General features: G+C 34.8%; 57 protein-coding genes and 1 riboswitch (2 of these 58 running past the window's edge). Of the genes, 48 read left to right on the top strand and 9 right to left on the bottom strand.

Annotated features, from left to right (window positions below; genetic code table 11):
* A protein-coding gene (locus BR77_RS04105) for a ribonuclease J (RefSeq protein WP_010049496.1) crosses the window boundary here: on the top strand, positions 1 to 63 show its 3' portion. The gene continues 1629 nt to the left of window position 1, outside the view; the window shows 63 of its 1692 coding nt (coding positions 1630–1692); the start codon falls outside the window, past its left edge; its stop codon occupies positions 61 to 63.
* A 53-nt stretch (positions 64 to 116) separates the two neighbouring features.
* Here BR77_RS04105 and BR77_RS04100 read toward each other — a convergent pair whose 3' ends face one another.
* The 3 genes from BR77_RS04100 to BR77_RS04090 are packed head-to-tail and all read right to left on the bottom strand — an operon-like array spanning position 117 to position 3069.
* Complete coding sequence (locus BR77_RS04100; protein ID WP_010049497.1) at positions 117 to 1007, bottom strand: glycine betaine ABC transporter substrate-binding protein; 891 nt, start codon at positions 1005 to 1007, stop codon at positions 117 to 119.
* Positions 1008 to 1034: 27 nt separating this feature from the next.
* Positions 1035 to 1883, bottom strand: coding sequence for an ABC transporter permease (locus BR77_RS04095; RefSeq protein WP_015076174.1), 849 nt, complete (start codon positions 1881 to 1883; stop codon positions 1035 to 1037).
* Positions 1876 to 3069 (bottom strand): quaternary amine ABC transporter ATP-binding protein, encoded by a 1194-nt coding sequence (locus BR77_RS04090; RefSeq protein ID WP_010049501.1) that lies wholly within the window; start codon positions 3067 to 3069, stop codon positions 1876 to 1878. The genes BR77_RS04095 and BR77_RS04090 overlap by 8 nt, the downstream gene beginning before the upstream one ends.
* Before the next feature lie 472 nt (positions 3070 to 3541).
* Between BR77_RS04090 and BR77_RS04085 the strand changes: the two genes are divergently transcribed.
* The 10 genes from BR77_RS04085 (at position 3542) to BR77_RS04040 (ending at position 13892) form a co-directional block, all read left to right on the top strand.
* Positions 3542 to 4210 carry an HD domain-containing protein gene (locus BR77_RS04085; protein ID WP_016356414.1) on the top strand — a complete coding sequence of 223 codons (669 nt, stop codon included), beginning with the start codon at positions 3542 to 3544 and terminating at the stop codon, positions 4208 to 4210.
* A gap of 159 nt (positions 4211 to 4369) precedes the next feature.
* Entirely contained in the window at positions 4370 to 4795 is a 426-nt protein-coding gene (locus BR77_RS04080; RefSeq protein WP_229251839.1) for a GNAT family N-acetyltransferase, read from the top strand.
* Between the two features lie 320 nt (positions 4796 to 5115).
* Positions 5116 to 5811, top strand: a complete 696-nt coding sequence (locus BR77_RS04075; RefSeq protein WP_010049508.1) for a response regulator transcription factor — start codon at positions 5116 to 5118, stop codon at positions 5809 to 5811.
* On the top strand, positions 5801 to 8002 hold the full coding sequence (locus tag BR77_RS04070) for a sensor histidine kinase (protein ID WP_015076178.1): 2202 nt from the start codon (positions 5801 to 5803) through the stop codon (positions 8000 to 8002). The genes BR77_RS04075 and BR77_RS04070 overlap by 11 nt, the downstream gene beginning before the upstream one ends.
* A 133-nt stretch (positions 8003 to 8135) precedes the next feature.
* Complete coding sequence (locus tag BR77_RS04065) at positions 8136 to 8633, top strand: GNAT family N-acetyltransferase (RefSeq protein WP_010049509.1); 498 nt, start codon at positions 8136 to 8138, stop codon at positions 8631 to 8633.
* A gap of 5 nt (positions 8634 to 8638) precedes the next feature.
* Positions 8639 to 9394, top strand: coding sequence for an HAD-IIB family hydrolase (locus BR77_RS04060; protein ID WP_010049510.1), 756 nt, complete (start codon positions 8639 to 8641; stop codon positions 9392 to 9394).
* A gap of 266 nt (positions 9395 to 9660) precedes the next feature.
* Positions 9661 to 11703, top strand: coding sequence for a heavy metal translocating P-type ATPase (locus BR77_RS04055; RefSeq protein ID WP_010049511.1), 2043 nt, complete (start codon positions 9661 to 9663; stop codon positions 11701 to 11703).
* A gap of 117 nt (positions 11704 to 11820) precedes the next feature.
* Positions 11821 to 12312 carry a GNAT family N-acetyltransferase gene (locus BR77_RS04050; protein ID WP_035064013.1) on the top strand — a complete coding sequence of 164 codons (492 nt, stop codon included), beginning with the start codon at positions 11821 to 11823 and terminating at the stop codon, positions 12310 to 12312.
* Between the two features lie 120 nt (positions 12313 to 12432).
* Complete coding sequence (locus BR77_RS04045; RefSeq protein WP_010049519.1) at positions 12433 to 12705, top strand: hypothetical protein; 273 nt, start codon at positions 12433 to 12435, stop codon at positions 12703 to 12705.
* 161 nt (positions 12706 to 12866) lie between these two features.
* Positions 12867 to 13892 carry a nucleoid-associated protein gene (locus BR77_RS04040; protein ID WP_010049521.1) on the top strand — a complete coding sequence of 342 codons (1026 nt, stop codon included), beginning with the start codon at positions 12867 to 12869 and terminating at the stop codon, positions 13890 to 13892.
* A gap of 58 nt (positions 13893 to 13950) precedes the next feature.
* Here BR77_RS04040 and BR77_RS04035 read toward each other — a convergent pair whose 3' ends face one another.
* The gene (locus BR77_RS04035; protein ID WP_035064010.1) at positions 13951 to 15573 is read right to left on the bottom strand and encodes a PucR family transcriptional regulator; all 1623 of its coding nucleotides are present in this window, start codon (positions 15571 to 15573) and stop codon (positions 13951 to 13953) included.
* 343 nt (positions 15574 to 15916) lie between these two features.
* Here BR77_RS04035 and BR77_RS04030 point away from each other — a divergent pair, with 343 nt between their 5' ends.
* A complete protein-coding gene (locus tag BR77_RS04030) occupies positions 15917 to 17230 on the top strand; it encodes a citrate transporter (RefSeq protein ID WP_390882023.1) in 1314 nt (437 codons plus the stop codon).
* A 31-nt stretch (positions 17231 to 17261) separates the two neighbouring features.
* Positions 17262 to 18485: an amidohydrolase family protein gene (locus BR77_RS04025; protein ID WP_015076183.1), complete on the top strand. Its 1224-nt coding sequence runs from the start codon at positions 17262 to 17264 to the stop codon at positions 18483 to 18485.
* Positions 18486 to 18972: 487 nt separating this feature from the next.
* Here BR77_RS04025 and BR77_RS04020 read toward each other — a convergent pair whose 3' ends face one another.
* From BR77_RS04020 to BR77_RS04010, 3 genes are all read right to left on the bottom strand, one after another.
* The gene (locus BR77_RS04020) at positions 18973 to 19305 is read right to left on the bottom strand and encodes a hypothetical protein (protein ID WP_010049526.1); all 333 of its coding nucleotides are present in this window, start codon (positions 19303 to 19305) and stop codon (positions 18973 to 18975) included.
* 13 nt (positions 19306 to 19318) lie between these two features.
* Complete coding sequence (locus BR77_RS04015; protein WP_015076184.1) at positions 19319 to 19822, bottom strand: DUF5067 domain-containing protein; 504 nt, start codon at positions 19820 to 19822, stop codon at positions 19319 to 19321.
* 142 nt (positions 19823 to 19964) lie between these two features.
* A complete protein-coding gene (locus tag BR77_RS04010; RefSeq protein ID WP_015076185.1) occupies positions 19965 to 21161 on the bottom strand; it encodes a serine/threonine-protein kinase in 1197 nt (398 codons plus the stop codon).
* A 187-nt stretch (positions 21162 to 21348) separates the two neighbouring features.
* Between BR77_RS04010 and BR77_RS04005 the strand changes: the two genes are divergently transcribed.
* The 12 genes from BR77_RS04005 to BR77_RS03950 all read left to right on the top strand — a co-directional run bounded on the left by BR77_RS04005 (position 21349) and on the right by BR77_RS03950 (position 33350).
* A complete protein-coding gene (locus BR77_RS04005; RefSeq protein WP_257613190.1) occupies positions 21349 to 21753 on the top strand; it encodes a helix-turn-helix domain-containing protein in 405 nt (134 codons plus the stop codon).
* A 416-nt stretch (positions 21754 to 22169) separates the two neighbouring features.
* Positions 22170 to 23117 carry an ROK family protein gene (locus BR77_RS04000; protein WP_015076187.1) on the top strand — a complete coding sequence of 316 codons (948 nt, stop codon included), beginning with the start codon at positions 22170 to 22172 and terminating at the stop codon, positions 23115 to 23117.
* 422 nt (positions 23118 to 23539) lie between these two features.
* Positions 23540 to 24649 (top strand): alpha/beta hydrolase, encoded by a 1110-nt coding sequence (locus BR77_RS03995; RefSeq protein ID WP_015076188.1) that lies wholly within the window; start codon positions 23540 to 23542, stop codon positions 24647 to 24649.
* A 5-nt stretch (positions 24650 to 24654) separates the two neighbouring features.
* Complete coding sequence (locus BR77_RS03990; RefSeq protein WP_015076189.1) at positions 24655 to 25482, top strand: phosphatase PAP2 family protein; 828 nt, start codon at positions 24655 to 24657, stop codon at positions 25480 to 25482.
* An 89-nt stretch (positions 25483 to 25571) separates the two neighbouring features.
* Positions 25572 to 26489: an AraC family transcriptional regulator gene (locus tag BR77_RS03985; RefSeq protein WP_010049543.1), complete on the top strand. Its 918-nt coding sequence runs from the start codon at positions 25572 to 25574 to the stop codon at positions 26487 to 26489.
* A gap of 131 nt (positions 26490 to 26620) precedes the next feature.
* Entirely contained in the window at positions 26621 to 27130 is a 510-nt protein-coding gene (locus BR77_RS03980) for a hypothetical protein (protein ID WP_015076191.1), read from the top strand.
* A 138-nt stretch (positions 27131 to 27268) separates the two neighbouring features.
* Positions 27269 to 27371: riboswitch (TPP riboswitch) on the top strand.
* 73 nt (positions 27372 to 27444) lie between these two features.
* On the top strand, positions 27445 to 28053 hold the full coding sequence (gene thiT, locus BR77_RS03975; RefSeq protein WP_035065963.1) for an energy-coupled thiamine transporter ThiT: 609 nt from the start codon (positions 27445 to 27447) through the stop codon (positions 28051 to 28053).
* Between the two features lie 126 nt (positions 28054 to 28179).
* Positions 28180 to 29628 (top strand): cardiolipin synthase, encoded by a 1449-nt coding sequence (cls, locus tag BR77_RS03970; protein WP_035063996.1) that lies wholly within the window; start codon positions 28180 to 28182, stop codon positions 29626 to 29628.
* 276 nt (positions 29629 to 29904) lie between these two features.
* Positions 29905 to 31092 (top strand): betaine/proline/choline family ABC transporter ATP-binding protein, encoded by a 1188-nt coding sequence (locus BR77_RS03965; protein WP_010049555.1) that lies wholly within the window; start codon positions 29905 to 29907, stop codon positions 31090 to 31092.
* 15 nt (positions 31093 to 31107) lie between these two features.
* Positions 31108 to 31743: an ABC transporter permease gene (locus BR77_RS03960; RefSeq protein WP_015076193.1), complete on the top strand. Its 636-nt coding sequence runs from the start codon at positions 31108 to 31110 to the stop codon at positions 31741 to 31743.
* A 21-nt stretch (positions 31744 to 31764) separates the two neighbouring features.
* Positions 31765 to 32688, top strand: a complete 924-nt coding sequence (locus BR77_RS03955) for an osmoprotectant ABC transporter substrate-binding protein (RefSeq protein WP_016356416.1) — start codon at positions 31765 to 31767, stop codon at positions 32686 to 32688.
* Between the two features lie 2 nt (positions 32689 to 32690).
* Complete coding sequence (locus BR77_RS03950) at positions 32691 to 33350, top strand: ABC transporter permease (RefSeq protein WP_015076196.1); 660 nt, start codon at positions 32691 to 32693, stop codon at positions 33348 to 33350.
* A 58-nt stretch (positions 33351 to 33408) separates the two neighbouring features.
* On the opposite strand, the gene BR77_RS03945 is transcribed toward BR77_RS03950, so the two are convergent.
* The gene (locus tag BR77_RS03945; protein ID WP_010049564.1) at positions 33409 to 33738 is read right to left on the bottom strand and encodes a hypothetical protein; all 330 of its coding nucleotides are present in this window, start codon (positions 33736 to 33738) and stop codon (positions 33409 to 33411) included.
* Between the two features lie 277 nt (positions 33739 to 34015).
* Here BR77_RS03945 and BR77_RS03940 point away from each other — a divergent pair, with 277 nt between their 5' ends.
* From BR77_RS03940 to BR77_RS03865, 17 genes are all read left to right on the top strand, one after another.
* Complete coding sequence (locus BR77_RS03940) at positions 34016 to 34885, top strand: DegV family protein (protein ID WP_016356417.1); 870 nt, start codon at positions 34016 to 34018, stop codon at positions 34883 to 34885.
* Between the two features lie 146 nt (positions 34886 to 35031).
* Positions 35032 to 35229: a patatin-like phospholipase family protein gene (locus tag BR77_RS19380; RefSeq protein ID WP_236700876.1), complete on the top strand. Its 198-nt coding sequence runs from the start codon at positions 35032 to 35034 to the stop codon at positions 35227 to 35229.
* Between the two features lie 12 nt (positions 35230 to 35241).
* Positions 35242 to 36402, top strand: a complete 1161-nt coding sequence (locus BR77_RS03935; protein WP_236700875.1) for a patatin-like phospholipase family protein — start codon at positions 35242 to 35244, stop codon at positions 36400 to 36402.
* A gap of 112 nt (positions 36403 to 36514) precedes the next feature.
* Complete coding sequence (locus BR77_RS03930) at positions 36515 to 36739, top strand: YdbC family protein (RefSeq protein ID WP_010049570.1); 225 nt, start codon at positions 36515 to 36517, stop codon at positions 36737 to 36739.
* 15 nt (positions 36740 to 36754) lie between these two features.
* Complete coding sequence (locus tag BR77_RS03925) at positions 36755 to 37639, top strand: YicC/YloC family endoribonuclease (RefSeq protein ID WP_035063991.1); 885 nt, start codon at positions 36755 to 36757, stop codon at positions 37637 to 37639.
* A gap of 30 nt (positions 37640 to 37669) precedes the next feature.
* Positions 37670 to 38284 (top strand): guanylate kinase, encoded by a 615-nt coding sequence (gmk, locus tag BR77_RS03920; RefSeq protein ID WP_010049572.1) that lies wholly within the window; start codon positions 37670 to 37672, stop codon positions 38282 to 38284.
* Between the two features lie 5 nt (positions 38285 to 38289).
* Positions 38290 to 38505, top strand: coding sequence for a DNA-directed RNA polymerase subunit omega (rpoZ, locus tag BR77_RS03915; RefSeq protein ID WP_010049574.1), 216 nt, complete (start codon positions 38290 to 38292; stop codon positions 38503 to 38505).
* A 288-nt stretch (positions 38506 to 38793) separates the two neighbouring features.
* Positions 38794 to 39996, top strand: a complete 1203-nt coding sequence (gene coaBC / locus BR77_RS03910; protein WP_010049575.1) for a bifunctional phosphopantothenoylcysteine decarboxylase/phosphopantothenate--cysteine ligase CoaBC — start codon at positions 38794 to 38796, stop codon at positions 39994 to 39996.
* A gap of 35 nt (positions 39997 to 40031) precedes the next feature.
* Entirely contained in the window at positions 40032 to 42446 is a 2415-nt protein-coding gene (gene priA / locus BR77_RS03905) for a primosomal protein N' (RefSeq protein WP_015076200.1), read from the top strand.
* A gap of 30 nt (positions 42447 to 42476) precedes the next feature.
* Positions 42477 to 42971 (top strand): peptide deformylase, encoded by a 495-nt coding sequence (gene def, locus BR77_RS03900; protein WP_010049579.1) that lies wholly within the window; start codon positions 42477 to 42479, stop codon positions 42969 to 42971.
* A complete protein-coding gene (gene fmt, locus BR77_RS03895) occupies positions 42968 to 43921 on the top strand; it encodes a methionyl-tRNA formyltransferase (protein WP_015076201.1) in 954 nt (317 codons plus the stop codon). Before def ends, fmt begins: the two co-directional genes overlap by 4 nt.
* Positions 43914 to 45302, top strand: coding sequence for a 16S rRNA (cytosine(967)-C(5))-methyltransferase RsmB (gene rsmB, locus BR77_RS03890; protein ID WP_010049583.1), 1389 nt, complete (start codon positions 43914 to 43916; stop codon positions 45300 to 45302). Before fmt ends, rsmB begins: the two co-directional genes overlap by 8 nt.
* A 30-nt stretch (positions 45303 to 45332) precedes the next feature.
* Positions 45333 to 46076, top strand: coding sequence for a Stp1/IreP family PP2C-type Ser/Thr phosphatase (locus BR77_RS03885; RefSeq protein WP_010049585.1), 744 nt, complete (start codon positions 45333 to 45335; stop codon positions 46074 to 46076).
* Positions 46077 to 46081: 5 nt separating this feature from the next.
* The gene (gene pknB / locus BR77_RS03880) at positions 46082 to 48106 is read left to right on the top strand and encodes a Stk1 family PASTA domain-containing Ser/Thr kinase (protein WP_035063985.1); all 2025 of its coding nucleotides are present in this window, start codon (positions 46082 to 46084) and stop codon (positions 48104 to 48106) included.
* Positions 48107 to 48267: 161 nt separating this feature from the next.
* Positions 48268 to 49164: a ribosome small subunit-dependent GTPase A gene (gene rsgA / locus BR77_RS03875; RefSeq protein ID WP_010049589.1), complete on the top strand. Its 897-nt coding sequence runs from the start codon at positions 48268 to 48270 to the stop codon at positions 49162 to 49164.
* A 19-nt stretch (positions 49165 to 49183) separates the two neighbouring features.
* On the top strand, positions 49184 to 49834 hold the full coding sequence (rpe, locus tag BR77_RS03870) for a ribulose-phosphate 3-epimerase (protein ID WP_015076203.1): 651 nt from the start codon (positions 49184 to 49186) through the stop codon (positions 49832 to 49834).
* Positions 49835 to 50485 carry a thiamine diphosphokinase gene (locus tag BR77_RS03865; RefSeq protein WP_015076204.1) on the top strand — a complete coding sequence of 217 codons (651 nt, stop codon included), beginning with the start codon at positions 49835 to 49837 and terminating at the stop codon, positions 50483 to 50485.
* A 103-nt stretch (positions 50486 to 50588) separates the two neighbouring features.
* Here BR77_RS03865 and rpmB read toward each other — a convergent pair whose 3' ends face one another.
* Positions 50589 to 50777, bottom strand: a complete 189-nt coding sequence (gene rpmB / locus BR77_RS03860) for a 50S ribosomal protein L28 (RefSeq protein ID WP_010049592.1) — start codon at positions 50775 to 50777, stop codon at positions 50589 to 50591.
* 352 nt (positions 50778 to 51129) lie between these two features.
* Between rpmB and BR77_RS03855 the strand changes: the two genes are divergently transcribed.
* From BR77_RS03855 to plsX, 6 genes are all read left to right on the top strand, one after another.
* Positions 51130 to 51492 (top strand): Asp23/Gls24 family envelope stress response protein, encoded by a 363-nt coding sequence (locus tag BR77_RS03855; protein ID WP_010049593.1) that lies wholly within the window; start codon positions 51130 to 51132, stop codon positions 51490 to 51492.
* A gap of 58 nt (positions 51493 to 51550) precedes the next feature.
* Positions 51551 to 53218 (top strand): DAK2 domain-containing protein, encoded by a 1668-nt coding sequence (locus BR77_RS03850; protein ID WP_015076205.1) that lies wholly within the window; start codon positions 51551 to 51553, stop codon positions 53216 to 53218.
* Between the two features lie 40 nt (positions 53219 to 53258).
* Positions 53259 to 53924, top strand: coding sequence for an L-serine ammonia-lyase, iron-sulfur-dependent subunit beta (gene sdaAB / locus BR77_RS03845; RefSeq protein WP_010049597.1), 666 nt, complete (start codon positions 53259 to 53261; stop codon positions 53922 to 53924).
* A gap of 200 nt (positions 53925 to 54124) precedes the next feature.
* Entirely contained in the window at positions 54125 to 54997 is an 873-nt protein-coding gene (gene sdaAA / locus BR77_RS03840; protein WP_010049598.1) for an L-serine ammonia-lyase, iron-sulfur-dependent, subunit alpha, read from the top strand.
* A 4-nt stretch (positions 54998 to 55001) separates the two neighbouring features.
* Entirely contained in the window at positions 55002 to 57053 is a 2052-nt protein-coding gene (recG, locus tag BR77_RS03835; protein WP_010049599.1) for an ATP-dependent DNA helicase RecG, read from the top strand.
* A 99-nt stretch (positions 57054 to 57152) separates the two neighbouring features.
* On the top strand, positions 57153 to 57671 hold the 5' portion of the coding sequence (gene plsX / locus BR77_RS03830) for a phosphate acyltransferase PlsX (RefSeq protein ID WP_015076206.1). 522 nt of this gene lie beyond the right edge of the window; 519 of the gene's 1041 nt are visible here — the first part of the coding sequence; the start codon lies at positions 57153 to 57155; its stop codon lies beyond the right edge, outside the window.

Genomic DNA, 57671 nt, shown 5'->3' with positions numbered 1-57671 from the left:
GTGATTTTACCAATCATTATGGAAAGTAGCTATCGCAATACAAAACGAAATAAAGAAAGCTAAAAAAAAAGTAGTAAGATTTCTTCTCGATGAGGAGGAATCTTACTACTTTTTACTTATTTCAAATCTTCAATTGAGTTGATGTTTTCCATATATGTTGGTACAACAAGCCCAAGCTTAGCGCCTTCAAGATTAATACCTAAATCTTCAATATCATCTTTATAGTCTTCATAAAAAATTCCAGCTGTGTTTGGTAACCAAGCGGCAACCATAGCATCAGCCGCATTTGTGGCAACAGATGCCCACATTGGTTGAATTTCCATTGCTTGAACAGTTGTGTCATACCCAACTTCATTTAAAGCCAAAGCAACCACATTAGTTGAAGCAATTTCTGAATCCCAGGCAACATACGTCAATTTAATTGGATTTCCATCGACTTTTTTAAGATCTTTTGTCCATTCTTCCAATTTTTCTGGATTGGCTTTTAACCAATCAGCAGCAGCTTTTTCAGGATCAACGCCTTCATTGACTTGTAGCATGACATCAGCCATTTCTTCAGGAGTCCAATAAAAACGATCAAGGACTTCATAAGCAGTTGGTTCATCTTTTTTCAAATCCTTACGAACAATTGTATGAATATTCTCAGCCTTACCGAAAGAACCTTTTGGATCTTCTAAGAATTTTAAATCAAATTTTGTAAACATCCAATGAGGCGTCCAACCTGTTACAACGATTGGACGTTTATCTTTAATTGCTTTTGCTAAAGTACTAGTCATTGCTGCAGTTGAACTAGGTTGAAGTTGCCAATTATTTTTATCTAGTTGATAGTCACTAATAGCTTTTTCAGTACTAGACATAATCCCAGCACCTGCATCAATCCCAGTAATTGTATAATTTATTTGTTCTCCTACTGGCTTTTTAGCATCATACGGAGATAAAACAGACGCACAACTGGCTAAAAAGAAAGGGAAGATCATTAGTAGGAGCAATGTTTTAATTTTTTTCATTCTGATTCTCCTTAGTATAGATTGTCTCTATTTACTACGTTTATCTTTTGTAAATGCTTGAGTGATACGGTCTAAAATAATGGCTAAAATAACAATTGCTAAACCTGCAGCAAATCCGTTACCAGCATCATTTCGTCCAACAGCAAAGTAAACTTTTGTTCCTAAGCCCATGGTCCCAATCATTGAAGCAATAACAACCATAGATAATGAAAGCATCATACTTTGGTTAATTCCTGCCATAATGGTGGATTTAGCTAATGGCAACTCAACTTTGAACAATTTTTGCCAAGCTGTTGATCCAAAAGAATCAGCGGCTTCGTCTAGTTCAGTTGGTACTTCACGAATACCTAAATTGGTCATTCGAACAGTTGGAGGCATTGAGAAGATAACAGATGCAACAACCCCAGGAACCATACCGATTCCGAAAAATGCTACAGCAGGGATTAAATACACAAATGCTGGCATTGTTTGCATGAAATCTAAAATAGGACGAATAATTTTTTCAGCCCAACGGCTTTTAGACATCCAAATGCCTAGTGGAACTCCAATAATTAAAGCGATAAAGCTACTAGTTAAGACTAATGTTAATGTTTGAGTCATATCACGCCAAAAACCTAAGTTCCAAATAAACAATAAACCTAGCAAGCTAAAACTAACAAGACCCCATTTTTTTCCATTTCGATTGACATAGTAAACACCTAAAACAACGACTACTATGAAAAGCCAAATTGGTAAGATATCAAAGATCCATTGGAAAGCTCCAGCAATACTGGCGATAATAATAGAAATAAAATTGAAGAAACCTTCAAATTGAGTTAAACTTTCAACCAATTGATCAATCCAATTGGCAATTGGTAATGTTGGGATATTATCCATGTTGCTCCACCTCGTTTCCTGCTAATGCAGCTAATACAGAACCACGAATAATAATTCCTCGTAGCTTTTTATTTTCAACTACAGCAATTGGAACGTTCATAGTTGAAACTGTGTCAAGTAAGTCACTAATGGCCACATCTGGCTCAGTTGTAGCGACATCGTTATGAATAATACCTTCTAAAGAATTTTTCTGTTCTTGAATCGCAGCTAAAACTTCATTAGCATGGACTATTCCGATTAATTCTCCATGACGGTTTACCACAAACAGACTAGAAAGATTTTCATCACGCATTCGTTTTAAGGCTACCCGAGGTCCGCTCTTTTCAAGAGAGACTGTTGTCGGTTCAATCATGACATTGGCCGCAGTTAAGACTTTAGAACGGTCAACGTCCTCAATGAATTTTTCAACATAGTCATTTTCAGGAGTCGTTAAAATTTCTTCTGGCGTTCCAGATTGAACAACTGCTCCGTCACGCATAATCATAATTCGATCACCGATACGTAAAGCTTCGTTTAAATCATGTGTAATAAAAATGATGGTTTTTTGAACACTGCTTTGCAAATCTAACAACTGATTTTGCATATCTTTACGATTTAAGGGATCTAATGCTGAAAAAGCTTCATCCATTAAAAGAATATCAGGGTTATTAGCTAATGCCCGAGCTAGTCCAACACGTTGTTGCATCCCGCCAGATAATTGATCAGGATATTGGTCTCCGTATCCATTTAAGCCAACTAAATCCAAAGCTTCATTGGCTTTCAAGGCACGCTCTTCTTTTTCAACCCGTTGAATTTCAAGACCATATTCAGCATTTTGTAAAATAGTCCGATTAGGAAAGAGTCCAAAGTTTTGAAAAACCATACTCATACTTTTACGACGTGTTTCACGTAATGTTTTTTTATCCATCTTAACTAAGTCTTGATCATCTAAAAATATATCTCCAGAAGTTGGTTCAATTAAACGATTAAGCAATCGGATTAATGTAGATTTACCACTACCCGAAAGTCCCATAATAACAAAAATTTCTCCTTCTTCAACAGAAAAACTAACATTATCAACCCCAATGGTTGCTCCAGTTTCTTTTAGAATTTCTTTTTTCGACTTATTGTCTTTTAGCATTGCTAAAGCTTTGGCACTTTTTTTACCAAAGACTTTTGTTAAATTTTCGACTCTAATCTTCGACAAATTAAAATCCTCCTTTGTTATTTTGTTGACTATGAGCTTAATTTAGCTCAAAGCAAACATTGTTTTTACTCCCTAGTCGATACGAATAAAATAAAATGATTTTTCAATCAGCCATAAACAAATTTTGAGTATGGAAATTTAAAATGATTATTCTTATTTTATTATTTCGCTAGAAAATAAAGTGTGATTTTACATAAAAAAATACCCGTTCCAAAAGGCATGGTTACTATTCTAACATTAATTTAGGTAAAATGAAAATAAATTTGCTTTCAAAAAAAATGAATAACAGCGCTATTCATTGCTATGATAGGCTCAATAAGAGATTTAAAAAAATTTAATAAAAACTAAGATATCGCTTACTTTTTGACAATTTAAATGCAAAGAGTATCTGTTAAAAAATCAATCTGATTGAAAAGTAACGAGAGGATTGATACACTATAAAGGCAGAAAAAGAAAGGGTGCTAAAAGAAAAATGAAGCTAGATAAAAGCCTAATAATAGATAAAACAAAACAATTTGTTTACGAGGAATTGATAAATGAACCAAGCGGTCATGACTGGTGGCATATTCAACGCGTTGTGAACACAACAAATACAATCGCAAAAGAGGAACAAAAAATGCAATCCGTTGATTTGTTTATTTGCGAAATGGCTGCGTTATTACATGATATTGCAGATGAAAAGTTAAATGAGAATGCTGCAGCAGGTGAGAAACGAGTACAAGAATGGCTGAAAAAAAATAATGTTTCCCCACTAGATCAAGCAGCTATTTTAACCATTATTCTGAATATGTCTTATAAAGGTGGAACAAATAAAGTTGAGTTAAAGACAATCGAGGGAAAGATTGTTCAAGATGCAGACCGACTGGATGCTTTGGGAGCAATTGGAATTGCTCGCACTTTAGCCTATTCAGGTCATCATGGTCGACCGATTCATGATCCAAGACGAGTGGCAAGAGAAGATATGACACTAGAGGAGTATCGTTCTGGAGAGGATACTGCCATTATGCATTTTTATGAAAAGTTACTAAAGCTAAAAGAATTGATGAAAACTGAAACAGGGGAAAAATTAGCTATAGAGCGCCACAATTATATGCTTCATTTTTTAGACCAGTTTTATGGGGAATGGGATGGAGAACGTTAGAAGTAGCATGCTTACCATTAAAGTTTTTAATAGGCTGCCTACTACTCAAAAATAAAGTTTCGTCTTTTTTAAATAGTAAAGCAGTTTTTTGTTCATCTTTCTTATTACAAAAGCTACTATAATAAGATTATTTAAATAAAGTGAAATTTGAGGGGGATAATGATGGTAAGTATCAGATATGTTCAAGATAAAGACAAATCTTTTTGGTTTAAATTAGACAAGCATATATCGGAAGTAGAATTCGAGAAGAAAGTTAGAGATAAAAGGGGATACATTCTAGTAGAAAATAAGATTCCAATTGGACTACTAAGATATAATCTTTTTTGGGATAATACACCTTTTTGTACAATGCTTTTTATCGATTGGGAATACCAATATAAAGGCTATGGAAGAACCCTCATGGAATTTTGGGAAAAAGATATGGAATCATTAGGTTATGGAATGGTTCTGACATCTACTCAAGCAGATGAAACTGCGCACTGTTTTTATAGAAAAATAGGATACCATGAAGCTGGTAAATTGTGTATTGATATTCCTGACTATGAACAACCTATTGAACTATTTTTTATTAAAATGATAGGATAAATTTAATATCTCTTCAGATAAAAGCATCTTTTAAAAGTATCTTTCCAAGCAATCTTCAAAAGTTTCAAATTATTTTGAAAAGGGCTTTGGAAGGATTTTTTTGACTGGATGAGTTGGGAAAATTTATCGAAACTCAAAATGGTAGTAGCTGATATTTATCTAAGAATAATAAATTGAGTAACTTGACGCAAACTTAGCTTTGCTCTTGACCTTCATCTACATAGCAAAATTAAGAAAGCTTTAAGAAAGTTCACTAGTAAATACTAAAAAAAATAAGTTATGATAGAACCAGAATAAAGGAAGATAGTGGAGGAAATCAGATGAAAGAGTATACGGTTTTGGTTGTGGATGATGATAAAGAAATTAGAAAAGCGATTGCTATTTATCTGCAAAATGAAGAAATAACTGTGATTGAAGCGGAAGATGGTTTAGTCGCTTTAAAAAAATTAGAAGAAAACGATGTTCATTTAATCCTATTAGATGTCATGATGCCTAATTTAGATGGCATTATGACAGCCTACCGAATTCGCGAAAAAAAATTAAATGTGCCGATTGTGATGCTTAGCGCTAAAAGCGAAGACATTGATAAAATTCATGGGTTGCAAATTGGGGCAGATGATTATATTACCAAACCTTTTAATCCACTTGAATTGATGGCACGAGTAAAATCTCATTTGCGTAGATATATGACATTAGGTGTTTATGAAATAAATGATGATTTAATTGAGGTACGTGGTTTAAGCTTGGATCAAAATGCCAAAAAAATTACAGTTGATGGCCGTGAAATTAAAATGACGCCCACAGAATTTAAGATTACGGCTCTCTTAATGGGGCATGCGGGAAAAGTTTTTTCTATTGATGAGATTTATGAATCTGTTTGGCAGGAACCTAGCTTTAATGCGGATAATACCGTTTCTGTTCATATTCGAAAAATTAGAGAGAAAATTGAAGTCAATCCTAAAAATCCTAAGTATTTAAAAGTGGTTTGGGGAGTGGGGTATAAAATTGAAAAATAAATTTCGTACAATTATTTTCTGGTTATTGCTAACGTTTAGTGTATGTTATGCTGTTGTTCCTTTGCTTAAGTGGAACGCTGAACCAACTTCAAATAGTCCAATTGGCTCTTTTAGTCAAAACCCTGATGAGCTCTATGGCAATGATCAGCCGACAACGATTAACATGATCTACAGTGATCACTTTTATAAAAAATTACTAAAAGATCCTGAAAAAAATCTTGTCGTCTCAAATGATCAAATGGATGCCTATCGTTTTTTTTATGGGGATTTAGGTACACAGCTGGCTGATATTGACCAACAATATCAAGACCTACTCGTGAACGCTGTTAACGAGAGAAATCAAACTGAAATTGAGCGCCTCAATAATGAAAAAAATGTAAAGCAAGCTGCTATTATGAAAAATTTTATGGATGATGATGCACTTAGAGAAAAAATCAAAAAAGAAAAATTAATTTATTTGCAGAAAAACAAAGCCGAGTTAACGGATCAATACAAAAATGAACTAAAGGATGTTGACGAAAGTTTTTATTATTATTTAGTTGATTCAAACGGAGAAGTTTATACAAACTTACCCGAAAAGCAAGTACTGAAAAGTATTGATGAAGCGCAGAAAGTCATTAAATCTAAAAAAACAGAAGAGCTTCAAAAGATTGATGAATGGGCTTATGTAACGAATAATATCTTTGGTAACGAACGAGATCTATTATTTCGTGGAGATGGCAATCAAGTTGAAATCAAAGGGGTAGCAGCAGTAAAAGCAAATTCTCCTGTATCTAATGATAAAAAAAGAATGGAGCAATTGAACAAACGTCGTTTTTGGAAAATTGGTTTTGGAGTACTAGCAGGTTTAATTGCTGTAGTAATGGGCATTAGTAATTTAAAAAAAGCTGTATTGTTTCCAAAGCTACACAAAAAATACACTAAAGTTTCATTAGATATCCGCATTTTAGCTTTAGTAATGTTTAGTTTTATACTTTATATGACAGCTATTGAAGCATACTGGGGAACAAAAATATTTTTCGTAGTCAGTTTTATAGTTGTAGCTTGTTTAACAACGCAAGTCCGCTATTTAGTTGAGAGTATTCGGAAAAAAGAATTGAAAAAGCAATGGAAGAACAGTTTTTCAGTAAAAATCGGTCAATTTTTTGTAGCTGTATTTTGTAAGCTTTCAAGTCCAAGTCAAATAATCGGCTTGATTTTCGTTTATTTAGCAACAGGTTTTGGTATTCCGGTAGCTTTACTGGCTACATTACGCTATGGATACTTTTCTATACTCTTATATGGCGTATTATTCTGTTTAATATCCTTGCCAATTACAATTGGAGTGATAAAAAGCTATTTAAAAATGAAAAGGTTAAGTCGGCAACCTCGGGCTATTTTAAATCAGCTTGATGCGGAGGAATATCCACTGGAAAATCAACATTTACCAGAACTTGAAGCAGATTTAAAGAAAATAAAAACCATTGTCTTAAGCTCTGCACAGAGACAAGTCCAAAGTGAAAAATTGAAAACAGAATTAATTTCTAATGTCAGTCATGATTTACGAACACCTTTAACTTCAATCATTAGTTATGCTGATTTACTTCGCCAAGGGACGAATACAGAAGTTGAAAAAGAACATTACATTGAAATTATTAATCAAAAAGCTGGACGAATGAAGCACTTGATTGACGATTTATTTGAAGTTTCTAAAATGTCAACTGGTGAAGTGATACTGGAAAAAAGTGAAGTTAATTTAGGCCAGCTTTTACAACAATCAATTGCCGAATATACTGAAGAATTTGACAAGGCTGATTTACAACTAAGGGTCTCTAAGGGATTAGAGCCAGTTTTAATTAGTCTTGACGGAGAACGAATTTGGCGCGTATTAGACAATATTATGGGAAATATTGTGAAATATGCACTTCCTGGCACAAGAGTCTATATGAAGTTAACCGATGGTCCGGATTTTGTTCGTTTAGTCTTTAAAAATATTTCTAAGTATGAGTTAAATGAGGAAGCGACTGAACTTGTGGAACGCTTTAAACGTGGAGATGATTCTAGAAATACCGAAGGATCAGGATTAGGTCTAGCTATTGCCCATTCAATTATTGACTTGCATAAAGGGAAGTTTGAGATTATCGTAGATGGAGATATGTTTAAATTGGTGATTGATTTGCCTAAAGAAAAATTAAATGAAGAAATTAACTAAATGTTAGAAGAAAATCAAGTTGGGCAAAATGTCTAACTTGATTTTTAGTTTAATTAAAGATAGCTTTTGCTTCTACTAGAGAAAATAAACATGTTATAATAAAATTATCACGAAAAAGAAAGTTGGTGCACAGATGAGTCACATGGTAGATATTTATTTACGAGAAGCTGTTGTTGCTGATGGTCCAATACTTGAAAGTTACCAACTGGAGGATAGTCAATATACGACTATGCCGATGGAGGCGATGACTGAAAGCCTGCATATTATTGAAAAATACCCTATTTTAATTTTAGTTGAGAATGATTTGGCTGGTTTTTTTATTTTGGAAATTGGAATGGATGTTCAAATTTACACAGATGAACCAAATACAGTTCTTTTAAGAGCGTATTCAATCGATGACCGTTTTCAAGGGAAAGGGTATGGAAAGCTTTCTTTAGAACGGCTTCATGGATTTGTTGAAACAAAATTTCCAAGTATAAAAAAAGTTGTTTTAGCAGTGAATCATGGAAATATCAGTGCCCAAATGCTTTATTTGAAAGCTGGATTTTATGATACGAAAAGAAGAATTCACGGAATCAAAGGCGTTCAATTTGTTTTTGAAATGGATATTAATGAAACTAGTAAGGAGTAGTTAGGGTGAAGTTTGTTTTTGATTTAGATGGAACCATTTGTTTCAACGGAGGACCTGTTTCACCGAGAATGATGAATTATTTAAAAGAGCTTTCTGTTGATCATGAAATTATTTTTGCCTCAGCACGCCCCATTCGTGATTTATTGCCTGTTATAGATCCTTATTTTTATGGACACACATTAATTGGTGGAAATGGTGCACTTATTTCCCAACAAACGAAAATTAGCAAAATAGCTAGCTTCAGTCAATCAGATACGCAAACGTTATTGTACTTAATTGAAAAATACCAAGCAACTTATTTAATTGATAGTGAGTGGAATTATGCATATACTGGAACGGATACTCACCCGATTAAATTAGGTCTTGATCCTTTAAAACAAGCACAATTGGTTTATGTCAATGAATTAACTTCCATTGTAAAGGTGCTGATTTTAACAGCTACAGATTTAGCTGCTTTTGAAAAAGAATTACTTTTATTAAATGTTGTCTATCATTTCCATGGAGATGAAAATGTGATTGATATTAGTCCTCAGGCGATAAGCAAGTGGTCTGCATTAGAGAAAATAGGGATTAAAACGGGAGAATTTATTGCTTTTGGCAATGATCAAAATGATATTTCCATGTTTAAGGAAGCTAAAATAGGTATCCAAGTTGGAACGTATAAAAATTTAACTCCTTATGCAAGTGAAACGTTAAATGGTCAATCACAAAAGGATATAGAAGAAGCTATTATTGAAAAACTAGATGAACTAAAAGATTAGGCTGAAAAGTTGTTAAACCAAAAAGAATTGGTTTAGCAACTTTTTTATTAAGCTGGATCTTATGAACCAACTCTTCGGAAAAAAGATAACTGGTAAAAAAGACGAAAAGTGTTATTCCTCCAATTTCTTATTTTTCTGTCAGAGTTAATCGGTTCAACGAGCTTTTTTTGAGGAGTTAAGTTTTATTCATTGACAATTTATTTTGAACGTTGTACACTACTAGTGTAGAACGATTACAAATGTAAATGTAAAAGGAGTGGACGAAAATGCACGAACATAATCATTCGATGATGTCTCACGATGAGATGGATCATATGTCACACGAATCAATGCCTGGTATGGGACATATGGCTCATATGGGTAATTTAAAAGTAAAATTTTTCTGGTCATTAGTTTTAGCAATTCCAATTATTATTTTATCTCCTATGATGGGCATGGAATTACCGTTTCAATTTACATTTCCAGGATCTGATTGGCTTGTTTTAATTCTAGCAACGATTCTATTTATTTATGGTGGAAAACCATTTTTAAGTGGTGCTAAAATGGAGCTGAAAGATAGAAGTCCAGCAATGATGACGTTAATTTCACTAGGTATTTCAGTGGCTTATTTTTATAGTTTATATGCCTTTATTATGAATCATTTTATTAATTCCAATGCTCATATAATGGATTTCTTTTGGGAATTAGCTACGTTAATTGTAATTATGCTATTAGGCCATTGGATTGAAATGCGCGCTGTGAGCAATGCTGGAGATGCTTTGAAAAAAATGGCTGAACTTTTGCCAACTCAAGCTAATCGCTTGGAAAAAGATGGTTCAAGTAAAAAGATTTTATTAAAAGAGGTTCAGGTAGGAGATTTACTTTTAATTAAAGCGGGTGAAAAAATTCCAGCCGATGGTAAAATTGTTGAAGGTCAATCTTCGATCAATGAATCTATGGTAACTGGTGAGGCAAAAGAGGTTAAAAAAAATCGTGGTGATAAGGTCATCGGAGGAGCTGTAAACGGCAGCGGTACTTTGACTATTGAGGTGTCTGGAACAGGAGATACGGGTTATTTAGCTCAAGTAATGAATTTAGTTGGAGATGCTCAAAAAGAAAAATCAAAAGTAGAATCTTTATCAGATAAAGTGGCAAAATGGCTATTTTATGTAGCGCTTTTCGTTGGGATCTTTACCTTCATTATCTGGTTTTTCTTAACTAAAGAATTGACTACGCCTTTAGAACGAATGGTGACTGTCCTAGTGATTGCGTGTCCCCATGCATTGGGTTTGGCTATTCCGTTAGTAACGGCACGTTCGACTTCATTAGGTGCTAAAAATGGATTGTTGATTCGGAATCGCAATGCTTTAGAAGCAGCCAAAAAAATTGATAGTATCTTAATGGATAAAACAGGTACCTTAACTGAAGGGGCTTTTAAAGTTCATACAGTTGAAAGTTTAACTAAAGAGTATTCAGAGGAACAAATTTTAGCTTACTTTGCAGCTCTAGAACGGACATCTACTCATCCTTTGGCTGTAGGGATTTTAACGAAGGCAGAAGCAGAAAAAGTGACTATTCCAGTCGCTACTGAAACGAAAAACATGCCAGGAATTGGCTTGTCAGGTAAAATTAATCAAGAAGAGATTTCTATTGTAACGGCGGCTTATTTAGAAAAGATGGGGATTGTTTATGACAAAAAGCATTTTGAAGAATTAGCTAGTTTAGGCAATTCAATTAGCTATCTAGTTCGCAAAGGTGAGGCTGTTGGCTTAATCGCTCAAGGCGATAAAATTAAATCTGGAGCTAAAGCTATGATAGCTGCTCTGATTGCTGAAGGGATTGAACCAGTGATGGTAACTGGAGATAACGCAGCATCAGCTGAAATGGTAGCCAATCAGCTAGGAATCAATCAGGTTTATGCAGGTTTAATGCCAGAAGATAAAGAAAAAATTGTGAAAGATTATCAAAAAAATAAAAAAGTTGTGATGATGGTTGGAGATGGTGTCAATGATGCACCAAGTTTAGCAAGGGCAGATGTAGGAGTTGCGATTGGTGCAGGAACAGATATTGCCATTGATTCTGCGGATGTTATTTTGGTTAAAAGTGATCCAAATGATATCTTACATTTTCTCTCATTAGCAAAAAATACAACGCGAAAAATGATTCAAAACTTATGGTGGGGAGCAGGCTATAATATTATTGCCATTCCATTAGCTGCTGGTATTTTAGCGCCGATTGGTTTTATCTTAAGTCCAGCAGTAGGTGCGATTTTGATGTCACTAAGTACGGTAATTGTGGCTTTAAATGCACTTACGTTAAGAATCAAATAAATTGTAAAAAGTAAGAATATGAGAAATCGTATTTCTTACTTTTTATTTTTTCTTAGTTGTTTTTGAAGTGAGTTTATTTTAAAATTGTTAAATGAATAAAATAAATGAGGTGATTATTTGGAAGAAATTCAGATAGAGAAATTTCAAAAAAAAGATATTTGTAAGATTATTGAGCTATTTTACCGAACGATTGAATCTGTTAATAATCAAGATTACACGAAAGACCAGATTCTTGCTTGGCAAGGAAAAGAGCATGAAGCAAAACGTAAAAGAGAATGGTCGGATAAACTTCGGAGTAGTCAGACCTATCTTGCTCGAAATTCTAAAAATCAGTTAGTTGGCTTTTTAGAATTTACCCAATTGAATGAGTTGAATTTATTTTTTGTTCATCATGATTATCAGAGGAAGGGAATTGGAAAACAACTATTTCTTTATTTAATGAAGGAACTTAAAAAGAAATCAAGCGAAAAAATAACGGCAAATGTCAGTATAACAGCACGCCCATTTTTTGAATCCCTAGGTTTTATCTCAATAAAAGAACAAGTTGTGCAACTTAATGGACAAGAATTTATTAATTATAAAATGGAGAAAAGCTTAAACAAGCATTAAATAAGTGGATTTTTAAAATAATTAATGTTAAACTAAAGATATTGCTTATAGAAACTGTAAGAATTATCTTTAGTTTAGGGGTTTATGTAAGCGGTTGTTTGAATGGGGAGGAGAGAAAATATGAAGCATGTCAATGAATGCAAGAAGTGTGAATCGGCAGATATTTTAAAAATTGAGGGGAAGCAAATGATTGGAGAAACAATTAATCAATTGCGAACGACCATTTTAGAAAGTATTCCTGTGACTCGTTTTTTATGTTCAGATTGTGGCTACACAGAAGAATGGGTTGAAAATCATTTAGATTTAAAACGAATGAAGCGTAAAGTTAGCCAAGTTAATGAAAGTACACATTCAATCAAGATGCTTTTAAAAAATTTAGAGTTTGAAGGCTAAAATGAATGAAATAGACAATTTCTTTTTTTGAAGGATCGATTCTTTAAAAAAAGAAGTTGTCTATTTATGTGGAATACAGAATAAATAAAGAAATGTATCTCCGACTAGTGTATACTATAATTTGAATTAGAAAATAGAGTAGAAAGTCAGTAGGTGTTGAAATGATTGATTTTTCTTATGCAAAAATGAAGCAGATTTTGGTTCATTATGTAGGAAATAAAGCGCAAGAACAGGGCTATGAGATTTCTGAAAATAGTATTGAAGAGTTAGACGAAGAGATGAGCGAAGTGTTACATGAGATTTTTCTTTCTTCCTTTAAAGAAGCAAAATTCCATCATTTTACCCATCCAACTAGTTTGGAATATAATGAATCCTATAATTATATTAAAGATGTATTTGAAGAAGAAACGAGTTTTTTTGAAGGTTCTGTTAACTTAGTGAAGCAACTCTATGCTGCTTCAAGCCATCCAAATGTTAAAGCGGGTGATTTATGGTTAATTTATATGAGTGATTGTATTGTAGAAGGCGAATTAACTGATGCAATTGGAATTTTCAAAGTTGAAAATAAAGAAGTCTTTCTAAAAAATGAATACAATAATCAGGCTGTGTCGATTGGTTATGAAAAAGGTATTACTAAAAGCGATATTGATAAGGCGGCTATTGTGTTTAATTTTAGTGCTAAGGACGGGTATCGTGTCGTAGCATTGGATCGCTTAAATCGTAATGATAGTGTGTATTGGAAACAATTATTTTTGGCTATTGAAAAGATTCAAAATGATCAATTTTTAGCCGAAAGTTTTATTAATGTTTGTGCAGAGTTTGTAAAAAAAGATGATGATGGAATTGTTGGTAAATCAGCTTTTATTAAAGAGGCACAAGAATATTTAGAGGTTCAAGAAGAAATTAATCTAGAGGATTTTGCAGATGTTTTAGTAGCAGAAGCGAAACAAGATGAGTTTAAAACGGTTGTTGAAAATTATGAAAAAAGTCATGACGTTAGTTTTCCGGATAATTTTAAATTAAATCAAGAAAATAAAGATAAATTTAGTAAAAAAGTTAAAAATAAAATCAAAATTAATAATAACATCTCAGTAATGGTAAAAGATGTAAATAAATTAATGGAGAATGAAATTACTGAAGGCTTCGATGAAGTCGAACAAAAAAGGTACTTGAAAATTTATTTTTAGTTAAGAAAGAAGAAGGTGCAACGAAACTATGGGTTTCGTTGCACCTTTTTCTTTTGTATTAGCGGTTTTGTAATAAATAAATGCGTAAGCCCATTTGAATAGCTAATAATTCTTCAGCATCTGCAAAATTAATAGTGGTCAACTCTTTAATTTTTGTTAATCGATAGCTAATTGTTTTATAGTGGACAAATAGTTGCTCAGCAGTTTTCTTTAAATTTTGATTTTCATCTAAGAAAATTTTCAATGTGGGAATCCATTCAGGATACGTATCGATTAAAATACTTAGCTTAGCAGGAATAAAAGTTGTTAACTCTGTATTTTTTTCAAGTTCAGCAAAGACACGATAAATACCTAAGTCTTGATAAAAAAGAATAAAATCTGTTTTTAAGAAAGCTTGTCCTTGGCGGATGATTTGCAGAGATTTTTTACTTTCGCTATCAAGTGTTTTTAATGTACATGGATCACTGATACCAATATTTAATAAAATTGATTCACCTTGCCAATTTTGATAGATTTTTTTCATGATTGAGCTGAAATCAATGCTTTTTTTCGGCTGAAAAGAAGTATCTTCAATGATAAAAACAATTCGATTACTACGAATTCTGTAAGCAATGTTTGGGTAGTGTTGTTTAATCCGATCAATCAATTGTTGCCCGCAATCTGCTAATTTTTTCCGTTTTTCAAAACTCGGTTGTGTCGTAAGTTTTTGATTGCTAAATTGCCAGACAATGACCCGATATGCTGTATTTGCTGACAGTCCAATTTGTTGCGCATAATCAACTTGCTGCTCTGGAGTCGCACATTTTCCGTAGAGTAAATCATCAAATAAATCATTTCGATAGTTTTGTTTGACATTTCGAACTGCAAACTGTTTTAACATATCCATTTGTAGTGCAATTACTGCATTTTCAATTGCCATAAAATCAATTTCCCGTGTTGGATGATTGATTTCGTGAATAATCAATAATTTTTTGCCAACTTCATTTGTATAGATTGGAATTGCTAATTGCCAAAATGAAGTCTCAGCAAAATTAGGGTGGGAGACAAGCTTCCGTTGATAAGTAAAATTAACCTCTGATTTTTCTTCAATTTCAGCTTCATCTTGGATGTCACACAGATTAAGTCGGCTATCAGTTGTAGCTAAAACATTGAAGTCTTCCGTACATAAAGAAATAGGATTATGAATATAACTTTCCAAAGCAGAGAGTATATCGCCAATCGTAGCTTGATTGAGAGCTAAAATGGAAAAGTAACTATGCACATCTCGATAACGATTTAGTAAACGAGCTTTATGATTGGATAAAAGTTGCATGACCTCAACTAAAATAGTCGTATAACGAATCTTATTAGGGATTTCAATAATTGGTAAACTAAATTGTTGACTCCCTAATATAAAACCATTGGGAATTTGTTCCACAAACCGATCTATTTTAATAATAAGACCACTTATTTTTAAGTGAGCTAATTTTTCAATAAAAGCAAATTGTTGTTGTTCAGTATAGTTTTGAATGCTATAAAGGCTAGTTAGAATTAATTGACCAGAACTGCTCCAATTTTCAACATCGGGAGCTTCCATAACCATAATATCGGAAACTTCGTTGGTTAACCCATCTGTACCGCTAATGATTCGAGAGTCGCCAAGTGAATCTAAGTCTAGAATATCTGTTAATAAAATCGGCATAATAAAACTCCCTTCTTATTGAATAGAATAATCAATCTAAGTAAGTTTGTCTAGTGAAAAGTTTTATCTTCTATAGATAAAAAGCTGTCAAGATATTATCTGAAAAGACTAATGTAAAAAACTACGTGAACGCTTACAATGAAACTATCAAATAACTTCTTTACTCTCGCTTAGAAAAGCTAAAAATCAAAAGCCGCTTTGCTTGCAATCTAGGCTTGAATTTATTTATAGTTGAGATAGATTAGTTGTATTGGGGGCAATTTAACTAGTTTAAAATAAAATATAAAGGAGAAAGAAAATGAAAAAGAATCAGAAAAAAGGATTACTACTAGCACTTATTTTAATGATTACGGCTTTACCGACTATTGCCTATGCAGCGGGAATTGAAGCAGTAAAAACACCAACTGGTTTTATGGCATTTGTTACCATCATTCCTTTGGTCTTAGTATTAACGCTATTATTTTTAAAAGTAGATATGATTATTGCCGGTTTAGCCGGTGGTATTTTAGCAATGTTGATTGGTGGGATTGGACTGGCAGAAGCCAATACTCAATTTTTAGAAACGATTCCTACAATGTTAAGTATTACTGTTCCAATTATTAATTCTGCTATTGCTATGGCTGTATTTAAATCAGGTGGTTATACAGCGGCATTAACATTAGCTAAGCGGGGGACAAAAGGGAAAGTTGAGTATGTGTCAGCCTTTATCGTTATTTTACTTGCTGCTGCAACTTATATGTCAGGAATTGGTGGCGGAAGTGCCATGGTTATTGCGCCTTTAGCTTTTGCAGCCGTTGGTGTTGTGCCAGAATTAATTGCTGCGATGTCCTTAGCTGCTGCAGTTTCATTTACAACTTCACCAGCATCTCTAGAGTCTAGTATCGTATCAAAATTAGGTGATGTGACAGTTAGTGAATATGTTGCAACAATGCGTCCTTATTGGTTAGTATTTGTGATTATTGCTATTTTATTAGCTTTCTTTGGAACAAAACTTCGCAAAGTTGGATTTAAAGAAGATGCAACGGATGAATATTCAAGCCTAAGTAACGGACAATTATTCAAAATTACATTACCCGCTATATTCTTGTTATTTGCAGTAATCTTTGGACCATTAGTTAATGATTTAGTCGGAGTTGCGATTTTTACACCGTTAGTTTACATGGTCGTTACAATTTTATTAATCTTTATTTGTACAAAATTCAATTTAAATGAATCGGTTGAAGCAATGGTAGATGGATCTACGTATATCTTAACCCGTTTATTCCAAGTCGGTATTTTCTTAGCCTTTATCAATATTATTGCTGAAACAGGCACATTTGCTGTCATTGCTGGGGTGGCAAATCATGCACCAGCCTTCTTAGTTGTACCAGTTGCGGTTTTAACAGGAATTTTAATTGGGATTCCAGCAGGAGCTTATGTGGGGTCAGTATTAACGTTGGTTTTACCTGTTGCTGTTTCATTAGGCTTTACGCCATTAGCACTAGGTTTTGTGACGATTGGTGTTGGTTTAGGTAGTCAAATGAGTTTTGTAAATATTACGATGCAAGCTTTATCTTCAGGTTTCCAAATTCCAATTCTTGATGTTGTAAAAGGGAATATTAAATGGATTAGTTTAGCATCAGTATTACTTTTAGTGATTTCATTAGTCTTTGCTTAAAGAAAATAAAACGATATGAAGGAGCATGAAAATGGATATTTTATTAAAACAAGTACGCTTAAATGATGATGAAGAATTAATGGATGTTGGAATTACAGATGGAAAAATAAGTGCAATCGAAAAAGAGATTAATGAACCTGCTACAAAAATTATTGAAGCAAATGGTAAGGTTTTAGTTCCTGGGTTTGTTGAGAGTCATATTCATTTAGATAAAGCCCTGATTGCAAGTCGTAAACCAAATAAATCGGGTACATTACAAGAAGCAATCAAGGTGACTGCTGAGTTAAAACCAACGTTTACAAAAGAAGATATTTATACTCGCGCTAAAAAAGCATTAGAAATGATTATTCCTCGCGGTGTAACAGCAATTCGGACACATGCAGAATTTGATCCAGCGCAAGGTTTTACGGGTTTTGAAACAATTATGCAATTGAAGGAAGAGTACAAAGATTTAGTCGATATTCAAGTTGTAGCATTTCCGCAAGAAGGTATCTTTAAAGCACCAGGTACCGAAAAAATGATGTACGAAGCGATGGAGATGGGTGCAGATGTAGTTGGGGGAATTCCGTACAATGATTCGCCAGCTAATGATCATATTGATTTGATTTTTGAGATTGCTAAAAAATATAACAAATCGATTGATTTACATCAAGATTTTAGTGATGAGGCGACAGATATATCAATTGAATATCTTTGCCATAAAACCATTGAAGAAGGATATCAAGGTCGTGTATCAGTGGGCCATTTGACAGCGTTACATGCATTGCCAAAGGAACAGTTGGATCCAATTATTGCCTTAATTGCAGAAGCTGGAATTAGTGTTATGGCATTGCCTGCGACTGATTTACATTTGGGTGCACGTAATGATGCCTATAATGTTAGACGGGCTGTAACACCAATTAGAAAGCTCAGAGACGGTGGCGTTAACATGTGTATTGCAACTAACAACATTCGGAATGCATTTACTCCTTATGGGAATGGTGATATTTTACAAACAGCCATGTTAGCAATTCCTGTAGGTCATTTAGGTGGAGCAGACGATTTACCAACTGTTTTGCCAATGATTACAGAAAATCCAGCTAAAGCTATTGGTCTAACGAATTATGGGATTGGGGTTGGAAAACAAGCGGATCTGGTTTTACTAGACACCTTGTTGAAACATGACGCAATCATTGATATTCCAGAACGAGTATTTGTTATTAAAAATGGGAAAATAACAGTTGAAAGTCATAAAGAGACGATTATTTATCGTTAAAGAAGAGTAGTAACTTAAAAACAAAGCAATAGACTATAGTTTATTGCTTTATTTTTATCTTAAAGAAACCTTTTAAGCACTGTTTTGTGTATGTAAAAGGACACAATTTAAGTATTATAGTAGCTGTTAAAGCTAAATGTCACAAAAATGTGTACGAAATAAGTATAAAAAGTGAAGGAAGTCTTTTGGATATTGATATGTTTCTAGAGGTTCGTTATAGTAGATGTATAGACAAGAGCAATGCTATTTTGTTTTTGTAGAACGATGACATGATTCACTTATCATATATATCATAGAATGACCACATAGTTGATTTGCCCAATATACCATAGGAACACGACATAGCTAATTTATCTTATATATCATAGTGGAAGATACCAACTTCTTAAAGGAGTAGTGGTATCTTTTTACATAGTATGAAACAAAAAAAGAACGAATCAAGAGAGTCCTATCCTAAACTCAAACTTGATTCGTTCTTTTGTGGCTATTAATGGATTTTTCTAATTTGAAGAAGCAATAGGACAGCAAAGAGCAAGCTAATGACGGACCAAATAACTAAATCACTATAACTTCCTGCTCCAACAAATCCTAATAATCCACCAATTGCATATAAAAGCATACTAAAGATTAACATTCCTTTTGCACCTTTAGATGCCAAAACTGTAATTCCAGCAATCAATAATAAAATTGAAAGCAAGAATCCAGTTGAACCACCAATTTCATTGTTTTGCGAAAGAGTATTGCCTAAACCTGCAATCATTGATTGAAAGCCGACAAAGACACTTAGAATAATAGAGATAATACCGATTGTTTTGCGCATAAGTGCCTCCTATTTACTGTAAAGTAAATTCTTTCGTCAATTTTTCATCCTTTAAGCTAAAGGTAGGGCTGACTTCGACGGAAACTGGGTTTTCAGTATCTGCCAATTTATAGGCTGTTTTAATCGTAATCTTAGCACCAGGTTGAATTTCAGTTAAGCCATCAGAAAAACCATCTTCAGTCATAACAGCGCTATCTAAGGCAACACCATTTTGAAAGACTTTAGGACTAATTGCAACTGTGAACATTTGATTGTCTTCACTATTATTTGTGAACTCATATTGTACAATTCCAACTTCAGAGCCTTCGAAATCTTGTCCTCTAGAAAAATCTTGAATGGCAACATGGAAGTCACCTAAATCACCGCTATCCGTTGCTTGGTCTTTTTTTACTTCCTCAGTTTTATCTTCTTTTTTTGTCTCTGCTTTTTTAGTTGAAGTGTCTGAACTACAGCCCAAAGCGACACCTGCCAAACTCATAATGAACAAACCTAAACCTAATTTTTTTACATTTTTCATTTTCATCTTCTCCTTTATTATTTAGTCCGTCTTACAAATACAATTATGCCGATACTAGAAGGAAAAGTCCTATGCAAGAAGCATAGTTTCAGGAAAATAAAAAAGGCTTTGGATTGTTATCCTAGCCTAAAAGTTTAGTAAGTTATGTTTTAGAATCAGTCGAGTTTAGTTCTCTTTGTTCAATAAACTCAGGGGAGTATAGGTTTTCGAAGGTTTGAATAGTGATTCCACTAAGGAAAAACCAACAGATACCAACCAATAGCCAGCCACAACAAACCGCCCAGAGCTTATTGGAGTGGATAAAAGGAATCCATTTTTTTATTGAGAGAAAGTTAGTCAAAATAATAAGAGGAAAGATAAAAAGAACTGTATAAGTGATACCTTCTAAAAAGCGGTCTAGCGGCGTACCTCTAGAAAGCATGATAGAGTAGAGAAGAAAAATACAAAGATAGCCAAAACAAGCGATGACCTTTTTCCATAGTTGATTGGTACGAAAGCCAGGTACATAATGCCTAATAAAATTTGATTGCTCTTTTGTAACGGTTTTTTGAATAGATGTTTTAGGAACGAGTCGCTTTTTTTCTACCGATACTTTTGGATTCTGTTTTGGGTGATTCTTTTCTATCTTCAAAAGAGTAAGTTGTTGATGAATAGCAGCTTGCATATCTTTAGCGGATTGGAATCGATTGCTTGGATCCAGGTTAATCGATTTTTGGACAATATCCTTCAAATAAACATTTGTTGTCAGCTGATCTTTTGGATAATTTTTTGTTAAGCAAACATTCAATACGACGCCAAGTGAATATATATCACTACGTTCATCTGTTTCGGCAAAACCAAATTGTTCTGGAGCAGCAAAGCCTAGTGTACCTAAGTTAACAGTATCAGTATCTTTTGTTCCATCATAGAAACGAATTGCATCAAAGTCAATTAACTTAATCACACCATCATTTGAAATCATAATATTGGTTAGTTTTATGTCTCGGTGAATCAAGTTTTTTTCATGGAGGACTACTAAAGCTTCTGTCACACTTTTAGCAATTTCTAAAGTAGTTTCAGTAGGCAATTGTTGATTCAATTGGATATATTCTTGTAAATTTTTCCCGTGGATAAATTCTTCATATAGCCAAAGTTCATTGTTTGAAGTCACGATTTCTTCAATTTTAGGTAGATGAGGGTGAGTAATTAAACTAAGTTTTTCTAAACGATTTTGTAATGTCAGAGCGTATTTTTTTCGAACAAAAAATTCTTTTGTTTGAATATTACGCACCAAAACAGGTCCATTTTCTTTTTCTGTCAAGGCTTCAATCTCTTTATAGTGTCCTTTTTCTAAATTCATAGGTCGTTAGTATCTCCTTTACTAAACAAATGTTTCATCAATTTTATTATAGCAAATTGTCAGGTAAAGAACAGGTTTGTTTGAAGGGAATAAAAATAAATCTGAATAAATGGTCACAAATTGTTATAATAATCACATAATCTAAAAGAAGCAGGTGTCAAAATTGGAAAAAGATACAGATAAATTAATGCATTCATTAAAAAAAGCAACAGACTTTAAGACGCTATTTAGCCAACATCAGGAAAATTTAATTGAAGAAGAGCTTAAACTCTATTTGACAGAGTTACTAAGTAAGAAAAATGTCACGAAAGCAGAAGTTATGCGTAAGTCAGGTATTTCTGAAGCGACTGGTTACCAATATTTTGATGGGAAACGGAAACCGTCTAGAGAAAAATTAATTGCGCTAGCGATAGGCTTTGGTATGGATGTGGATGAAACCAATGACTTATTGAAGAAAACAGGCTACGCAAAACTTTACCCAAAACATAAATGGGATGCCATCGTTATTTTTGGGATGAGTCATAGTCAGAGCTTAATTGAAATAGACGAGTTATTATTTGATGCGCAATTAAAAACTTTTTCGGAGGGGTAACGAGTGAGTGAGATAAATTGAACAACTGAGAAACAGGAAAGAGTTAGGTAGGTCTAAAAAAATATATATGTATCATTAGATTTTGCTACATTTCTGGTAGAGCCAAGAAAGCTAGACTATTTGTATGTTCGTTGGTATTCATTTATTAATTATGAGAGTTGTGGGCCATATTAACAGTTGAATCGATTCAAACAATTAAAAAAATTGCATTTATCTTTATAAATTTAGAATAAATAGCTGAACAACCTATTGTTGATTTATCTAATATAGGTTGTTTTTTTGCTAGTTATCAAATGTGTTACTATTTGCCTATTTTTTTCATAATTATTAGCAACAAAGAAAGCGTTTTAAATGATAGGCTAATAGCATCATATTCAATAGAATTTGAAAATAATAGGTAGGGAGTTGAGCCAAAGATGGAAAGAACACATGAGAAATACTATCTAAGTTTGGATGTTGGGGGCACGTTTATCAAACATGCATTAATTGATAAAAGTGGACATATTATTTGTTTAGCAAAAGTAACAACACCAATTAATCTGGCTGATTTTCTTGAAACAATTAAGCAAATTGTTCAGTCTTATTTGCCGACTATTAGGGCGGTTTGCTTTAGCTGTCCTGGGAAAATCGATACGAAATCAGGGACTGTTTATTTTGGTGGAGCGTTACTTTATTTAGATAAGTTCTCGATTAAAACTTATATTGAAACTGAATTTTCCATTCCTTGTACGATAACTAATGATGGTAAAGCTGCAGCGCTAGCAGAGTTATGGCGTGGGCAGCTAGAAGGCATTGCAAATGGTGGTGTTATAACATTAGGAACTGGAGTTGGTGGCGGCTTGGTGATTAATGGAAATTTACTTGAAGGTACTAACTTTCAGGCTGGTGAAATAAGTTATATGTTAATGTCAAGGGATTCGCCAATTGCATTATCGGAAATTGCTGGAAGTATGGGATCTGCTGTTCGTTTCATCGAAGAGGCTTCAAATTTACTTCAGTTACCTACAAGTAATGGGGTAATTGTATTCAAAGAATTGCAAAAGAACAACGCTTTAATTCAACCATTGTTTGAAGAGTATTGCCGAAACATTACTATTATTATTTCAAATATTCAAACTGTAGTGGATCTTGAGCGGGTTGCTATCGGCGGAGGAATTAGTGAACAACCGTTGCTGATTGAAGAGATACGTAGACAATATCGCTTAATGCGTGAAACATCAAAGGGGATCTTAGAAATGCTACACCCAATTAGTATTGTAGCTTGTGAATTTCGAAATGAAGCGGGCTTAATGGGAGCGTTGTATCACTTATTGATTCAAATTGAAGAAAAACAATTGGACTATTGGACTATCATAGTTGACTAAAAAAGAATGGAGAGATGGAAAATAGCACTAACACAAGTTGACCTTAGCTCAAATAGATTATATCGGATGGTTATCTTTAATTTAATTAAACTGACTATTTGTCTGGGACAAAATCCAGTACTGGGAAGAGAAACATAATTTGACCGTAATTATGCTTTCATCCTCGTCATTTTCATATCGATAAGCCTGACGAGGATAAAGATCTAAGAATAAGCAACTATTGAGTTAATTAAGCACTCCAATGACCTTTTCTTAGTGGAATCATTGGAGTATTTGCGTATTAGATAAATATTTTTTGAAATCTTCAGATTGGTAAAAAAATAAACATCAATATTTGCCTATAAAGTACTTAACTAAAAGCAACATAGAAATCGTTTTCAATGCTAGAATATATGTGTAAACTAAATTAGAGAGGGGAATTTATGATGCCGAGAAAATATGATAAAAAGCTACTAACTGACATAATTAAGAAACAAAAAAATGAGGTAGTCGATGACGTTACTATCCTTTTTAAACCAATTCCAGATTGTGATATCAAAGGAGCTATGGATCCAAGGTTGTACAAAGAGATGAAAAACATGGCACTACTAACAAAATTTATGCCCAAAAGAATGATGAACATGAAAATGGATATGAAATCTTTACCTAAATTAAGAAAAATGTTTAACAGTGTTGATAGTACACCAATCATTGAAGAAGGGGTTAAAGTCATTCCAGACTTTGTAACGGCTGCAGATGGATTTAAAATTCCTATTTATTGTTTTAAACAAGACAAGCCAGTTGTCGATGCACCAGTTTTGTATTTTATTCATGGTGGTGGCTTTTTTGGTGGAAGTACCGATGTTGTGACAGATGCTTTAAAGCTGATTGTTGCTAATACAAATATTGTTGCTTTTTCAATTGACTACCGTTTAGCACCCGAGCATCCTTACCCAACAGGTCATGAAGACTGTTACAATGGGCTAAAATGGATTCATGAAAATGCTAGCCGTTTTGGTGGTGATCCAAATAATATTTTTGTAGCAGGAGATAGTGCTGGTGGTAATTTAACGCTCTATTGTACGAATAAATCGTTAGAAGATAAGCTTAATTTAGTCAAAGGGCAACTAATCTTATATCCAACAGTTAACATGGGAGGGATTGATGATGAGCATGTTCGATTTTCTAAAGATAAATTTGATATCTATAAAAAACAAGCCCGAGCGATTAACTTGTCACTGGATATGTTAAGTGGTGCAACAGACGGTTTAGGAGTCTATTTAGGGACACAAGATTTGCTGAATAAGTATTTAACACCGTATATGGATGTTAGTAGTGAGATGCCACCAACATTTGTGACAGTTGGGGAACATGATTTTCTTAAAATTGAAACATTGGCGTACGCCCGAAAATTAATTATGCAGGGAGTTGACACAACAACTATTGTTTACAAAGGATTAGGACATGCATATATTGATCGAATCGGTTTTTTACCACAAAGTGAAGATTGCGCAATCGAAATGGGCAATTTTATTTTAAAACATAGGAGTTGAGAAAAGTGAAAAAGGCTAAGATTACTTTTTTTGTGATAATAATGACATTGTTACTGATTTGTACATTTTATGATTTAGAGATTTCCAAAGCACTTTTCAACACTAGTTCTCATTATGGTCAGTTTTTTGAAGCAATAGGTGAGCTACCAATGACGTATATTGGTTGTTTTTCTGCTGCAGCGTTAGTTGTAACGACGAAAAAAAGAACCAATTGGTCGTTTTATGTCGGTAAAATAGGTTTTAGTTCCTTAGTGTTACTTTTTTCTTTCTTTTCAGTCATGATGAGTGGTATGCATATTTCCATACCCCTCTGGTTGAAGTTGGTCCTAACTCTTGTGACCTGTTTGTTTTTTTATTTGTTAGCTAGGGCCGTCCCAACATCTCAACATATGAATCTAAGAAAAGCAGCTAAAGTTGGTTTGCTACTAGCTATTTCTGCTATCTTACTAATTACAATTCTTAAAATGTTATGGGGTCGGATGCGATTTAGAGAAATGACCGATCCAGCGAATCAATTTACGAGATGGTACTTGCCGCAAAGCTTGACCACAAATAATGAATTTATGTCATTTCCATCTGGTCATGCTGCTAACGCAACAGTTGTTTTATGGATCAGCTTGTTGCCAACATTTGTAAAATCTCTAGTGGGGAAAAAAAGACTGTTAGAAGTGACTGCTATTGTGTGGATTGTTCTTGTAATGATTAGCCGAATTGTGATGGGAGCGCACTTTTCTACAGATGTAATTGTCGGCATGCTGATTTCAATGATGCTATTTTTCTTCTTGAAATATAAATTTATGCCTCAAAACAGTGAGAATACTATGCTATTATAAGAGAATAATGTAAACTTAACGTTCAATCAAGAGTAAAAGAGGGGGCATAGTTAAAAAAATTGCCCTCTAACATAAAAGGTGGAATCATGATGAGTAGAACAACTTATGAATCTGTTCAAATGGATGAGAATTTACCAATGCGAATTTTACACTTTTCACATGACCGACCGTTATTATTGCCGGATGGTCGTAGTTATCAGTTTGATGCAGCGACCCTTCAATTTGTTCCGCCACATTGGCACCGAAGTATTGAGCTGACATATGTTGTCTCAGGCACCATTCATGTCCGTCAAAATGATAAGGAACAAATATATGAAAATGAATCTTTTTTTGTTGTAAACTCTGGAGAAATACATGAACTTAGTAGCGTTCCAACGGAGAATTTTGAATTAATTTGTTTTATTATTTCATATGATTTCATCCAACAATTTATCCCTGCTGTTGAGAAAATTCGGTTTGATATGGGAACAACTAATAATGGCTATCAAATGCTTGCTACATTATTTCGTGAAATTATGTCACTATACTATGAGAGTCAACCCTATAGTCATTTACAAATACAAGCACGATTAATTGAGATTATCTATCATTTGTGTCGTTACTACCAGTCAGAAGAAGCAGAACCAACTTCTCAGAAATATCGCCGTAGTCAAGCGCTTAACAAGCATATTCTGGAATATATTCATAAGCATTACATGGATAATTTAACTCTCGAACAAATGGCGAAAACTTTTAGTTTTTCTCGTGAACACTTTTCTAGACTATTTAAAGAAACGTTTGGAAAAACTTTTTTGAATTACTTAAATGATTACCGCCTGTATTGTGCTTTTCCAGATATTGTCAATAGTCGCAAGACCATAGAGACGATAAGTATGCTTCATGGTTTTCCAAGTTCAAAAGCATTGATTAAACAATTTAAAGAGACGTATCATGAGACACCAATACAATATCGGAAAAATAGAGTGGTTACAATTCTTGATCACAATACTGACAAGCCTAAACATTAATAGTTAATAGCTGATATATTGAAAAATACTATCAATAATCAGCTATTTTATTGCTACTAATCCGCAACAAAGAAAGCGTTTTCTTTGATATAGTAATAATATAAATTATTATAAAAAAGGGAGCGAGTTAGATGAGTATGAAAAAGTATGTGTTTAAAAAAATTGTAACAGATTTTGTAATTATTAATATTATTATTAATGGTATTTTTTACATTTTTAATTTCAGAAAATTCTCTGGACAGTTAACATTCAATGATATTACCACAGATTTGTTTGTTGGCTTGTTACTTTTAGGAGGCGCATGCTCTTTAATCGGGTTTGTCAATATGCGCAAGGAATTATTAAAAGGAAAAATAGATGTATCTGAGTTTAAGACAAGTCAACTTTATAATAAGCTACCAAAAGCAACTGTTTTACGTGTCCTATTGTTAACGCTAATGACAGCTATCATCACAATGACATTTTTCATTTTAGTGCCCAAAATAGTAGGTATTGATAAAATAAATCATTTTATAGGTTTTAGTTTTAAAATCTTTACTGCAGGTTTAATGGCTGCTGTAATAGGTTATATTGTAGTTGATTTGTCAATTAGTGACTATCAGCATAGTCATATCACGATGAAAGATACAACAGTTGTGTGATGATTTGAAAAAGGCTAAATGATAAATTTAAAATTGAAAGATAGACTACTAAAGGGTAATATTACAGTGATTGACAAACTATGAAAACCCTGTTACTATGTAAAAGTATTAGCGATAATACACAAATTAAATAGAACAACCATCACAAAGGGGTGCTGTTTTCAGCTGAGATTGAATCTTTGATTCTAACCCTTCGAACCTGTTCGTTAGTACGAGCGTAGGGATTGTGACGGGGCGAAGTAATTATTAAATGATAATTCGAGCTCCTCCTTTGTTGTGTGGCCCTGTTCTACACACAAGGAGGAGTTTTTTTGTTGAGTAAAAATTTAGGTGTTTGGATTGAAGGAACTATTATTGCCGCATTAGCTATGGCTTTATCTTTTATTCCAATCGATATTGGTTCAAGTTTTTCGATTTCGTTAGGCATGATTCCGATGACTTTATACTGTTTTAGACGAGGTTTTGTTCCAGGTATTGTAGCAAGTTTTCTATGGGGAGTTTTACATTTTGTTGTTGGAAAGGTTTATTTTTTAAGTGTGCCACAAGTTTTAATCGAATATTTATTTGCTTTCCTATTTATTGGTTTTGCAGGTTTATTTGCTAAAAATGTACAACTAGCGATTCAAAATAATAGCCGTAAAGATTGGATGAAGTGGATTATTATTGGCACTTTAGTTGGAACAGTTGCTCGCTATTTCTGGCATTTTGTTGCTGGTGTTGTTTTCTGGGGTGAGTTTGCTTTCGGTGGCATGAGTCCAGTTGTTTTCTCTTTAGTCATGAATGGCGCAAGTGGTCTAGCAACGGCTATAGCAACAATTATGGTATTGAGTATACTTGCTGTTAAGGCTCCAGCTTTATTTGTTCCAAAAGATAGCCGTTTTTTATTAAAAGGTGCGAGATCAACCTTTCTAAATTCTAAATAAAAAAGAATCTTCTGCTATTTTAGCAGGGGATTTTTTCTTTTTAGACTATTGACAACTATTAGTAGCTTATTCTCTTACTTCATAGTAGAATAATAAGGATATAATAGAGTTAATTAGGAGGTTTTCATGAGTACATTTATGTTGGTAATGCAAGCCATATTTATTATTAATACTGTTTTTGCTATTTTAACTGTTTTTAGAGAAAAACGTGATATAGCAGCGACTTGGGCCTGGCTATTAGTCTTAGTATTACTGCCTATTGTTGGATTTATTGCGTACCTGTTTATTGGGAAAAAAATTTCACGTGAAAAGATTTTCGATATTAAAACGCAAGAAAGTATGGGAATGAAAGAGCTTGTAATGGCGCAAAAAGAAATGCTTTTAGAGGATGAGTTACTATCAACTACACAAGCAACTGAAAATGCAAAAGAAATGGCAAGTTTATTTTTAGAAAGCGATGAATCTATTGTAACCAAAGGGAATAAAATTAAATTATTTATTGATGGTCACAAAAAATTCGATTCATTAGTCGCTGATATACAAAATGCGGAACATCATATCCATATGCTTTACTATACAATTCATCAAGATGAACTTGGCAGACGTGTATTGGCTGCTTTGGAAGAACGAGCAGCAGCAGGTGTTGAAGTTTTAGTTATCTATGATGAGATGGGTTCCAGATCAACGAAACATAGCTTTTTTAAACGACTAGAAAGTTTAGGTGGGAAAGCCGAACCCTTCTTCGGATCTCATTGGGCAATTATTAATTTGCGTCTTAACTACCGAAATCATCGAAAGATTGTTGTGATTGACGGGAAAATAGGCTATGTTGGTGGGTTTAATGTCGGCGATGAATATTTAGGCAAAGATAAAAAATTCGGTTATTGGCGTGATACTCATTTGAGAATTGAAGGAAATGCTGTTTTAGCCTTACAAAGTCGTTTTGCAATGGACTGGAATGCAGCAGTAGATAAGCATAAAATTGAATATAAGGAAGAGTATTTTCCTATTATTCATAATAAGGGTAAATCGAATATGCAAATTGTTTCAAGTGGACCAGATTCAGAACAACAGCAAATAAAAAAAGGCTATATTAAGATGATTAGTATGGCAAAAAAATCAATTTACATTCAATCGCCTTATTTTATTCCAGATGATAGTGTCCTAGATGCTATATCGATTGCGGCTATGTCAGGTATTGATGTTCGTATTATGATTCCAAATAAGCCAGACCATCCTTTTGTGTACCGTGCAACAACTTACTATGCTGGCGAAATGGTAGCGGCAGGTGCCAAGGTTTATATTTATGATAATGGCTTTTTACATGCTAAAACAATGGTGATTGATGGTGAAATTGCTTCTGTTGGAACGGCTAATTTAGATTTTAGAAGTTTTAAATTAAATTTCGAGGTTAATGCCTTTGTCTATGATCCAGTAGTTGCGATGGAATTAAAAGCAATATATGAAAAAGACATGGAAGAATGTTATTTACTAACGAAAGAGATTTTAGCGAATCAGAGCCGTTGGATGAAGTTTAAGCAAGAATTTTCACGCTTACTGTCACCAATCTTATAAAAAATTCTAGTTTATTTGTCTACTTATGAAGTGGATAGATAAGCTATTTTTTTATAGATCAGCTGAATTAATCACGTAGTCATGTCGTTAGAGTCCCTTTTAAAATAAAAATAGTCGGCTCGAATGACTGGTATAGTAGTATTTATCCATTAAATTAGAGACTTTCTTAAGCTTTCGATTTGAAATATTGCCCTATTTCATGGATAATAGAGTTTAGACAAGATTAAATTTGTTTTAATTTTTAAAAATAAAATTAAAATCAACGGGGTGAAGGATTTGTTAGAATTCAAAAATGTTTCTAAAGTATACAAAGGTGGAAAAAAAGCTGTCGATGACGTTAGCTTAAGCTTTGAGAAAGGCGAATTTATTGCCTTTATTGGAACCAGTGGTAGTGGGAAAACAACAACTATGCGGATGATTAATCGTATGATTGAACCAACTTCAGGACAAATCTTAATTAACGGAGAGGATATTGCGAAAAAAGATCCAGTTGAATTACGTCGTGAGATTGGATATGTCATCCAACAAATTGGATTAATGCCACATATGACAATTCGAGAAAATATTGTAATGGTGCCAAAATTACTTAAATGGTCCGATGAAAAAAGAAAAGAGATTGCGGAACGCTTAATTAAATTAGTCGATTTACCAGATGAATTTTTAGATCGTTACCCATCTGAACTATCAGGTGGTCAACAACAAAGAATTGGTGTTGTTCGTGCGTTAGCGGCAGACCAAGATATTATTTTAATGGATGAACCTTTTGGCGCATTAGATCCAATTACTCGTGAAGCGTTGCAAGATTTAGTCAAAGAATTGCAACAGGAAATGGGTAGAACGATTATTTTTGTTACTCATGATATGGATGAAGCTTTAAAATTAGCGGATCGAATTGTGATTATGCGCGAAGGTCGTGTGATTCAATTTGATACACCAGATAATATTTTACGTGAACCAGCTGATAAGTTTGTAGAAGAATTTATTGGACATGAACGTTTGATCCAGGCTCGACCAAATATTCAAACAGTTGAGCAAGTAATGTTGAAAACGCCAGTTTCAATTACACCAGGAAAATCTTTAACAGATGCGATTCGTTTGATGCGTGAAAAACGTGTTGATACGCTTTTAGTTACAGATGATGCGGGAGTATTAAAAGGCTATATTGACATTGAAAGTATTGACTACAATCATAAAACAGCAACGAGCGTTGGAGATATCATGAATAAAAACGCATTCTTTGTTCGTAAAGATTCACTTTTACGAGATACAGTTCGACGTATTTTAAAACGTGGTTTGAAGTATGTACCGGTTGTAGATGAAAAAGGTCTGCTAGTAGGGATTGTGACTCGTGCCAGTTTAGTTGATGTCGTTTATGACACAATTTGGGGCGATGAGGAAGTTGAAGACACCCCAAAGGTAGAGAGTGAAACTGAATTGGAAGCTGTTACGGAAAGCAATGAATAGAGAGGGGAACTAAAAATGATGAATTTTTTTACTACCTATGGCTCTGATCTATTGCTTAAAACGGGAGAACATATCTACATTTCGGCAGTAGCTTTAGGCCTAGGAATTCTAGTGGCAGTCCCACTAGGAGTATTATTAACACGAACAAATAAAATAGCGTCAGTAGTGATTGGTATAGCAAGTGTGTTACAGACCGTTCCATCATTGGCTTTACTAGCCTTGATGATTCCTTTCTTAGGGATCGGTAAGACACCAGCTATTGTTGCACTCTTTATCTATTCTCTTTTACCAATTTTAAGAAATACGTATTTAGGGGTAAAAGGTGTCGATCCTAATTTAAAAGATGCAGCAAAAGGTATGGGTATGACCAACATTCAATCGATTATGATGGTTGAATTGCCGCTAGCGGCTCCAGTTATTATGGCGGGTATTCGTTTAGGAGCGGTTTACGTGATTGCTTGGGCAACTTTAGCATCATACATTGGCGCAGGTGGTTTAGGTGATTTCATCTTTAACGGATTGAATTTGTACAAACCAGAATTGATTATCGGCGGAACGATTCCAGTGACTATTTTAGCCTTATTAGCTGATTTCTTACTTGGAAAAGTTGAAAAATGGTTTACACCGCTAGCATTAAGAACAAATGAATAGGAGGCTTCCAAAATGAACACAATGAAAAAAATAAAGAACATTGTGGCGCTTGGATTGGTGGCCCTTGTTCTAAGTAGTTGTGCTTTACCTGGTTTAGGTGGCGGATTGAATAAAGAAGCGATTAAAGTAACGGGTGGAGTAACAACTGAAACACAGATTTTAGCAGGAATTGTAAAAGAAATGATTGAACATTATACGGATCAAAAAGTTGAAGTTATTAACAATTTAGGTTCAACAACGATTAATCATCAAGCGATGATTAATGGAGATGCAAATATTTCAGCTGCACGTTATACAGGAACGGATTTAACGTCTATCTTACAATTACCAGCAGAAAAAGATCCTAAGAAAGCATTGGAAATTGTTCAACAGGAGTTTAAAAAACGCTACAATCAAAACTATTACCCTTCTTATGGATTTGCTAATACGTATGCTTTTATGGTGACAAAAGAAACAGCAGAAAAATATAATTTGAAAAAAATTAGCGATTTAAAAGCTGTTGCTGATCAACTTGAAGCGGGTGTTGATACATCATGGTTAGAAAAAGAGGGCGATGGTTATAAAGCATTTAAAAAGGATTATGGCTTTGACTTTAAACGTGTGTATCCTATGCAAATCGGTTTAGTTTATGATGCTTTAGCAGCAGGTAAAATGGATGCGGTTCTAGGATATTCAACAGATGGTCGGATTGCTAGTTATGATTTAGTTGTTTTAGAAGATGATTTGAGATTTTTCCCACCTTATGATGCGAGTCCAGTTGCGTCAAAAGAAATTCTTGAAGCTTATCCAGAAATCGATAAGGTTTTAAAGAAATTAGAAGGAACGATTTCAACAGAAACGATGCAAAAATTAAATTATAAAGCGGACAATGACCTAATTGAACCAGAAGTAGTCGCAAAAGAATTTCTAGAAGAACACAATTATTTTGAAGAAGGGGGCAAATAATCATGGAAAAGATGAACATGCTTCAACAGCTCATTTATTATTTTCAACAAAATGGTGCGTATGTCTTTAGCCAGTTTATGCGTCACTTTCTAATTTCTATTTATGGAGTGCTTTTTGCAGCTATTATCGGAATTCCATTAGGTATTTGGATCGCTAGACACTATAAAATGTCAGGTTGGGTCATAGGGATGGCAAATGTCATTCAAACAGTCCCATCATTAGCTATGTTATCCATTTTAATGTTAGGTTTGGGGCTAGGTGTGAATACGGTTATCGTGACAGTATTCCTTTATTCTCTATTGCCGATCATTAAAAATACCTACACAGGAATCAGAAGTGTTGATCATAATATTCTAGATTCTGGAAAAGGAATGGGCATGACAAAATTTCAAATTTTATATATGGTTGAATTACCATTGTCAATGTCTGTTATTATGGCTGGTATTCGCAATGCTTTAGTTGTTGCAATTGGGATTACAGCGATTGGGTCGTTTATTGGGGCAGGTGGACTAGGAGATATCATTATTCGTGGAACAAATGCAACAGATGGAACGGCGATTATTTTAGCAGGAGCATTACCAACTGCAGCAATGGCGATTATAAGTGATCTTTTCTTAGGGTTCTTGGAACGTAAGTTAGATCCAGTTCGATCAAGTAAATAAAATAAAAAAAGAATTTTTACTCTAATAGGGAGTGAAAATTCTTTTTTTAGCCTCTAGATTAATCTGCTAAACGAATGTAACGAATATCTTGTAAAGCAATCATGTGAACAGTATTGTCTTTGCGACTTTCAAGAATCGCACGATTTTGATCAAGTGGAGAGTATCTCAGTAAACCTATTTGTTCGTTTACATTTAGGATGTGCTTGGTTTTATTTATTTGTATAATAATCGCTTTTCTTTGCTCATACGCTTGGTTTAGGAAAAAACGAATTTGATTTTCGGGCATTTGCGGCAAAATTTTTAAAGATGGTTTGGTATTTCCGACTAAAAGTTTCTTTTGTAAAAAGTTAAAAGCACGAGTTTGTTTTTCTGCGAAATAATTTTCCATTTGTAAAAACCTCCGAACGTTTGTTTGTATATCTCATTATACGAACAAACGTTCAGTTTTGCAAGCTTTTTTATTTATTTTTTTAGAATGTTGTCTTTTTAAGGGAAAACATGCCATAATATAGAAGAAGTTAGTTTTTTTATCAGGCTAGTTCTTTTGAGCCAGTCTTTCGGAAAAAGATGAAATTTCGAGGTGGTAAAAAGCACCACATCAAATTTTCCTATTTTTCTGCCAGGCCTAAAGGGCTCAACAAACTTTTTATTAAGGAGTTGTTAGAATGAGTTATCAAATTTTTACGGACTCATGTTCGGATTTACCATTGGAATTCGTTGAAAAACATAAAATTGCCATTATAAGTATGATTATTAGTATTGATGGAAAAGAATATAGTGATGATTTAGGCAAAACATTTAACCGCAATCAATTTTTCCAGCAATTAAAAGAAGGAAAACAAGCAACAACCTCACAAATTAATATTGGGACTTATTATGAAGCTTTTAAGCCGTTTGTAGAAAAAAGTGAACCTATTCTTTATTTAGCTTTCTCATCAGGGTTAAGTGGTTCATACAATAATGCTGTTTCAGCAGTCCAAATGTTAGAAGATAAATTTGGCACTGTAGATATTACCGTTATTGATACAAAAGCTGCTTGTTTAGGCGAAGGGTTGCTTGTGTACCAAGCTGCTTTAATGAAAGAACAAGGCAAAACATTGACAGAAGTTGCTCAGTGGGTAGAAAATCATAAAATGAACTTACATTCATGGGTGACGGTGGATGATTTAAAACATCTTGAGCGTGGCGGTAGAATTTCATCTGTAGCCGCAACAATGGGCTCGTTGCTTAGTGTGAAACCAATTATTGTTGTGACACCAGAAGGCACATTGGAACCCGTTGCCAAAGTTCGTGGTCGCAAAAAATCGTTACATTATTTAGTCGATAAAACAGTTGAAGGGTTGCGTGATCCTGAAAATCAAACGATTATTGTCGGACATGTTGGTGTTCCAGAAGAAGCTGAGGAAGTAAAAAAAGAATTATCAGAAAAGGTGAAAGTCAAAGAAATCTTAGTTTATCCTTATGGACCAACCATTGCAGCGCACACTGGTTTTGGATCGATGGCTGTTTTTTCTTTTGGTGAAGTAAGAGTATAAACTATAATAAACTCCATTTAAGTCAAGAATATCTTGACCTAAATGGAGTTTATTGATGACTAAGAGGAGTACTGTGAAGGTTTTGACTAGCAATTAGTTCATGGATTCGGTAAAATTAAGAAAATATAACGTGATGAGGTGCAAAATTGATAGAATCTGACATGCAACAAAAGCAAAATCCAGACAAAAAAACAGCATTAGTTTTAGGTGGCGGTGGCGCACGAGGTTCCTATCAAATTGGTGTCTGGCAAGGTTTGTTAGAATTAGGTATTGATTTTCAAATTGTAACTGGAACATCAGTTGGTGCATTAAACGGGGGACTGATTGTCCAAGGTGACTATTAAGCGGCAAAGGAAATGTGGCAGGCGATTGATACCAGTCATGTCTTGGAATTTGAATCACCAGTAGACGCGACTAGCTTTAAAGGCTATCGGAAAACGGTGGGAACTTTTGTATTCAATGCATTAAGACAAAAAGGAATTAGTGCTTTGCCTTTAAAAAACAGTATCATTGATCGTTTGCTAGATGAAGATCGGATGCGAAATCGAGGGATTGAATTTGGGATAGTTTTGACAGAATTTCCAGCTATGCGTCAAGTTTCTGTGTTTTTAGATGAGATTCCTCAAGGTTTAGTCAGTCTTTACTTATTGGGTAGTGCTTCCTTTTTTCCGGCCATGCAACCGACTAAAATCGGAGCTAAATCTTATGTAGATGGCGGATATCATGATAATATCCCTATTGACTTAGCTATTTCCAAGGGTGCAACAAATTTAATCGTTGTTGATGTAAAAGGGCCAGGGATTACAAAAGCAATTAAACTTCCAGCTGAAGCGACTGTCCATCAAATTGTCAGTAAATGGCCATTGGGAGCAGTATTGCTCTTTGACGGTGCCCGATCAGAATTCAATATTCGGTTAGGTTATTTAGAAACGTTAAAAAGCTATGGAAAATTAGCTGGGAGCTGGTATAGTTTTAAAAATGAGGATATTATGAATCATGAAAAACTATTTTATCAAAAATTTGTCCGCTTATTAAATGATCCGCAAGAATTTTTTATCGCTGCTTTTTATCGGAATGAGAAAAACCAAGAATTACTATTAAAAAGAATACGAGGAGCTTGGCGTGGTCGTGTTGGGAAAAAAGAGTTAAGTTATGCGATTCATGAATTAACAGGCAAATTATTTCAACTTAATCCAACAAAAATTTATTCGTTTTCTGAATTTAATCAGGCTATTCTTGAAAAATATGAAGCAGCTAGAAAAGCAATTGAAACAGCTAGTTTGGCAGCTACATTTGAAATTGCTATGATTTATTCTGGGGATGAATGGTTAGATAATTACGCTCAAATGATTCCCTTTATTTCTAATTTAAAAATGGTTCTCTATTTCGTTGACTTACTGGAAGCTAAGCAAGGTAGGCTAATGGTTTCTAAAAATCTACAATGGCTAATTTATCGAAAACCAGTAGCTTTCATGATGGCAACCTACATTTATCAACTGAAAAAGATGATAAAGTAACTAAAAAAAACTATAATATAGACTGATTTTATGGTAAACTAAATCTTGATATTTTTTATGAATTAGTAGAAATAAAGTTAATTTAAAAGCTAGATTTGAGGCGGTGAAGAAGATGGCAAAAGAATTTTCTTTTGAAATAATGGAAGAAATTGCAGTTCTTTCTGAAAATGCAAAAGGCTGGAAGAAGGAATTAAATTTAGTCAGCTGGAATGGCAATCAACCAAAATTTGATTTACGAGATTGGGATGCGACTCACGAAAAAATGGGAAAAGGGTTAACGTTATCTAATGATGAAGTTAAAGCTTTGAAAATAGCCTTAGAAAATGTCAGCCTTTAAGAAAGTAGGGAGCTTATGAAAAGCATGACTGGTTTCGGTCGAGCTTCGACAAGTCAAGAAATGGTCCAAGTTGATATTGAAATGAAATCGGTCAACCATCGTTTTCTAGAAGTGGTTAGCCGAATACCTAAAGAATTAAATTTTATGGAATTGCCCTTAAAAAAGCAAGTTAGTGCTCAGTTGAAGCGCGGACGGGTTGAGATTTTTTTAAATTTGAAGAAAAGTGCTGATAGCCAAAAAAAATTAGTGATCAATTGGTCATTAGTTGACGAAGCTGTAGCATTTGCGACAGAAGCAAGTCGTAAATACGATCAAATTCCTGGCTTAGATTTTAAATCTGATTTAATGGAGTTGATTGCTTCTTCTGATTTTTTAACAGTTGAAGAAAAAGAAGTGGGTGAAGAAATAATTGAACCACTTGTTAGAGAGGCAACTGAAAAAGCTTTAAAAGAATTGGTTGCGAGCCGACTATCTGAAGGGTTGCGCCTAAAGGAACATGTCCTCAATCATTTAGAACAATTTCAACTAGCGATTCATCAAATTACAGATTTATCGGAGTTGTTTGAAGAACATTATCGAACGCGTTTAGAAGATCGATTACAAGAAGTAGTAGGAAATTTCATTGACGAACCTCGCTTATTAACTGAATTAGCAATAATGTTAGAAAAAGCCGATATCCATGAAGAATTGGAACGTTTAGATAGTCATATTGTTCATTTTCGACAGTTAGTCGAAAAGCCAGAACCTGTCGGACGAGAATTAGATTTTTTAATTCAAGAAATGAATCGGGAAGTGAATACAATTGGCTCTAAAGCCAATCAATTGAAGCTGTCTGATACTGTAATTCTGATGAAAACGCAATTAGAGAAAATTCGAGAGCAAGTACAAAATATTGAATAAAAAAGTATCGTTTAGAAAGGGTTTTAAAGAATGACAGACCGTGGACTTTTAATTGTCCTTTCCGGACCTTCTGGTGTTGGAAAAGGAACAGTTAGGCAAGCAATTTTTGAAAATGATGGAACCAATTTTGATTATTCTATCTCAATGACAACTAGAAAAAAACGTGTTGGGGAAACTGATGGAGTGGATTATTTTTTCAGAACAAAGGAAGAATTTGAAACTTTAATTGAAAATGGTGGCTTATTAGAGTATGCTGAGTATGTAGGAAATTACTACGGCACTCCTTTGGCTTACGTAGAAGAGACTTTAGCGAGTGGAAAAGATGTTTTTTTAGAAATCGAAGTTCAAGGAGCCCTGCAGGTACGAGAAAAAATGCCTGAAGGAGTTTTTATTTTCTTGACGCCACCTGATTTAGTTGAACTTAAGTCGCGAATCATTGGACGTGGGACGGATGAAATGGCTGTGATTGAAGAACGTATGGAAAAAGCGATCGAAGAGATCGAAATGATGCGTTTGTACGACTATGCTGTTGTCAATGACCAAGTTGAAAATGCTGTTAGAAATGTCAAACAAATTATTGAAAGTGAACATTTGCGTGTATCGCGAGTGATTCACCGTTATAAAAAAATGATTGAGGAGCTGTAAATAATATGATGTTAGAACCGTCTATTGATAACTTACTAGAAAAAATTGATTCAAAATATTCGTTGGTGATTATTGCAAGTAAACGTGCGCACCAATTGCATGCGAAAGAAATGCACTTATTAGAATCGTATGATTCATATAAAAACGTTGGTAAAGCACTAGAAGAAATTAATGCTGGGGATTTAGTTATTGACCCAACAACAGTTGGACCAGAAGAATAGAAAAATAAAGAATGCCAAACAAAAAGATTTTTTTGTTTGGCATTTTCTGCTTCTTTTTACATATTTTTTTAGTAAGGGCCTTAAAATGAAACTATTTTCGATTTAAAAAATAGAAAGACATTAAAACACATCATGAATTCGTTAAAAATCAAGACAAAAAGCAATTTTTCTAGTAGAATAGATTAGATGAATAAAATGAAACTAAAGTGAAAAATTTCAAATAAATGAAGAAGCTTCTTTTTTCAACGAAAACAAAAGCAGTCTATGTAGTGAAGGGAGACTTTTGGTATGTTAAAAGGAAAGAAAATTGCCTTGTATGTAACTGGAGGCATTGCTATTTATAAAGTCTGTGACTTAGTGCGAAAGCTCATAAAATCGGGAGCTGAAGTGAAGGTGGCGATGACAGCGTCAGCAACGAAATTTGTAACGCCGTTAACTTTTCAAGTTTTAAGTAAAAATGATGTTTATTTAGATACATTTGATGAAAAAGTCAGTCAAGAAGTTGCCCATATCCATTTGGCAGATTGGTCTGATATGGCGGTAATCGCTCCAGCTACTGCTAATAGTATCGCTAAGTTAGCTAATGGGATTGCAGATGATTTTGTTTCAACAGCATTATTAGCAACAACAGCGCCTGTTTATGTAGTTCCAGCGATGAATCAGCATATGTTGGAAAATCCTGCAACCGTTAGAAATCTAAAAACAATTACTGCAGACGGTCGTTACATTATTGAACCTGCAACTGGTTTCTTAGCAGAGGGATATGAAGGGAGAGGGCGTATGCCTGAACCTGCAGATATTCTTAACGAAATTGAATTAAGCCTCCTTAAGCAGCAAAAAAATCTGCCTTTAAGTGGAAAAAAAATAGTCGTGACGGCTGGTGGTACAAAGGAACGCATTGATCCAGTACGTTTTATCACGAATGATTCTTCTGGTAAAATGGGATACAGTCTGGCCATTGCCGCACGAGATTTAGGTGCAGAGGTCCATTTGATTTCAGCTACAACTCTTATAGAAGCGCCTAAGGGTGTTCGTGTCGTTAACGTTCAAACGGCAGCCGATATGGAAAAAGCTGTCTTAGCAGAGTTCGATGCAGCCGATATAGTTATTATGGCTGCCGCTGTATCTGATTATAAACCAGCGATTGAAATTAAAGAAAAAATAAAAAAAGACGAAGATAAACTGATTTTAAATTTAACTAAAACAACAGATATTTTGGCTGAATTGGGCCAAAAGAAAACCCATCAATTTTTAATTGGATTTGCGGCAGAGACCAATAATGTTGAAGAATATGCCCTTGGCAAGTTGAAAAAGAAAAAAGCCAATTTGATTGTGGCAAATGATGTCTCTAAACCAGATGCTGGTTTTAATAAGGAGACGAATGCAGTCACTATTTATTCAGAAGTAAGCGAACCAATTGAGATTTCTGTTCGCAGTAAATTAGAGATAGCAAAAGAAATTTTAAACGTAGCGTTAAGTCAAATAAGTTAGAGAATGTTCAAATTAACTAAAGGGTGTGAAAATGAATGGTTTCTATTGCGAAAGTGATTGTTGATGTTCCAACTATGCAAACCAATCAACCCTATGATTATGGGATCCCTCCTGAATTTGTAGAAACTTTAATGAAGGGCATGCGGGTTGAGGTACCATTTGGACGTGGTGGGAGACGTGTGCAAGGTTTTGTCGTTGATATTGTCCACTCAACAGATTATACTGGTGAACTTAAATATATTGCGAGTTTAATGGATTTGAATCCAGTCCTAAATGAAGAAATGCTGGCTTTAGGTAAAGAAATGGCTGAAACAACGTTTGCCTTTCAAATAACATGTTTACAAACAATGTTGCCTAGTGTTATGCGTGCCAAATATGAAAAGAAAATTCGTTTAATTGATGAAGTTTCTGAATCTATTTTTACGTCGATTTTTAAGGGACGGAATGAGATTAGTTGGGAAGAAGCAGAAGAACGAGAACTATTACCTAAATTAATGGAATTAAAAAAGCATGAAACTGTTGAAGTTGTTTATGAAGTCAAAGATAAAGCAAGAACTAAGAAAAAAAGGATGATTAAACGACTGCTTTCTTTTGAACAATTAGAAGAAGCAAAAATAGGATTAGGCAAACGTGCTCCTAAACAGCAGATTTTAATTAGTTATTTACAAGCTATGGAGAATGATGTTAGAAGCGTTTCTGAAGTAACTAAAAATACAACGATAACAGCAGCCAATTTAAAAGAGGCCGAAACAAAAGGTTGGTTAACTTTTTTTGAAGAGGAAACCTATCGTGATCCTTTTGAAAATCATGAATTTAAACAGACAGAAGCGTTTACCTTAAATGCCAGTCAAACAGCTGCTATTACTCCAATTTTAGCAGCCACTAAAGAAAACAGAGCTGAGACTTTTTTACTGAAAGGAATCACTGGAAGTGGAAAAACAGAAGTGTATTTGCAAACTATTGCTGAAACCTTAAAAGATGGGAAAAGTGCTCTAATGCTTGTTCCTGAAATTGCCTTAACTCCGCAAATGGTCAATCATTTTAAAGGTCGATTTGGAAATGAAGTAGCTGTCTTACACAGTGGTTTATCCGTGGGAGAAAAGTATGATGAATGGCGTAAAATTCAACGAGGTGAAGCGAAAGTAGTGGTTGGCGCAAGGTCTTCTATTTTTGCTCCTGTGACAAATATCGGGGTCATTATCATCGATGAAGAACATGAAGGTAGTTATAAACAAGATGAAAGTCCCCGTTATCATGCTAGAGATATGGCTTTATGGCGTAGTTTATATCATCAATGTCCAGTTATTTTAGGAAGTGCAACGCCTTCTTTAGAGTCGCGTGCTCGTGCTCAGAAAAAGGTATATACATTATTAGAATTAACCGAACGGGCCAATCGCAAAGCTTTGCCTGAAGTTGAAGTGGTAGATATGCGTGATGAATTAAAAAAACAGAATCGCTCAAGTTTTTCATTGGTCTTACAAGAAAAAATACGTGAACGAATAGCTAAGAAAGAACAAATTGTTTTATTATTGAATCGACGAGGATATTCTTCATTTGTTATGTGTCGTGATTGTGGCTTCGTTTTGCCGTGTCCTAATTGTGATATTTCCTTGACATTACACATGGATACAAAGACAATGAAATGTCATTACTGTGGCCATGAAGAGGCTATTCCGCATACTTGTCCAAGTTGTAAAGGACATAAAATTCGCTATTACGGAACCGGAACACAAAAAATTGAAGAAGAGTTACATGCTCTCATTCCTGAAGCTAAGATTATTCGTATGGATGTTGACACGACACGCAAAAAAGGAGCCCATGAAAAATTGCTGACAGCATTTGGAAATGGTGAAGCAGATATTTTATTGGGGACTCAAATGATTGCGAAAGGGTTAGATTTTCCTAATATTACTCTTGTGGGCGTTTTAAATGCCGATACTGCTTTGGGATTACCAGATTTTAGAGCTAGTGAGCGAACGTTTCAATTACTAACTCAAGTTAGTGGTCGTGCAGGACGAGCTGAGTTAACCGGTGAAGTTATTGTTCAAACGTACAATCCAGATCATTATGCAATTGTATTGGCTCAACAACATGATTATGATCATTTTTATCAACATGAGATGTTGTTGCGTAGACGGGGAAGTTATCCACCATATTATTATACGATTCTTTTGACAACAAGCCACGAGGAAGAACTTCAAGCGGCTAAAAAAATGCAAGAAATTGTTCAATTTATTCGACCTGAGATGCAGCCAGAAACAATTATTTTAGGGCCGACACCAAAAGCAGTCGCTCGCGTTAATAACCGTTATTATTACCAAACAATTATTAAGTATAAACATGAACCCTTGCTATTTTCTAAGCTTCACGAGTTATTAATCAACTCACAAAAAGAAATGGCAAAAGGCTTACAAGTAACGATTGATTCAGAACCTATGCATTTTATTTAATGAGACAAACGACAGAGAGAAGGTTTTAATATGGCACTATTGCCAATTGTTCAGTATCCAGATGATATTCTTGAAACTCCAGCATCTGAGGTGACTGAAATCACAGATGAAACGTTACAATTATTAGCAGATATGTATCAAACGATGGTTGAAAATGATGGTATCGGCATTGCTGCTCCACAAGTAAATCATTCTTTGCGAATTGCTATTGTGGAATTAGACGAAGAATCAGGATTGTTTGAAATGATTAATCCAGAAATTATCAGCCAAGAAGGTTCTTCGATTGATGTCGAAGGATGTTTAAGTTTTCCAGGCGTGTATGGGACCGTTGATCGTGCTGATTATATTGTTGTCCGCTTTACCGATCGTTTTGGTGATGAATATGAAGTCGAAGCCGACGGTTATTTAGCTAGAGCATTCCAACATGAAATTGAACATTTAGATGGTAAACTCTTTACAGATAAAATTATCGAACATATTGATCCACAAGATTTAGAATCCTATATGGAGGAGCATGGCGAATGACAAAAATTATATTTATGGGAACTCCCGCTTTTTCAGTACCAATTTTAGATGAATTAGTCCGTGCTGGTTACGATATTCAAGCAGTGGTTACACAGCCAGATCGACCAGTGGGCCGTAAAAAAACGTTAACACCAACACCTGTTAAGGTAGCAGCTTTAAAACATAATATCCCGGTTTTACAACCTGAAAAAATAACAGGTTCAAAAGAAATGACTGAAATTGAAGCTTTAGCGCCTGATTTAATTGTAACAGCAGCTTTTGGTCAATTTTTACCACAAAAATTATTAGATGTGCCTAAGTTAGGTGCGATTAATGTCCATGCCTCTTTATTGCCAAAATATCGAGGTGGAGCACCTGTTCACTATGCTTTAATGAATGGCGACAGTGAGACCGGTGTGACAATTATGTATATGGAAAAGAAAATGGACGCGGGCGATATTTTAAGTCAACGAAAATTAGCCATTACTGAAAAAGATGATGTCGGAACTTTATTTGAGCGGTTAAGTATTTTAGGTCGTGACTTATTAATGGACACTTTACCAGATTTGTTAGCTGGTAAAATTGTACCAGTGAAGCAAGATGAAGCGTTAGTTACCTATTCACCAAATATTTCTCGTGAAGAAGAACGAATTAATTGGGACAAAACGGCTCAACAAATTGACTATCAGGTTAGAGGAATGCGTCCTTGGCCAGTAGCATATACTTTATTGGCAGGTAATCGTTTGAAATTATGGGATGTAACACCGATTACTGAAGAAACAACAACTGAAGCTCCGGGAACGATCATTCAACTAGGTAAAGAAGTTATTTGGGTTGCATGCGGAGATCAGACAATTTTACAATTAAACAAAATTCAACCAGCTGGAAAAGGTCAATTGACTGCTGGCGAGTTTTTACGAGGAATCGGCAGTCAATTAACTGTTGGAGAAATGGTGGGACAAGATGTCTAAAGAACAAACAGAACCAAAAAAAGAAGTTCAAAAACGTAATACAAAAAAAACAAGTCGCTATTTAGCGATGGAAATTTTAGACAAAACTGAAAAAAATGGTGCTTATTCTAATTTATTATTAAATGAATCCATTCAAAAAAATAATTTAAGTTCTGCTGATGCAGGACTTTTAACAGAATTAGTGTATGGCGTTTTGCAACGTCGTTTAACCTTAGATTTTTATTTGGCTGACTTCTTAGATGAATCCAAAAAAATTGATTCTTGGGTTCGTAACTTATTACGTTTGTCTATTTATCAAATGATTTATTTAGATAAAATTCCGCAACATGCCATTCTTTTTGAAGCTGCTGAGATTGCTAAAAAGAAAGGTCATGTAGGAATTAGTAAATTTGTTAATGGCGTTTTACGGAATGCTGAGCGTCGCGGATTCAAGGATTTAACAGATATTAAAGATGATGCTGAGCGCCTTAGTCTGGAAATTAGTATGCCTTTATGGTTAGTTGAAAAATTTATTAATCAAATTGGGTATTCTGAAACCAAAGCTTTGGGAGAGTCTTTATTAATTCCAAGTCGAGCAAGTGCTCGAGTAAATCAACGTTATTTAACAGTTGAAGAAGCATTGTATGCGTTAGAGGAAGAAGGTTTTGCTGTTCGTCGAAGTGAAATTACGCCAGATGCTGTCATTAGTGATGGTGGGCATTTTGCCTCGTCGCCCTTATTTACTTCAGGTCAATTAACGATTCAAGATGAAACATCGATGTTGGTTGCTCCAGCTCTGCAGATTGAACCTCACCACCAAGTTTTAGATGCGTGTGCAGCTCCTGGCGGAAAAACAACTCATATCGCTTCTTTTTTATCTCATGAAGCAGGGGGAAAAGTTGTTGCATTAGATTTGCACAAACATAAAGTAAAATTAGTGAAAGAAAATGCGGCACGTTTACATGTCGATGATGTTGTTGAAGGTGTTGTTTTAGATGCACGAAAAGTCGATGAAGTTTTCCCAGATGAAAGCTTCGATCGTATTCTAGTTGATGCGCCGTGTTCAGGTTTAGGCTTAATGCGCCGTAAACCAGATATAAAATATACAAAAAAAGAGCGTGATTTATTAAATTTACAAAAAATTCAATTAGAAATCTTAGAAAGTGTAGCGCCAAAACTGAAAAAATACGGTATAATGGTTTACAGTACTTGTACCATAACAGAAGAAGAAAACGAAAAAACAGTTGAACAGTTTTTAGCGTTACATCCTGAATTTGAAAAAACGACAGTCTTAGTTGGAGAAACTCTTCAACCTTGTCTTAAAAATGGATTCATACAAATTTATCCTCATGATTTTGAAACAGATGGTTTTTTCATTAGTTGTTTGAAAAAAATCAACTAAAAGTCATGAAGAGTTTAAAGAGGTGGAGAAATGCAGGTTGTATTTCAAAGTGATATCGGAAAAACAAGGAAAAATAATCAAGATTTTGCTGGACAATTTGACAATCAAGCAGGACTTCGATTAGTAGTAGTTTGTGATGGTATGGGAGGACATAAAGCTGGCGATGTTGCTAGTGAAATGGCTGTTTCTCATCTAGGTCATGCTTGGGAAGAGACCAACTATGCAACTGCAGAAGAAGTCACACAATGGATGTTAAAACAAATCACGCTTGAAAATGAGCGTATTGTTGGAAAATCTACTCAATTTTCTGATTTAGATGGCATGGGAACAACCTTGGTTGCAGCGGTTTTATTTGAAGAAGAACTTGTCATAGCTAATATTGGCGATAGTCGAGGGTATTTGTATTCAAATAAAAAATTAGTTCAACTAACAGAAGATCATTCATTAGTTAATGAGTTGTTAAAAAGTGGGGAAATCACTTCAGAAGCAGCAGCAAATCACCCTAGAAAAAATGTCTTAACACGGTCATTAGGCGTTTCCTCTGAGATTGATATTGATATTACGATTTTTTCTATTTTAAAAGATGACATTTTATTGCTTTGTTCAGATGGTCTAACTAATATGGTTGAAGATAGTGCCATTTCAGAAATTTTAAGCCAAGATATATCCATTGAAGAAAAAGTAAATGCGCTAGTGTCTTTAGCCAATGAAAAAGGTGGGGCTGATAATATTACGGTATTATTAGCTGATTTCGCCGCGAGAGAGGAGTCCTAGCATTTATGGAAATAGGAAAAAAATTAAGTGGACGCTATAAAATTATTGGAACTGTCGGTGGCGGCGGAATGGCTAATGTATACTTAGCTCATGATTTAATTCTGGATCGAGATGTAGCTGTTAAAGTATTGCGCTATGACTTTAGAGAAGACAAAGATATTATTCGTCGTTTTCAAAGAGAAGCATTGTCAGCAACTGAACTAGTTCATCCGAACATTGTCAGTGTTTATGAGGTAGGTGAAGAAGATAATTTCCAGTATATTGTGATGGAATATGTGAAGGGCACGGATTTGAAAAAATATATTGGAAATCATTTTCCGATTCCGTATCAAAAAGTCATTGATATTATGGAACAAATCCTATCTGCAGTAGCAGACGCCCATAGAAACCGGATTATTCATCGAGATTTGAAACCACAGAATGTTTTAATTGATGAAACGGGTCTAGTAAAAATTACAGATTTTGGAATTGCTGTGGCATTATCAGAAACGTCAATTACTCAGACAAACTCTTTGTTAGGCTCAGTTCATTATTTATCACCTGAACAAGCTCGTGGCAGTATGGCAACGAAACAATCTGATATTTATGCATTGGGAATTATCTTATATGAGTTGCTAACTGGAAATGTACCGTTTGAAGGAGAATCTGCAGTTTCGATTGCATTAAAACACTTTCAAGAAACGGTTCCTTCTGTAAAAGATTTTGATGGTCGTATTCCGCAACCTTTAGAAAATGTTGTCTTAAAAGCAACCGCGAAGGAAGCTAGTGATCGCTATCAATCAGCAGAAGAAATGGCAACAGATATAGCAACTGCGCTTTCTCCGCAACGGGCGGGAGAGCCTAAATTTGAACCGGCTAGCATGATGGAAGAAACAAAAGTATTAACTCCTATCCCAGGAGACTTATTAGAAACAGAGTCTGTAGAAGCGGAAGAAGTTAAAGAAGAGGATGAACAAAAGCCGGTTAAAGATCAAAAGAAAAAGAGTAAAAAGAAAAAAATTATTCTATTTTCGATTATTGGTGTGATTTTACTTTTTGTGATTGGTTTTTTTGCGATTGCAATGAGTGGTCCGAAAGATGTTAAAATTCCTGATTTAACGGGTTTGTCAGAAGCAGAAGCTAAAAGTGAATTAATAAATGCAAAATTAAAAGTTGGGGATGTAACGGAAGAAGCTAACCCAGAAGTCGAAGAAGGCCAAGTTATTCGTTCAGATCCTAAAACTGATCGGACTGTCAAAGAAAACACAAAAGTGAATTTATTTATTAGTACGGGTAAAGCGACTGAAAAATTTGGGAATTTTGTTGGTGAAGATTTCCAAGTTGTAAAAGCTAAATTAACCAATTTGAAATATGATGTGAAAACACCAATTGAAGTCTTTAGCCCAAGCGTTCCTAAAGGCCAAATTATTGAACAAAGTATCGAAAAGGGCCAAGAAGTTGTCCCTAGCGAAACTCAGGTCGTCTTTACAATTAGTAAAGGGGAAGAAGGTTTTATCATGCCAGATATGTTGAATTATGGTAAAAAAGATGTCGATGATATTGCCTCTGCCCAAGGATTAAAAGTTACGTACAATTCGGATTATTCTGATACAGTGACTGCTGGATTGGTAATGGCACAAACACCAGGAGCTGGAGAAACAGTTTTCCGTAATGATTCGATTACTGTCACATTATCAAAAGGACCAAAAGAAATACCAGTTGTAAGTGTTACAAAAAAAATCACACTTGAATATTTAGCGAAAACAATCAACAAACCGGCTTCTACAACAGATAGTAGTAATCAATCTGCAAATTCTAGTAGTTCCGAAGAAAGCATTAGTTCAGTTAGCTCAATCACTGAACCAGTAGCTAATAAGTTTGAGGTTTATATTGAAGACGAGGAAAATAACTTTAATACACCAGTTGTAACTAAATCAATTCTTGCTACCGAGTCGATTGACTTAACCTTTAAAATTAAAGAAGGTGGAGTCGCTCGTTATAAAGTAGTTCGCGATGGTGAAACAATTATTAATGAAGAGGTTCGACCTTAAGGAATAGGTGAGAGTTAGAGAATGATTTCTCTAACTCTCTTTGGTTTGTCATTGAATGATTGGTTCAGTAGAAAATCAGTTAAAGAGAACAGAAAATAGTTGCAATCTGACTTTTGATTAAGTACAGTAGAAGAGAGAATAGTTAAGAAGGAGTGGATTTTTTGCCAAGAGGTCAAATAAGAAAAGCGTTAAGTGGTTTTTATTATGTCTATTGTGAAGGTGAAACCTATCAAACTAGAGGAAGAGGCAATTTTAGAAAACGAAACTTAACCCCTTTAGTTGGGGACGAAGTTATTTTTGAAAGTGGAAATCAAGATGAAGGCATCTTGAAGGAACTTTTACCACGTAAAAATGAACTAGTACGCCCAACGGTTGCTAATGTTGATTTAGGTGTGATTGTGATGTCAGCAGTTGAACCTAACTTCTCTTCTAACTTGCTAGATCGTTTCTTAGTTACATTAGAAAGCAAAAAAATTAAAGCCCTTATTTATCTGACCAAGATTGATTTATTAGATCAAGAACAGTATCAAGAAATGGAACAAATCAAAGTAGCTTATGAAAAAATTGGCTATCCAGTTATTTTGCCTAAGAGAGAGATGGACCATGAACCGATTGAAGAGTTAACTCCTTATTTTAAAGAGAAGATAACTGTTTTTATGGGACAATCTGGGGCAGGTAAGTCAACTTTATTAAATCAAATTGCACCAGATTTAGCTTTGAAAACAGGAGTGATTTCTAATGCCTTAGGTCGTGGTAAGCATACGACACGCCATGTTGAATTATTGCCTTTATATGGTGGGTTGGTAGCTGATACGCCAGGGTTCAGTTCGATTGAATTTCTAGAAGTAGAAGCAGATGAACTTCCAGAATTATTTCCAGATTTTGTGGAGGTACAGCATGAGTGCCGTTTTAGAGGGTGTAAACATCGTGAAGAACCTGGTTGTCAAGTCAAAAAAGACGTTGAAGAGGGAACTATTTTAGCATCCCGTTATAAGCACTATTTACAATTCTTAGAAGAAGTTGAAAATCGTAAACCTAAATATGGGAAGAAAAACTAAAAAAAGTGAGGAATTTATTATGAAAATTGCACCATCTATTTTAAGCGCTGATTTTGCCAATTTAGAAAGAGATGTTCGATTAGTTGAAAGTGGCGGGGCAGACTATATTCATGTTGATGTTATGGACGGTCATTTTGTTCCTAATATTACTCTTGGAGCTAATATTGTTTCGGCAATTCGTCCAGTAACTAAATTGCCATTAGATTGTCACCTAATGATTGAAAATCCAGAGAATTACATTGAAGATTTTGCTAAAGCAGGAGCTGATATTATTACAGTTCATGTTGAAAGTACACCTCATATTCACCGTGCTATCCAAATGATTAAAGCTGCTGGTGTTAAAGCAGGGGTTGTGTTGAATCCAGGGACACCTGTCGAAGCTGTGAAGTATGTCTTGGCTGAGTGTGATCTAGTTTTAGTAATGACTGTAAATCCAGGTTTTGGTGGGCAAAGTTTTATTGAAGAAACACTAGAGAAAATTACTGAATTAAGTGCGTTAAAAGAAATTAAAAATTACCATTATGAAATTGAAGTGGATGGTGGAATCGTGCCAGAAACGGCCGCAAAATGTAAATTAGCAGGAGCTGATGTATTTGTAGCAGGTTCTTATGTCTATAATGCTGAAAATCCATTAGAACAAATTCAAAACTTGAAGGATGCGTTAAAATAAATGACTACACGGGTAGCTTTGTTAGTTGGTGGACCAGAAAACATGATTCCAGATTTTATGCAGCTGGAAAACCAAGAAACGAAATGGATTGGTGTGGATCGAGGCGCATTACGTTTAATCGAAAAAGGCATTGTTCCACGAATGGCTGTCGGTGATTTTGATTCCATCTCAACTGCTGATTTAGCTGTTCTAAAAGAGCGAATTGCAGATGTCCGTATTTCACCAGCAGAAAAAGATGAAACAGATACAGAAATGGCTGTTGCTTTAGCTTTAAATGAGTTAAAAGCGGATGAAGTTGTTATTTATGGTGGGACTGCTGGTCGACTGGATCATTTTTTAGCTAATTTATGGATGGTGCTTCAACCAAGGTTTATTAAACATGCAGCTAAAATAAAAATGGTCGATTGCCAGAACAGTCTATCATTTTATTTACCAGGCAGTTATGAGTTAATAAAAGAAGCTGATAAGCGCTATTTAGCTTTTGTTTGTTTAACGCCTGTCACAAAGCTTTCGTTAGTTGATCAAAAATATAGATTAGACGAAGCTGACTTCCTTTATCCAACCTCGTTAGCAAGTAATGAATTTATTGGTGAAACGGGGCATTTTTCTTTTACTAGTGGTGTGATCGCTGTCATTCAAAGTACTGATTAAACCAAAAAGAGTTCACTTTAAGTATGAAAATACTTAGAGTGAACTCTTTTTTAATAAAAAAAGAACCTAGTTTATAAAAGACCAGGTTCCTCATTTATTTAGATTAAACACGTTCAACTTTACCTGATTTAAGTGCGCGAGCAGAAACCCAAACTTTTTTAGGTTTGCCGTCAACTAAAATACGAACTTTTTGTAAGTTAGCTTTCCAAGTACGTTTGTTAGCGTTCATTGCGTGAGAGCGACGGTTTCCACTTTTACTCTTACGGCCAGTAATTACACATTCTTTTGCCATTATTCTTTCCTCCTTTGCCGATATCTCGAAGCAAAGCTTCAATACTCATACTTCAATAATTTATCATAATTAGCGTAACTTTGCAATAGTTTTCTTTCAAGTATTTTTACTTGACAGCTTTTTTTGCATTCTCTAGAAGTAGCTAGATTAAGATAGAGATTATAATAATAGAAGAAAACAGATAAATAAAGGATTGGAAATAATCTTTTTCTATTTACATAGTGTGAAGTAAAATGACAAAAAGATAAGAGTATCGAGTTGTTTCGGCGATTATCCTTTTAAAAACCAGATAGCTATGATAAAATATAGAATAGTAATTTATGGCCTATGAGTCAAAAGGAGGATTTTTAACATGGCAGTTAAAATCAAAACACAATTTGGAACAATCGATATTACAAATGACGTCATTGCAACCGTTGTTGGTGGCGCAGCAACAGATATTTACGGTATTGTAGGAATGGCAAGTAAAAACCAAATTCGTGATAATTTAAACGATATACTAAAAAAAGAAAACTATTCACGTGGGGCAGTTGTAAGACAAGAAGAAAATGGCGTAGCTGTTGATGTTTTTATTATTGTTAGCTATGGAACAAAAATTTCTGAAGTTTGCCGTAACGTGCAAGAAAAAGTAAAATACAATTTGGAAACAATGTTAGGCGTTTCTGCAAATACTGTTAATGTATATGTTCAAGGCGTTCGCGTCATGCAAGACTAATTAAAAACAATAGTCATTGTCACTCAGCTAAATAGAGTGACCAAGGAGGAAAATATCGGTGGAAGTAACAAAATTAGAAGGTAACCAATTTCAGGCAATGGTGGCAATTGGTGCCAAACGTTTAACTAAAAATGCTGAGTTTGTCAATTCATTAAATGTATTCCCAGTGCCAGACGGCGATACTGGAACAAATATGAACTTATCTATGACAAGTGGAGCAAAAGCAGTAAATTCTTCAACATCAGATAGCGTAGGAGAATTAGCTAATGCTCTATCTAAAGGTTTATTAATGGGAGCACGCGGAAATTCTGGTGTTATTTTGTCGCAATTATTTAGAGGATTTTCTAAATCAATAGTAGGCAAGGAAACATTAACAGCAAAAGAATTTGCTGCAGCTTTTACAAGTGGAGTTGAAACGGCTTATAAAGCGGTTATGAAACCTGTTGAAGGAACTATTTTAACCGTTGCTCGTGAATCTGCTAAAGCTGGTGAGAAGAAAGCTAAAGATACAGATGATTTAGTTGTAGTAATGGAAGCTGTTGTTCGAGGCGCTAAAAAGTCATTAGCTAAAACACCTGATTTGCTCCCTGTACTTAAGGAAGTTGGCGTTGTAGATAGTGGTGGGCAAGGACTTTTATTTGTCTATGAAGGCTTTTTAGAAGCGTTATCTGGAAATATTGTTGAAGAAGATTATCAACAGCCAAATGAAAAGCAAATGACAGAAATGGTCAATGCAGAACATCATCGCAGCGTTTCAAATCATATTGCAACTGAAGATATTAAATATGGCTATTGTACTGAAATTATGGTTCATATTGGCGATGGTGAAACAGTTGATAGTGAATTTGACTACGATACTTTCCGTAACCATTTAAATGATATTGGCGATTCTTTATTAGTTGTTGCTGATGATGAAATTATTAAAGTTCATGTTCATACAGAGCATCCAGGTGAAGTAATGAATTATGGCCAAAAATTTGGTTCATTAATGAAAATTAAAGTGGATAATATGCGTCTTCAACATGAAACTATTTTAGACCATGAAAAAGAAGCGAAGCCAGTTGAGAAAATCCCTTATGGTATTATTGCGATTGCTGCTGGTGAAGGTGTTCAAGAACTATTTAAGAGTTTAGGTGCTCACTATGTTATTAGTGGTGGACAAACAATGAACCCTAGCACAGAAGATATTTTAAAAGCAGTTGCTGAAGTTCATGCAGAAAAAGTAATTATTTTACCAAATAATAAAAATATCTTCATGGCTGCAGATCAAGCAGCAGAAGTTAGTGATACTCCAGTTGTTGTGGTGCCAAGTAAAACTATTTCTCAAGGGATGACAGCGATGTTAGCCTTTAATAGTAGCAATGATTTGGAAACAAACAAAGCAGAAATGACAGCTGAATTAGATAATGTTGTTAGTGGACAAGTTACAATTGCAGTTCGAGACACAGCAATTGATGGTGTGACGATTAAAAAAGATGACTATATGGGAATTATTGAAGGCAAAATTAAATTCTCAGAAACAAGTCGCAAACAGGTTGCAGTTGAAACTTTACAAGCGATGATTTCTGAGGATAGTGAAATTGTAACCATTATTCTTGGTGAAGATGGAGACATGAATGAAGCTAAAGAAGTTGCAGAAACGATTGAAGCTGAATTTGAAGATGTTGAAGTTGAAATTCATGAAGGCAATCAACCCGTTTACCCATATATCTTATCTGTTGAGTAAAGTCTAAGGCGTAAATGGTTTTTAGAAAGTAGGAAAATAAATGGCACAACGTTATCACAGTGTTTTTGATATTATTGGTCCAGTAATGGTTGGTCCTAGCAGTTCTCATACTGCTGGAGCAGCCAGAATTGGAAAAGTCGTTCAGAAAATATTTGGTGCCACACCAGCTAAAGTTGACATTTTTTTGTATGAATCTTTTGCAAAAACCTATCGAGGTCACGGCACTGATATAGCTTTAGTTGGTGGACTTTTAGGGATGGATCCAGCGGATGAACGGTTAGCGGATTCCATTGAGATTGCCAAAGAATTAGGCATTGAAATCAATTTCATTCCCACAAACGAGAAAGCTGAACATCCAAACTCTGTCAAATTGGTCGTATCAACTCCAGAAAAATCTTTGTCTGTTGTTGGTATTTCAATTGGAGGAGGAAAAATTCAAATTTCGGAAGTTAATGGGTTCAAAATTCAATTGGAAGAAAACCAACCAACCTTTTTAATTGTGCATCAAGATGTTCCTGGAATGATTGCTCAAGTTTCAAATATTTTAGCTGAAAAGGCAATTAATATTGGAACTATGACAGTTTCTAGAGAATCAAAAGGGCAACAAGCAATCATGATGATTGAGGTAGACCAATATGAAGTTGGAGAAACCTTAGCTGAATTAAAACAAGTTGAGCATATTAAGCAGGCTAGTTTCTTTAAATAAGCAGATAGAAAGCGGAGCAAAGTCTAATTTTGTTTCGCTTTTTAGCTATACTCATAAAGAATGAGAGTTTGAAAAGAAAGTCTTGAATTTAGACAACTAGACTAGGATAATTTTGGAAAAGAAGATATAATTTCTCTAAAGAAATCAAAAAGTAAATAGACAACGGATACGTTCGTTTTATCATAAAGGAGAAATGAAAGATGTTTCAATCAGTCAGTGAATTAGTTACAGAAGCGAATCAAGTTGGAAGTATTGCTGAGGTGATGATTCAATTAGAATGTCAAACAACAAGAATGCCACGCCACGAAGTCATCAAAAAAATGGAACAACAACTAAGTGTCATGGAAAATGCTGCTAAAAAAGGCACTGCTGGGGTTACCTCGGCTACTGGTTTAACAGGTGGAGATGCGACTAAATTAGAAGCTTACTTAGCCAAGGGGAATTTTTTAAGTGGAGAAACGATTTTAATTGCCGTTCAAAATGCGATTGCTACGAATGAAGTGAATGCGGCAATGGGGTTAATTTGTGCGACACCAACTGCTGGTAGTGCTGGAGTTGTACCTGGAGTCTTGTTTGCGGCTAAAGATCGTTTAGATTTAGATCGTGATGCAATGGTGCGTTTTTTATTTGTAGCGGGTGCATTTGGTTTAGTAATTGCGAATAATGCTTCTATTAGTGGGGCAGAAGGTGGCTGCCAGGCTGAAATTGGTAGTGCCAGTGCGATTGCCAGTGCAGCTCTTGTGGATGCTGCAGGAGGAACTCCAGAAATGTGTAGCGCAGCGATTGCGATGGTATTAAAAAATATGATGGGGCTTATTTGTGACCCTGTTGCCGGTTTAGTTGAAGTTCCCTGTGTAAAACGAAATGCATTAGGTGCTTCTCAAGCTATGATTTCGGCGGATATGGCTTTAGCTGGAATCACCAGTGTCATTCCAACTGATGAAGTCATTGAGGCAATGTATAAAGTTGGCAGACAAATGCCTAGCATCTTTAAAGAAACGGCAGAAGGAGGGTTGGCAGATACGCCAACAGGACGTGAAATTAAAATGCGTATCTTTGGTCAATCTGTATAGATAAATGGGAAAATCAATTTATGATCCAATTGAGCTTTTACCGCAAGTCGGACCAAAACGATTAGAAGCGTTACATCAATTAGGCATTTATACAATTTTAGATATCTTGTCTCACTATCCGTTTCGTTATGAAGATATTCAAGTCAAGGATTTGACGGAGATTGAAGACCAAGAAAAAGTTACATTAAAAGGTGATGTGGTTTCCGAGGCTGTATTGACACGTTTTGGACCGAAAAAAAATCGTCTAGTATTCCGTTTAGTGATTGACCACGCTGTTATTGCGGTTTCTTTTTTTAATCAGCCCTATTTGAAAAGTAAAATAGTTGCTGGAGAGGAGCTTGCCGTTTTTGGAAAATGGGATGGCAAGCGGAAAAGCTTAACTGGAATTAAAATACTAGGTATTGCAACAGAGCAGGAAGCCAGTAACTTTGAGTCCATCTATAATGGAAATAAAGGGATAAAACAAAAAACAATTTTTCAATTAGTTGAACAGGCTTATGAACGTTATCAAGATGTTATCCCAGAAATTATTCCAAACTATTTGCGAGAGAAATATCGTTTAATTAGTCATCGAGAAGCTATTTATGCGATGCATTTCCCAACAGCGGAAGAGCAAACAATTCAAGCGAGACGAGAAGTTGTTTTTGAGGAATTCTTAGTTTTCCAAATGAAAATGCAAGTCTTACGAAAGCAAGAAAAAGCTAGTGGTCGAGGGACAGCGATTTTATATGAGGTTGCTGATTTAAGACGTTTTATTCAAAGTCTGCCCTTTGAATTAACCAAGGCTCAAAAGCGTGTAGTCAATGAAATTTGTAGTGATTTGCGACAGTCTTTACATATGCATCGCTTGTTACAAGGTGATGTGGGGAGTGGAAAGACGATTGTCGCAGCTATTGCTTTATTTGCAACAGTCAATGCTGGATTCCAAGGGGCTTTAATGGTGCCAACCGGTATTTTAGCAGAGCAGCACATGGAAAGTTTAGATCAACTATTTGATCCTCTAGAGGTGAAAGTCGCGCTTTTAACTGGGGCGACAAAAACTAAGGAACGGCGAGAAATTTTAGAGCAACTAGCTTCAGGTGAGCTTGATGTTATTATTGGAACCCATGCTTTGATTCAAGAAGATGTCCATTTTGCTAAATTAGGTTTAGTGATTACAGACGAGCAACATCGCTTTGGAGTCAATCAACGGAAAATACTTCGTGAAAAAGGGACGCATCCAGATGTCTTATTTATGACTGCGACACCGATTCCTCGGACATTGGCGATTACAGCTTATGGTGAGATGGATGTTTCCATTATTGATGAGTTACCCGCTGGCAGGATTCCAATTGAAACAACATGGACGAGACCGAAAAACTTTGAGCATACCTTATCCTTCATTGAAACCCAACTTCATAAAGGTTCTCAAGCCTATGTGATTTGTCCATTAATTGAAGAATCAGAAAGTCTTGATGTAAAAAATGCTACGGATATTTACGAAAAATTGTGCCTTTATTATGGCCCGAAAAATTTTACTGTCGGGTTGCTTCACGGTAAGATGAAGGCTGCAGAAAAAGATGCGATTATGGAATCGTTTAAAAATAATGAGATACAAGTTCTTGTTTCGACAACCGTCATTGAAGTAGGGGTAAATGTACCAAATGCAACAACGATGGTCATTTATGATGCGGATCGCTTTGGACTCTCACAACTTCATCAATTACGTGGACGTGTTGGACGAGGATCGAAAGAATCTTATTGTATCTTAGTTGCTAATCCTAAAAATGACACTGGGATTGAGCGGATGAAAATTATGACAGAAACAACAGATGGTTTTGTTTTAAGTGAAAAAGATTTAGAATTACGTGGACCAGGTGATTTATTTGGGAACAAACAATCTGGTTTACCAGATTTTAAAGTCGGCGATATAGTGGGAGATTTTGGAGCATTAGAAGCTGCTAGAAAAGAGGCGGCTGCTTTAATTAATCAAACTGACTTCTTTGATAATCCTAATTATGCTGCTTTGCGACGTGAAGTTGGTTTAGAAAATATGAGCGCATTAGATTTTGATTAACAGAGAGTAGCGAAACCTTGATTTGCATTTTTTAGGTTTCACATCATTTGAAAATATGCGATAATAGAAGAGTAAGTGAGAGATTAGGAGGCAAAAAAAGTGAGAATTGCAGTAGACGCAATGGGTGGCGATAACGCTCCCCAAGCAATCGTTGAAGGTGTCATGATGGCAGCCAAAGAATTTCACGATGTAGAATTTATTTTATTTGGTAAAGAAGACGCGATTCGTACGTATCTAACAGATGAAACGAATATTAAAATTGTTCATACAGATGAAAAAATTAATAGTGATGATGATCCAGTCAGAGCAGTTAGACGTAAAAAAAATGCTTCTATGATTTTAGCCGCTCAGGCAGTTAAAAATAAAGAAGCGGATGCTCTCTTTTCAGCAGGAAATACTGGGGCTTTATTAACAGCAGGTTTATTAATTATTGGACGTATTAAAGGAATCGACCGTCCAGGATTGATGCCGACGTTACCCGTTGTTACAGGAGCAAATCAAGTGTTTAACTTAATGGACGTTGGAGCAAATGCCGATACAAAACCAGAAAATATTCTTCAGTATGCGATTTTAGCTAGTTACTATGCGAAATTTGTTCGTGGTGTAGAAAACCCATCT

Origin of the sequence: Carnobacterium maltaromaticum DSM 20342 (assembly GCF_000744945.1) — a bacterium.
In the GTDB taxonomy this organism is placed as follows: domain Bacteria; phylum Bacillota; class Bacilli; order Lactobacillales; family Carnobacteriaceae; genus Carnobacterium; species Carnobacterium maltaromaticum.
The sequence above is the reverse complement of the archived record's forward strand: the minus strand, read 5'-3'. Positions and strand labels throughout refer to the sequence as shown.

Excerpts from the sequence above, each read along its gene's own strand:
- BR77_RS04100 (WP_010049497.1), bottom strand. The coding sequence starts at position 1,007 with ATGAAAAAAATTAAAACATTGCTCCTACTAATGATCTTCCCTTTCTTT.
- BR77_RS04095 (WP_015076174.1), bottom strand. The coding sequence starts at position 1,883 with ATGGATAATATCCCAACATTACCAATTGCCAATTGGATTGATCAATTG.
- BR77_RS04085 (WP_016356414.1), top strand. The coding sequence starts at position 3,542 with ATGAAGCTAGATAAAAGCCTAATAATAGATAAAACAAAACAATTTGTT.
- BR77_RS04080 (WP_229251839.1), top strand. The coding sequence starts at position 4,370 with ATGATGGTAAGTATCAGATATGTTCAAGATAAAGACAAATCTTTTTGG.
- BR77_RS04075 (WP_010049508.1), top strand. The coding sequence starts at position 5,116 with ATGAAAGAGTATACGGTTTTGGTTGTGGATGATGATAAAGAAATTAGA.
- BR77_RS04065 (WP_010049509.1), top strand. The coding sequence starts at position 8,136 with ATGAGTCACATGGTAGATATTTATTTACGAGAAGCTGTTGTTGCTGAT.
- BR77_RS04055 (WP_010049511.1), top strand. The coding sequence starts at position 9,661 with ATGCACGAACATAATCATTCGATGATGTCTCACGATGAGATGGATCAT.
- BR77_RS04045 (WP_010049519.1), top strand. The coding sequence starts at position 12,433 with ATGAAGCATGTCAATGAATGCAAGAAGTGTGAATCGGCAGATATTTTA.
- BR77_RS04040 (WP_010049521.1), top strand. The coding sequence starts at position 12,867 with ATGATTGATTTTTCTTATGCAAAAATGAAGCAGATTTTGGTTCATTAT.
- BR77_RS04035 (WP_035064010.1), bottom strand. The coding sequence starts at position 15,573 with ATGCCGATTTTATTAACAGATATTCTAGACTTAGATTCACTTGGCGAC.
- BR77_RS04030 (WP_390882023.1), top strand. The coding sequence starts at position 15,917 with ATGATTACGGCTTTACCGACTATTGCCTATGCAGCGGGAATTGAAGCA.
- BR77_RS04025 (WP_015076183.1), top strand. The coding sequence starts at position 17,262 with ATGGATATTTTATTAAAACAAGTACGCTTAAATGATGATGAAGAATTA.
- BR77_RS04020 (WP_010049526.1), bottom strand. The coding sequence starts at position 19,305 with ATGCGCAAAACAATCGGTATTATCTCTATTATTCTAAGTGTCTTTGTC.
- BR77_RS04015 (WP_015076184.1), bottom strand. The coding sequence starts at position 19,822 with ATGAAAAATGTAAAAAAATTAGGTTTAGGTTTGTTCATTATGAGTTTG.
- BR77_RS04010 (WP_015076185.1), bottom strand. The coding sequence starts at position 21,161 with ATGAATTTAGAAAAAGGACACTATAAAGAGATTGAAGCCTTGACAGAA.
- BR77_RS04005 (WP_257613190.1), top strand. The coding sequence starts at position 21,349 with ATGCATTCATTAAAAAAAGCAACAGACTTTAAGACGCTATTTAGCCAA.
- BR77_RS04000 (WP_015076187.1), top strand. The coding sequence starts at position 22,170 with ATGGAAAGAACACATGAGAAATACTATCTAAGTTTGGATGTTGGGGGC.
- BR77_RS03995 (WP_015076188.1), top strand. The coding sequence starts at position 23,540 with ATGATGCCGAGAAAATATGATAAAAAGCTACTAACTGACATAATTAAG.
- BR77_RS03985 (WP_010049543.1), top strand. The coding sequence starts at position 25,572 with ATGAGTAGAACAACTTATGAATCTGTTCAAATGGATGAGAATTTACCA.
- BR77_RS03980 (WP_015076191.1), top strand. The coding sequence starts at position 26,621 with ATGAGTATGAAAAAGTATGTGTTTAAAAAAATTGTAACAGATTTTGTA.
- cls (WP_035063996.1), top strand. The coding sequence starts at position 28,180 with ATGAGTACATTTATGTTGGTAATGCAAGCCATATTTATTATTAATACT.
- BR77_RS03960 (WP_015076193.1), top strand. The coding sequence starts at position 31,108 with ATGATGAATTTTTTTACTACCTATGGCTCTGATCTATTGCTTAAAACG.
- BR77_RS03955 (WP_016356416.1), top strand. The coding sequence starts at position 31,765 with ATGAAAAAAATAAAGAACATTGTGGCGCTTGGATTGGTGGCCCTTGTT.
- BR77_RS03950 (WP_015076196.1), top strand. The coding sequence starts at position 32,691 with ATGGAAAAGATGAACATGCTTCAACAGCTCATTTATTATTTTCAACAA.
- BR77_RS03945 (WP_010049564.1), bottom strand. The coding sequence starts at position 33,738 with ATGGAAAATTATTTCGCAGAAAAACAAACTCGTGCTTTTAACTTTTTA.
- BR77_RS03940 (WP_016356417.1), top strand. The coding sequence starts at position 34,016 with ATGAGTTATCAAATTTTTACGGACTCATGTTCGGATTTACCATTGGAA.
- BR77_RS03935 (WP_236700875.1), top strand. The coding sequence starts at position 35,242 with ATGTGGCAGGCGATTGATACCAGTCATGTCTTGGAATTTGAATCACCA.
- BR77_RS03930 (WP_010049570.1), top strand. The coding sequence starts at position 36,515 with ATGGCAAAAGAATTTTCTTTTGAAATAATGGAAGAAATTGCAGTTCTT.
- BR77_RS03925 (WP_035063991.1), top strand. The coding sequence starts at position 36,755 with ATGAAAAGCATGACTGGTTTCGGTCGAGCTTCGACAAGTCAAGAAATG.
- gmk (WP_010049572.1), top strand. The coding sequence starts at position 37,670 with ATGACAGACCGTGGACTTTTAATTGTCCTTTCCGGACCTTCTGGTGTT.
- rpoZ (WP_010049574.1), top strand. The coding sequence starts at position 38,290 with ATGATGTTAGAACCGTCTATTGATAACTTACTAGAAAAAATTGATTCA.
- coaBC (WP_010049575.1), top strand. The coding sequence starts at position 38,794 with ATGTTAAAAGGAAAGAAAATTGCCTTGTATGTAACTGGAGGCATTGCT.
- priA (WP_015076200.1), top strand. The coding sequence starts at position 40,032 with ATGGTTTCTATTGCGAAAGTGATTGTTGATGTTCCAACTATGCAAACC.
- def (WP_010049579.1), top strand. The coding sequence starts at position 42,477 with ATGGCACTATTGCCAATTGTTCAGTATCCAGATGATATTCTTGAAACT.
- fmt (WP_015076201.1), top strand. The coding sequence starts at position 42,968 with ATGACAAAAATTATATTTATGGGAACTCCCGCTTTTTCAGTACCAATT.
- rsmB (WP_010049583.1), top strand. The coding sequence starts at position 43,914 with ATGTCTAAAGAACAAACAGAACCAAAAAAAGAAGTTCAAAAACGTAAT.
- BR77_RS03885 (WP_010049585.1), top strand. The coding sequence starts at position 45,333 with ATGCAGGTTGTATTTCAAAGTGATATCGGAAAAACAAGGAAAAATAAT.
- pknB (WP_035063985.1), top strand. The coding sequence starts at position 46,082 with ATGGAAATAGGAAAAAAATTAAGTGGACGCTATAAAATTATTGGAACT.
- rpe (WP_015076203.1), top strand. The coding sequence starts at position 49,184 with ATGAAAATTGCACCATCTATTTTAAGCGCTGATTTTGCCAATTTAGAA.
- BR77_RS03865 (WP_015076204.1), top strand. The coding sequence starts at position 49,835 with ATGACTACACGGGTAGCTTTGTTAGTTGGTGGACCAGAAAACATGATT.
- rpmB (WP_010049592.1), bottom strand. The coding sequence starts at position 50,777 with ATGGCAAAAGAATGTGTAATTACTGGCCGTAAGAGTAAAAGTGGAAAC.
- BR77_RS03855 (WP_010049593.1), top strand. The coding sequence starts at position 51,130 with ATGGCAGTTAAAATCAAAACACAATTTGGAACAATCGATATTACAAAT.
- sdaAB (WP_010049597.1), top strand. The coding sequence starts at position 53,259 with ATGGCACAACGTTATCACAGTGTTTTTGATATTATTGGTCCAGTAATG.
- sdaAA (WP_010049598.1), top strand. The coding sequence starts at position 54,125 with ATGTTTCAATCAGTCAGTGAATTAGTTACAGAAGCGAATCAAGTTGGA.
- recG (WP_010049599.1), top strand. The coding sequence starts at position 55,002 with ATGGGAAAATCAATTTATGATCCAATTGAGCTTTTACCGCAAGTCGGA.